The sequence below is a fragment of the Flavobacterium sp. PLA-DH12 genome (assembly GCF_059511845.1).
The window spans coordinates 403,700-461,370 of the sequence record NZ_JCAMPD010000002.1 but is presented as its reverse complement, the minus strand read 5'-3'; the positions used below and the strand labels follow the sequence as shown (position 1 = coordinate 461,370).

Annotated in this window: 56 protein-coding genes (2 of these 56 running past the window's edge); 15 read left to right on the top strand and 41 right to left on the bottom strand. The window is 31.7% G+C overall.

The genetic code is table 11. The features are described from left to right. The 5 genes from AC5ZCW_RS05170 to dusB all read left to right on the top strand — a co-directional run. On the top strand, window positions 1-1,955 hold the 3' portion of the coding sequence (locus AC5ZCW_RS05170; protein ID WP_496118302.1) for a 1-acyl-sn-glycerol-3-phosphate acyltransferase. Its footprint begins 1,723 nt before the window's first position; the window shows 1,955 of its 3,678 coding nt (coding positions 1,724-3,678); its start codon lies beyond the left edge, outside the window; it ends in the stop codon at window positions 1,953-1,955. Further along, window positions 1,952-3,466 (top strand): phytoene desaturase family protein, encoded by a 1,515-nt coding sequence (locus tag AC5ZCW_RS05165; protein ID WP_496118301.1) that lies wholly within the window; start codon window positions 1,952-1,954, stop codon window positions 3,464-3,466. Before AC5ZCW_RS05170 ends, AC5ZCW_RS05165 begins: the two co-directional genes overlap by 4 nt. A gap of 10 nt (window positions 3,467-3,476) precedes the next feature. Beyond that, window positions 3,477-5,141, top strand: a complete 1,665-nt coding sequence (locus AC5ZCW_RS05160; protein ID WP_496118299.1) for a C45 family autoproteolytic acyltransferase/hydrolase — start codon at window positions 3,477-3,479, stop codon at window positions 5,139-5,141. Continuing rightward, window positions 5,138-6,427, top strand: a complete 1,290-nt coding sequence (gene flxY / locus AC5ZCW_RS05155) for a flexirubin biosynthesis putative acyl-CoA ligase FlxY (RefSeq protein ID WP_496118297.1) — start codon at window positions 5,138-5,140, stop codon at window positions 6,425-6,427. Before AC5ZCW_RS05160 ends, flxY begins: the two co-directional genes overlap by 4 nt. A 150-nt stretch (window positions 6,428-6,577) precedes the next feature. Further along, window positions 6,578-7,570, top strand: coding sequence for a tRNA dihydrouridine synthase DusB (gene dusB / locus AC5ZCW_RS05150; protein ID WP_281634404.1), 993 nt, complete (start codon window positions 6,578-6,580; stop codon window positions 7,568-7,570). A 104-nt stretch (window positions 7,571-7,674) separates the two neighbouring features. On the opposite strand, the gene AC5ZCW_RS05145 is transcribed toward dusB, so the two are convergent. The 5 genes from AC5ZCW_RS05145 to rbfA all read right to left on the bottom strand — a co-directional run bounded on the left by AC5ZCW_RS05145 (window position 7,675) and on the right by rbfA (window position 11,728). Beyond that, the gene (locus AC5ZCW_RS05145; RefSeq protein ID WP_496118296.1) at window positions 7,675-7,881 is read right to left on the bottom strand and encodes a hypothetical protein; all 207 of its coding nucleotides are present in this window, start codon (window positions 7,879-7,881) and stop codon (window positions 7,675-7,677) included. A gap of 16 nt (window positions 7,882-7,897) precedes the next feature. Then, complete coding sequence (locus AC5ZCW_RS05140; protein WP_496118294.1) at window positions 7,898-8,440, bottom strand: DUF6934 family protein; 543 nt, start codon at window positions 8,438-8,440, stop codon at window positions 7,898-7,900. 94 nt (window positions 8,441-8,534) lie between these two features. Continuing rightward, window positions 8,535-9,962: an MATE family efflux transporter gene (locus tag AC5ZCW_RS05135; protein ID WP_496118293.1), complete on the bottom strand. Its 1,428-nt coding sequence runs from the start codon at window positions 9,960-9,962 to the stop codon at window positions 8,535-8,537. 172 nt (window positions 9,963-10,134) lie between these two features. Further along, entirely contained in the window at window positions 10,135-11,334 is a 1,200-nt protein-coding gene (locus tag AC5ZCW_RS05130) for an ABC transporter permease (RefSeq protein WP_343540657.1), read from the bottom strand. 1 nt (window position 11,335) lies between these two features. Beyond that, the gene (rbfA, locus tag AC5ZCW_RS05125) at window positions 11,336-11,728 is read right to left on the bottom strand and encodes a 30S ribosome-binding factor RbfA (protein ID WP_144216310.1); all 393 of its coding nucleotides are present in this window, start codon (window positions 11,726-11,728) and stop codon (window positions 11,336-11,338) included. Between the two features lie 227 nt (window positions 11,729-11,955). On the opposite strand from rbfA, the gene AC5ZCW_RS05120 reads away from it, so the two are divergent. Then, window positions 11,956-12,375 carry a CBS domain-containing protein gene (locus tag AC5ZCW_RS05120; protein ID WP_496118292.1) on the top strand — a complete coding sequence of 140 codons (420 nt, stop codon included), beginning with the start codon at window positions 11,956-11,958 and terminating at the stop codon, window positions 12,373-12,375. Between the two features lie 34 nt (window positions 12,376-12,409). Here AC5ZCW_RS05120 and AC5ZCW_RS05115 read toward each other — a convergent pair whose 3' ends face one another. The 19 genes from AC5ZCW_RS05115 to AC5ZCW_RS05025 form a co-directional block, all read right to left on the bottom strand. Beyond that, the gene (locus AC5ZCW_RS05115) at window positions 12,410-13,663 is read right to left on the bottom strand and encodes a murein hydrolase activator EnvC family protein (protein ID WP_343540661.1); all 1,254 of its coding nucleotides are present in this window, start codon (window positions 13,661-13,663) and stop codon (window positions 12,410-12,412) included. 24 nt (window positions 13,664-13,687) lie between these two features. After that, on the bottom strand, window positions 13,688-14,467 hold the full coding sequence (gene lolB1 / locus AC5ZCW_RS05110; RefSeq protein WP_496118291.1) for a lipoprotein insertase outer membrane protein LolB1: 780 nt from the start codon (window positions 14,465-14,467) through the stop codon (window positions 13,688-13,690). Window positions 14,468-14,480: 13 nt separating this feature from the next. Continuing rightward, the gene (locus AC5ZCW_RS05105; protein WP_496118290.1) at window positions 14,481-15,833 is read right to left on the bottom strand and encodes a tetratricopeptide repeat protein; all 1,353 of its coding nucleotides are present in this window, start codon (window positions 15,831-15,833) and stop codon (window positions 14,481-14,483) included. A 48-nt stretch (window positions 15,834-15,881) separates the two neighbouring features. Continuing rightward, window positions 15,882-16,898, bottom strand: coding sequence for a sugar phosphate nucleotidyltransferase (locus AC5ZCW_RS05100; protein WP_343540665.1), 1,017 nt, complete (start codon window positions 16,896-16,898; stop codon window positions 15,882-15,884). Window positions 16,899-16,960: 62 nt separating this feature from the next. Then, complete coding sequence (gene dut, locus AC5ZCW_RS05095) at window positions 16,961-17,395, bottom strand: dUTP diphosphatase (protein WP_274254888.1); 435 nt, start codon at window positions 17,393-17,395, stop codon at window positions 16,961-16,963. A 28-nt stretch (window positions 17,396-17,423) separates the two neighbouring features. Continuing rightward, on the bottom strand, window positions 17,424-18,884 hold the full coding sequence (locus AC5ZCW_RS05090; RefSeq protein WP_343540667.1) for a lipopolysaccharide biosynthesis protein: 1,461 nt from the start codon (window positions 18,882-18,884) through the stop codon (window positions 17,424-17,426). A gap of 95 nt (window positions 18,885-18,979) precedes the next feature. Next, entirely contained in the window at window positions 18,980-19,426 is a 447-nt protein-coding gene (locus AC5ZCW_RS05085; RefSeq protein ID WP_496118289.1) for a GNAT family N-acetyltransferase, read from the bottom strand. 790 nt (window positions 19,427-20,216) lie between these two features. Next, window positions 20,217-21,077 carry an ATP synthase F1 subunit gamma gene (gene atpG, locus AC5ZCW_RS05080; RefSeq protein ID WP_343540670.1) on the bottom strand — a complete coding sequence of 287 codons (861 nt, stop codon included), beginning with the start codon at window positions 21,075-21,077 and terminating at the stop codon, window positions 20,217-20,219. Between the two features lie 90 nt (window positions 21,078-21,167). Continuing rightward, window positions 21,168-22,745, bottom strand: a complete 1,578-nt coding sequence (atpA, locus tag AC5ZCW_RS05075) for a F0F1 ATP synthase subunit alpha (RefSeq protein WP_177211486.1) — start codon at window positions 22,743-22,745, stop codon at window positions 21,168-21,170. A 38-nt stretch (window positions 22,746-22,783) separates the two neighbouring features. Further along, complete coding sequence (gene atpH, locus AC5ZCW_RS05070; RefSeq protein WP_343540671.1) at window positions 22,784-23,317, bottom strand: ATP synthase F1 subunit delta; 534 nt, start codon at window positions 23,315-23,317, stop codon at window positions 22,784-22,786. 4 nt (window positions 23,318-23,321) lie between these two features. Beyond that, the gene (locus AC5ZCW_RS05065; protein WP_095930604.1) at window positions 23,322-23,822 is read right to left on the bottom strand and encodes a F0F1 ATP synthase subunit B; all 501 of its coding nucleotides are present in this window, start codon (window positions 23,820-23,822) and stop codon (window positions 23,322-23,324) included. Window positions 23,823-23,912: 90 nt separating this feature from the next. Beyond that, window positions 23,913-24,110 carry an ATP synthase F0 subunit C gene (gene atpE, locus AC5ZCW_RS05060; RefSeq protein WP_008465835.1) on the bottom strand — a complete coding sequence of 66 codons (198 nt, stop codon included), beginning with the start codon at window positions 24,108-24,110 and terminating at the stop codon, window positions 23,913-23,915. Between the two features lie 34 nt (window positions 24,111-24,144). Then, window positions 24,145-25,320, bottom strand: a complete 1,176-nt coding sequence (atpB, locus tag AC5ZCW_RS05055) for a F0F1 ATP synthase subunit A (RefSeq protein ID WP_177211488.1) — start codon at window positions 25,318-25,320, stop codon at window positions 24,145-24,147. A 118-nt stretch (window positions 25,321-25,438) separates the two neighbouring features. Beyond that, window positions 25,439-25,831 (bottom strand): hypothetical protein, encoded by a 393-nt coding sequence (locus AC5ZCW_RS05050; protein ID WP_343540678.1) that lies wholly within the window; start codon window positions 25,829-25,831, stop codon window positions 25,439-25,441. Window positions 25,832-25,889: 58 nt separating this feature from the next. Then, on the bottom strand, window positions 25,890-26,117 hold the full coding sequence (locus AC5ZCW_RS05045) for an AtpZ/AtpI family protein (protein WP_125718565.1): 228 nt from the start codon (window positions 26,115-26,117) through the stop codon (window positions 25,890-25,892). Then, window positions 26,095-26,496, bottom strand: a complete 402-nt coding sequence (locus tag AC5ZCW_RS05040) for a bactofilin family protein (RefSeq protein ID WP_343540681.1) — start codon at window positions 26,494-26,496, stop codon at window positions 26,095-26,097. The genes AC5ZCW_RS05045 and AC5ZCW_RS05040 overlap by 23 nt, the downstream gene beginning before the upstream one ends. A 14-nt stretch (window positions 26,497-26,510) precedes the next feature. Then, complete coding sequence (gene porW / locus AC5ZCW_RS05035) at window positions 26,511-29,072, bottom strand: type IX secretion system periplasmic lipoprotein PorW/SprE (RefSeq protein WP_496118558.1); 2,562 nt, start codon at window positions 29,070-29,072, stop codon at window positions 26,511-26,513. A 141-nt stretch (window positions 29,073-29,213) separates the two neighbouring features. Further along, complete coding sequence (locus tag AC5ZCW_RS05030; protein ID WP_343540684.1) at window positions 29,214-29,909, bottom strand: ABC transporter ATP-binding protein; 696 nt, start codon at window positions 29,907-29,909, stop codon at window positions 29,214-29,216. 82 nt (window positions 29,910-29,991) lie between these two features. Continuing rightward, window positions 29,992-31,452, bottom strand: coding sequence for a DUF5687 family protein (locus AC5ZCW_RS05025; RefSeq protein WP_343540685.1), 1,461 nt, complete (start codon window positions 31,450-31,452; stop codon window positions 29,992-29,994). 127 nt (window positions 31,453-31,579) lie between these two features. Here AC5ZCW_RS05025 and AC5ZCW_RS05020 point away from each other — a divergent pair, with 127 nt between their 5' ends. The 3 genes from AC5ZCW_RS05020 (at window position 31,580) to AC5ZCW_RS05010 (ending at window position 33,675) form a co-directional block, all read left to right on the top strand. Continuing rightward, on the top strand, window positions 31,580-32,632 hold the full coding sequence (locus tag AC5ZCW_RS05020; RefSeq protein WP_343540686.1) for a 2Fe-2S iron-sulfur cluster-binding protein: 1,053 nt from the start codon (window positions 31,580-31,582) through the stop codon (window positions 32,630-32,632). Window positions 32,633-32,792: 160 nt separating this feature from the next. Then, window positions 32,793-33,101, top strand: a complete 309-nt coding sequence (locus AC5ZCW_RS05015) for a hypothetical protein (protein ID WP_343540687.1) — start codon at window positions 32,793-32,795, stop codon at window positions 33,099-33,101. Window positions 33,102-33,240: 139 nt separating this feature from the next. Beyond that, window positions 33,241-33,675 (top strand): hypothetical protein, encoded by a 435-nt coding sequence (locus AC5ZCW_RS05010; protein ID WP_343540688.1) that lies wholly within the window; start codon window positions 33,241-33,243, stop codon window positions 33,673-33,675. Window positions 33,676-33,870: 195 nt separating this feature from the next. On the opposite strand, the gene AC5ZCW_RS05005 is transcribed toward AC5ZCW_RS05010, so the two are convergent. After that, the gene (locus AC5ZCW_RS05005; RefSeq protein ID WP_496118288.1) at window positions 33,871-34,881 is read right to left on the bottom strand and encodes a glycosyltransferase family 9 protein; all 1,011 of its coding nucleotides are present in this window, start codon (window positions 34,879-34,881) and stop codon (window positions 33,871-33,873) included. Between the two features lie 43 nt (window positions 34,882-34,924). After that, window positions 34,925-35,530 carry a DUF4254 domain-containing protein gene (locus AC5ZCW_RS05000; protein ID WP_177211496.1) on the bottom strand — a complete coding sequence of 202 codons (606 nt, stop codon included), beginning with the start codon at window positions 35,528-35,530 and terminating at the stop codon, window positions 34,925-34,927. 110 nt (window positions 35,531-35,640) lie between these two features. Here AC5ZCW_RS05000 and upp point away from each other — a divergent pair, with 110 nt between their 5' ends. Then, window positions 35,641-36,294: a uracil phosphoribosyltransferase gene (upp, locus tag AC5ZCW_RS04995; RefSeq protein ID WP_281634382.1), complete on the top strand. Its 654-nt coding sequence runs from the start codon at window positions 35,641-35,643 to the stop codon at window positions 36,292-36,294. On the opposite strand, the gene AC5ZCW_RS04990 is transcribed toward upp, so the two are convergent. Continuing rightward, a complete protein-coding gene (locus AC5ZCW_RS04990; protein WP_496118287.1) occupies window positions 36,289-37,218 on the bottom strand; it encodes a DUF6427 family protein in 930 nt (309 codons plus the stop codon). The two genes, upp and AC5ZCW_RS04990, sit on opposite strands and share 6 nt — an antisense overlap. Window positions 37,219-37,359: 141 nt before the next feature. Here AC5ZCW_RS04990 and AC5ZCW_RS04985 point away from each other — a divergent pair, with 141 nt between their 5' ends. Then, window positions 37,360-37,590 (top strand): DUF6341 family protein, encoded by a 231-nt coding sequence (locus AC5ZCW_RS04985; RefSeq protein ID WP_029271378.1) that lies wholly within the window; start codon window positions 37,360-37,362, stop codon window positions 37,588-37,590. A 43-nt stretch (window positions 37,591-37,633) separates the two neighbouring features. On the opposite strand, the gene purD is transcribed toward AC5ZCW_RS04985, so the two are convergent. Further along, the gene (purD, locus tag AC5ZCW_RS04980; protein WP_281634380.1) at window positions 37,634-38,908 is read right to left on the bottom strand and encodes a phosphoribosylamine--glycine ligase; all 1,275 of its coding nucleotides are present in this window, start codon (window positions 38,906-38,908) and stop codon (window positions 37,634-37,636) included. 130 nt (window positions 38,909-39,038) lie between these two features. Here purD and AC5ZCW_RS04975 point away from each other — a divergent pair, with 130 nt between their 5' ends. From AC5ZCW_RS04975 to AC5ZCW_RS04965, 3 genes are read left to right on the top strand one after another with little or no spacing between them, the layout of a single operon-like run. Next, the gene (locus tag AC5ZCW_RS04975; protein ID WP_343540695.1) at window positions 39,039-39,908 is read left to right on the top strand and encodes a hypothetical protein; all 870 of its coding nucleotides are present in this window, start codon (window positions 39,039-39,041) and stop codon (window positions 39,906-39,908) included. After that, window positions 39,905-41,215, top strand: a complete 1,311-nt coding sequence (locus AC5ZCW_RS04970) for a phenylacetate--CoA ligase family protein (RefSeq protein WP_343540697.1) — start codon at window positions 39,905-39,907, stop codon at window positions 41,213-41,215. Before AC5ZCW_RS04975 ends, AC5ZCW_RS04970 begins: the two co-directional genes overlap by 4 nt. A gap of 42 nt (window positions 41,216-41,257) precedes the next feature. Continuing rightward, the gene (locus tag AC5ZCW_RS04965) at window positions 41,258-41,785 is read left to right on the top strand and encodes an ORF6N domain-containing protein (RefSeq protein WP_343540698.1); all 528 of its coding nucleotides are present in this window, start codon (window positions 41,258-41,260) and stop codon (window positions 41,783-41,785) included. Window positions 41,786-41,827: 42 nt separating this feature from the next. On the opposite strand, the gene AC5ZCW_RS04960 is transcribed toward AC5ZCW_RS04965, so the two are convergent. From AC5ZCW_RS04960 to AC5ZCW_RS04935, 6 genes are all read right to left on the bottom strand, one after another. Next, window positions 41,828-42,595, bottom strand: coding sequence for a glycosyltransferase family 2 protein (locus AC5ZCW_RS04960; protein WP_496118286.1), 768 nt, complete (start codon window positions 42,593-42,595; stop codon window positions 41,828-41,830). Between the two features lie 75 nt (window positions 42,596-42,670). After that, a complete protein-coding gene (locus AC5ZCW_RS04955) occupies window positions 42,671-43,654 on the bottom strand; it encodes a UDP-glucuronic acid decarboxylase family protein (protein WP_177211503.1) in 984 nt (327 codons plus the stop codon). Window positions 43,655-43,749: 95 nt separating this feature from the next. Next, on the bottom strand, window positions 43,750-45,603 hold the full coding sequence (locus AC5ZCW_RS04950) for a T9SS type A sorting domain-containing protein (protein WP_496118285.1): 1,854 nt from the start codon (window positions 45,601-45,603) through the stop codon (window positions 43,750-43,752). A 31-nt stretch (window positions 45,604-45,634) separates the two neighbouring features. After that, on the bottom strand, window positions 45,635-46,642 hold the full coding sequence (locus AC5ZCW_RS04945; protein ID WP_496118284.1) for a M43 family zinc metalloprotease: 1,008 nt from the start codon (window positions 46,640-46,642) through the stop codon (window positions 45,635-45,637). Continuing rightward, window positions 46,639-47,007: a hypothetical protein gene (locus AC5ZCW_RS04940; RefSeq protein WP_496118283.1), complete on the bottom strand. Its 369-nt coding sequence runs from the start codon at window positions 47,005-47,007 to the stop codon at window positions 46,639-46,641. Before AC5ZCW_RS04940 ends, AC5ZCW_RS04945 begins: the two co-directional genes overlap by 4 nt. Before the next feature lie 18 nt (window positions 47,008-47,025). Further along, window positions 47,026-47,700 (bottom strand): hypothetical protein, encoded by a 675-nt coding sequence (locus tag AC5ZCW_RS04935; protein WP_496118282.1) that lies wholly within the window; start codon window positions 47,698-47,700, stop codon window positions 47,026-47,028. Between the two features lie 190 nt (window positions 47,701-47,890). On the opposite strand from AC5ZCW_RS04935, the gene AC5ZCW_RS04930 reads away from it, so the two are divergent. Further along, on the top strand, window positions 47,891-48,967 hold the full coding sequence (locus tag AC5ZCW_RS04930) for a glycosyltransferase (RefSeq protein WP_496118281.1): 1,077 nt from the start codon (window positions 47,891-47,893) through the stop codon (window positions 48,965-48,967). Here the strand turns inward: AC5ZCW_RS04930 and AC5ZCW_RS04925 are convergent. The 7 genes from AC5ZCW_RS04925 to AC5ZCW_RS04895 form a co-directional block, all read right to left on the bottom strand. Further along, window positions 48,944-50,068: an O-antigen ligase family protein gene (locus AC5ZCW_RS04925; protein WP_496118280.1), complete on the bottom strand. Its 1,125-nt coding sequence runs from the start codon at window positions 50,066-50,068 to the stop codon at window positions 48,944-48,946. The genes AC5ZCW_RS04930 and AC5ZCW_RS04925 overlap by 24 nt on opposite strands. A 139-nt stretch (window positions 50,069-50,207) precedes the next feature. Continuing rightward, window positions 50,208-51,272 (bottom strand): hypothetical protein, encoded by a 1,065-nt coding sequence (locus AC5ZCW_RS04920; RefSeq protein WP_496118279.1) that lies wholly within the window; start codon window positions 51,270-51,272, stop codon window positions 50,208-50,210. Beyond that, a complete protein-coding gene (locus AC5ZCW_RS04915; RefSeq protein ID WP_343540704.1) occupies window positions 51,260-52,363 on the bottom strand; it encodes a glycosyltransferase in 1,104 nt (367 codons plus the stop codon). Before AC5ZCW_RS04915 ends, AC5ZCW_RS04920 begins: the two co-directional genes overlap by 13 nt. A gap of 9 nt (window positions 52,364-52,372) precedes the next feature. Beyond that, complete coding sequence (locus AC5ZCW_RS04910; protein ID WP_343540706.1) at window positions 52,373-53,674, bottom strand: MATE family efflux transporter; 1,302 nt, start codon at window positions 53,672-53,674, stop codon at window positions 52,373-52,375. An 8-nt stretch (window positions 53,675-53,682) separates the two neighbouring features. Beyond that, complete coding sequence (locus AC5ZCW_RS04905) at window positions 53,683-54,669, bottom strand: hypothetical protein (RefSeq protein ID WP_343540707.1); 987 nt, start codon at window positions 54,667-54,669, stop codon at window positions 53,683-53,685. A gap of 9 nt (window positions 54,670-54,678) precedes the next feature. After that, window positions 54,679-56,358: a DUF6909 family protein gene (locus AC5ZCW_RS04900; RefSeq protein WP_177211508.1), complete on the bottom strand. Its 1,680-nt coding sequence runs from the start codon at window positions 56,356-56,358 to the stop codon at window positions 54,679-54,681. A gap of 140 nt (window positions 56,359-56,498) precedes the next feature. Continuing rightward, window positions 56,499-57,671, bottom strand: partial view of a GH3 auxin-responsive promoter family protein gene (locus AC5ZCW_RS04895; protein WP_343540708.1) — the 3' portion only. Its footprint extends 312 nt past the window's final position; 1,173 of the gene's 1,485 nt are visible here — the last part of the coding sequence; the start codon falls outside the window, past its right edge; its stop codon occupies window positions 56,499-56,501.

The window sequence follows — 57,671 nt, the reverse complement described above, 5'->3', positions numbered from 1 at the left end:
ACAATCTGTTTTTTGATCATTTAGATTTCAATTTCAAACCTGTTTCTGCAGCTGAATTTCTAAAAATTAAAGCACTTCAATTACAAGAATTCATAACTGAAAAAAATGGTTTTTATACGATTTCGACTTTAGTAAAAGTATCGCCAGAACAACGAGATATTTTTGTAAAATCGGCTTCGGCAAAAGAAAATATAATTGCGATTGATCGTCAGCAGATGAACGAAACGTTTTTCAGCACCTTAAAAACCGATTTTAATTCGCTTGTAAATTATTCATTTGTTGCTGTAATTTTAATTCTATTTTTCTTTTTCCGAAGAATCGAATTAGTAATCATAAGCTGTATTCCAATTGCATTAACGGGAATTGTGACTGCAGGAATTATGGGCATTTTTGGCATTCAGATGAACATTTTCAGTATGATTGTATGCACCTTAATTTTTGGTCACGGAGTCGATTTCAGTATTTTCATGACCAGTGCATTACAAAAAGAATATACCAATGGTGTTAACGAAATTGCCATTTGCAGAACCTCAATTATTCTGGCAGTTATCACGACAATCTTAGGAATCGGTGCAATGATTTTTGCCAAACATCCTGCGCTTACTTCCATTTCGCTGGTTTCATTAATTGGGGTTTTTGCAGCGCTGATTATTACTTTTATTTTCTATCCGATTTTATTCAAACTGTTTTTATCCAATCGTCCGAAAAAAGGAAATCCACCTTTTCAATTGCGAACATTTGTTCATGGCGTAATTTCGTTTGCTTATTACGGTTTAGGTGGTATCGTAATGTCGATTTTCAGTTTTACCATTATGCCGATTTTGCCTTTCAGCAAAAAATCAAAAATGAAAGCTTTCCGATATGTGATTTCAAAATTCATGAAATCGGTATTGTATTCAAATCCGTTTATTCGCAAAAAAGTCGTTAACAATTTCAATGAAACATTCGAGAAACCAGCCATAATTATCGCTAATCATTCTTCGTTTTTAGACATTTTAGCAATCGGAATGCTGAGTCCGAAAATCATTTTCTTAGTGAGCGACTGGGTTTACAACTCTCCTATTTTTGGTGGTGTTGTGAGAAAAGCAGGTTTTTACCCAGTTTCTGAAGGTCTTGAAGGTGGTGTTGAACATTTGCGAAAAAAAATAGAACAAGGCTATTCGCTAATGGTTTTCCCAGAAGGAACACGCTCAGAAAGTAATGTTATAAAAAGATTCCATAAAGGTGCTTTTTTCCTTGCCGAAGAATTTAAAATTGACATTATTCCGGTTGTTATTCACGGTGCTTCAGAACTAATTCCAAAAGGTGATTTTGTCATTCACCACGGAAAATTGACGGTTACGATTTTAGAAAGAATTGCTCCAGATGATCTATCGTTCGGAAATAATTATGCCGAAAGAACCAAGCAAATCAGTTCGTTTTTTAAATCAGAATATCGCAAAATTAGACAAGAACTTGAAGGTCCAGATTATTTCAAAACAATGTTAATCAACAGTTATGATTACAAAGAAATTGAAATTGGACAAAGCGTAAAAAAGGATTTGAAACAGAATCTCGAAACATATTACAGCTTAAATAAACACATTCAGACAAAAGCAAAAATACTCCATTTAGGAAGCGATTACGGGCAATTGGATGTTTTATTGGCTTTGCAGGAACCACAGCGAAAAATATTTTCTTTTATAAATGATGAAGAAAAATTATTAGTAGCAAAAACGAATTATATTGTTTCAAAGAGAAAAATAGTTTACCTCGATCAATTAGATTCAGCAACTGAAAATCATTACGATATTCTTTTAGTTTCTGACGAAAGCTATCACGATGAAATCGAAAAATTAATTCAAAACGTTTCTTTTATAATTTTAGTCAATTGTTCTCGTTTAAAAAGTGAGTTTGAGAATTTTGAAATTGTTTCTGAAGAAAATGCTTTACTAGTTTTAAAGAAAAAAGGATGAAAAAACAATACGATGTAGTTATAATTGGCAGCGGTTTAGGCGGATTGGTTTCTGCGGTAATTCTGGCGAAAGAAGGCTACAGCGTTTGTGTACTCGAAAAAAACAATCAATATGGCGGAAATCTTCAGACTTTCGTAAGAGATAAAACCATTTTTGATACAGGAATTCATTATATCGGAGGTTTAGACGAAGGCCAAAATCTTCATCAATATTTCAAATATATTGGAATAATGGATCATTTGAATCTAAAAAAATTAGACGAAAATGGTTTTGATATTATTTCTTTTGATGATGATAAAACCGAATATCCGCATGCGCAAGGTTTCGAAAATTTCATTCAGCAACTGACAAAATACTTTCCTGAAGAAAAAGAAAATCTCGAACAATATTGCCGGAAAATAAAAGCAGTCTGCAAAACATTTCCGCTTTATAATCTAGAATCGGAGGGAAAATATGACGATGAAATTTTAGCGCTTAACGCGAAAGAAACTATTGATTCGTTTATTGAAAATGAAAAACTGAAAGCGGTTTTAGCTGGTTCTAATTTTCTTTATGCCGGGATTCCAGATAAATCGCCTTTTTACGTTCATGCACTTGTCGTCAATTCGTATATCGAAAGTTCTTGGCGTTGTGTAAATGGCGGAAGTCAGATTACCAAACAATTGCTGAAACAGCTTAAAAAATATGGTGGAGAGTTTTTCAAACATAAAGAAGTCATCAAAATCGAAGTCGAAAACCAAAAGGTAAATTCGGTACAAATGAAAGACGGAACCGAAGTTTCTGGAACGTGTTTTATTTCTAATATTGAACCTAAAACGACTTTGAAGATGGCGGGTCAGGAAAATTTCAGAAAACCATTTTTCAATAGAATTCAGAATTTAGAAAACGTACTTTCTGCTTTCAGTCTGTATATCGTTTTTAAACCCAAAACTTTCAAATACATCAACCACAATTATTATCATTTTAAAAGTGCCGATGATGTTTGGACCGCCTATGATTATGACGAAAATTCATGGCCAAAAACTTTTATGGCTTCTATGAATCCTTCAAAAAAAGACGAAGAATGGGCAGACGGAATGACGTTTTTGACTTATATGAAATATGATGATGTTAAAGCTTGGGAAAACACTTTCAATACCACTTTTGAAGAAAATGATCGAGGGGAAAGTTATGAGAATTTCAAAGCCAAAAAAGCAACCCAATTTTTAGAAGAAATAGAGAAAAAGTTTCCTGGCATAAAAGATTGCATCAAATCAGTGCATACTTCTACTCCACTTTCTTATCGCGATTACATTGGCGGAGACGGAGGAAATATGTACGGATATGTTAAAGATTCTAATAATCCGATGAAAACTTTAATTCCGACCAAAACTAAGATAGAAAATCTTTATCTTACAGGCCAAAGTATTAACATGCACGGTGTCTTGGGAGTTACGATTGGAGCAGTCATAACCTGCTCTGAAATTGTAGGAAAAGAATATCTGCTCGAAAAAATTAAAAAAGCATCTTAATAATTGAATCATGAAAAGCCGAATTTTTTATTTCTTACTTATCGGTTTTTTAAGCTTGATGACTTCCTGCGGTACTTCAAAATCAAAACATCATAAACCAGATATTGCTGCTTTTAACGACACAAAACCTGTTGTTGAAAAAATATCAGACAGTATTTTTCTCTCTGGAAAAAATTCACTTTTAAAAAACAAACAAGGTCTTTGGGAATTATATGTAGAAGGCGATCCTCTTGAAATTGGACTTTCGACTGGTGCTTTAACCGATTCTCTTTTGCACAAACAGCAACGCATTTTTTTCTCAAAAATTACCGATTTAATTCCGTCAAAATTCCAGCAGAAAATGCTTCGCCAGTTTTTAAAATGGTATAATCGTAAACTGTATTTAAATGTTCCCGACGAATATCAAACAGAGATTTACGGCGTTTCGCAATATACTTCCAATGACTTTGATAATATCGCGCCACAATATCAGCGTGGTCTATATCTACATGCTGCGCACGATATTGGTCATGCGCTGCAGGATTTAGCATTGGTTGGCTGTTCTTCTTTTGCGGCTTGGAACGAAAAATCGGAAGATGGAAATTTAATTCTGGCTAGAAATTTTGATTTTTATGTGAATGACGCTTTCGCAGAAAATAAAATCGCCGCCTTTATCAAACCAAAAGAAGGATATCCGTTTATGATGGTAACTTGGCCAGGAATGATCGGTGCTGTTTCTGGAATGAATTACGAAGGATTGACCGTAACGATAAATGCATCAAAATCTAAAATTCCGTTGAGTGCCAAAACTCCAATTTCTATCTTAACTCGTGAAATTTTACAGCATGCCAAAAATCTGGAAGAAGCCATTGCTATTGCAAAAAAAAGAAAAGTTTTTGTTTCTGAATCGATTATGGTTGGAAGTGCCAATGATAACAAAGCCATTTTGATTGAAGTTTCTCCAGATAAAATGGACGTTTATGATGTTCCAAACAGCGATCAGCTAATTTGTTCCAATCATTTTCAAGGAGAAGCTTTCAAAGAAGACAAACGAAATCTAGAACAAATTGCCAATAGTCACTCTGAATATCGTTACGAAAGAATGCAGGAATTGCTGTCTGAAAATACCAAAGTAAATCCTAAAATTGCTTCAGAAATTCTTCGAAACAAAGACGGTTTAAAAAATATCTCTTTAGGATATGGAAATGAAAAAGCCTTGAACCAACTGTTGGCACATCACGGAATTATCTTTAAACCAAAAGAAAAATTAGTTTGGGTTTCGGCAAATCCGTTTCAATTGGGCGAATTTGTTTGTTACGATTTAAATTTGATTTTTGGTGAAAACCATAATGCGGCAAAATCTTTTCAGAACGAAAGTTTGAATATTGCCAAAGATCCTTTTCTGAAAACAGCTGCTTTTCAAAACTTTAAAAAATTCAAAATTGAGAATCATAAAATAGATTCTCTTTTGGAAAAAAAGGAAATGATTTCTCCAGAATTTCTTCAAAATTATCAATCGCTAAACCCCGATTATTGGGTTGTATATTATAAGACAGGGTTGTACTTTTACCAAAAAAAGGAATTTCTTCAAGCTAAACTTAATTTCGAAAAAGCTTTAAGCTATGAAATCACTACAGTTCCTGAAAAAGAAAAAATTGAAAAATATTTAAAAAAAGTCAAAAGAAAATTACAATGATTCCAGCAATAGAAAAAGATTCTTTAGAAGAGATTAAAATTTTTCAAGAAAAAAAATTGGCCGAACTTTTAGCTTATATCAGCGAGAATTCTCCCTTTTACAAAAGACTTTTTGCAGGACAGAATATTGATATTTCGAAAGTTAAAACACTTGAAGATTTACAGCATTTACCTGTTACAACCAAAGAAGATTTACAGCAATATAATGATGACTTTTTGTGTGTTCCGCAACACCAAATTATAGATTACGCTTCGACATCTGGCACTTTAGGAGATCCCGTTACTTTTGGTTTAACCGATTCTGACTTAGATCGATTAGCTTATAATGAAGCAATTTCCTTTGCCTGCGCTGGAATTGCAGAAGGAGATGTTGTACAGTTAATGACAACAATTGACAGAAAATTTATGGCTGGTTTAGCTTATTTTTTAGGTCTTAGAAAATTGAAAGTTGGTGTAATCCGTGTTGGTGCAGGAATTCCAGAAATGCAATGGGATTCTATTTTAAAATACAATCCGAGTTATTTGATTACGGTTCCTTCTTTCCTTTTAAAATTAATTGAATATGCCGAAATTCACGGAATCGATTATAATAATTCGAGCATAAAAGGTGCTATTTGTATTGGAGAATCTTTGAGAGAACAGGATTTTTCAATGAATATTCTATCAAAAAAAATTACGGATAAATGGAATATTAAGTTGTTTTCGACTTATGCTTCTACCGAAATGAGCACCGCTTTTACGGAATGTGCACACGGAAAAGGCGGACACCATCATCCAGAATTGATCATTGTAGAAGTTTTAGATGAAAATAATCAGCCAGTAAAAAATGGAGAAACTGGCGAACTTACTTTTACTACTTTAGGAATTGAAGCGATGCCTTTACTGCGTTTTAAAACTGGAGATATGGTTCAGTTTCACGACGAGCCTTGTGCTTGCGGAAGAAACACCTTGCGTGTTGGTCCAGTTGTTGGACGTAAAAAGCAAATGATTAAATACAAAGGTACAACGCTTTATCCGCCAGCGATGAACGATGTTTTGAGCAGTTTTGATAATATCGAAAATCACCTTATCGAAATCTCTACCAACGATTTAGGAACAGACGAAATCTTGATTAAAATTGCGGTAAAAAACCAAACTCCTGAATTTTTACAAGAAATAAAAGATCATTTTAGAGCCAAATTGAGAGTTACGCCAAAAATAGAATTTGCTTCAAAAGAAGTTTTAAATCCGTTGGTTTTTAATCCAATGAGCCGAAAACCAATTCGATTTTTTGATTATAGATCTTAGTATTAGGTACAAATTGGCAAGGGTTCAAAGAGACAAAGGTTTCTATAATTGCCTGATAAAAAGCCTTTGAACCTTTGCTCCTCTGAACCTTTGAACCTCAATTTGGTACAAATTGAACTAAATGTTGTAATTTTGCAAAAAATTACGAAGATGGTCAAGATTGGCAACATAGAATTACCCGAATTTCCTTTATTACTAGCACCGATGGAAGATGTTAGCGATCCGCCGTTTCGCAGATTATGCAAAACGCACGGAGCTGACATGATGTATTCTGAATTTATTTCGTCGGAAGGATTAATTCGTGACGCTATAAAAAGCCGCATGAAGCTGGATATTTTTGATTACGAACGCCCTGTTGGAATTCAGATTTTTGGTGGTGATGAAGAAGCAATGGAAATGTCATCTAAAATCGTTTCAACGGTAAAACCAGATTTAGTGGATATCAATTTTGGATGTCCAGTAAAAAAGGTAGTTTGCCGTGGTGCAGGTGCAGGAGTTCTAAAAGATGTTGATTTGATGGTTCGTTTAACGAAAGCGGTTATCAAAGGAACTGATTTGCCTGTTACGGTAAAAACACGTTTAGGCTGGGATGATAACTCAATTAATATTGATGAAGTTGCAGAAAGACTTCAGGATATTGGTGTTCAAGCTTTAACTATTCACGCGAGAACTCGTGCGCAAATGTACAAAGGTCATTCTGACTGGTCGCATATTGCACGTGTAAAAAACAATCCAAGAATTACGATGCCTATTTTCGGAAACGGAGATATTGACAGCCCAGAAAAAGCATTAAAATATAAAAACGAATACGGAATTGACGGGATCATGATTGGCCGTGCCGCGATTGGTTATCCGTGGATTTTTAATGAAATCAAACACTATTTCAAGACGGGTGAACACTTACCTGCTCCAACGGTTATTGATCGTGTTGAAGCCGCTAGAAATCATTTAATGTGGTCTATGGAATGGAAAGGCGAGCGTTTAGGAATTGTTGAAATGCGACGTCATTATACCAATTATTTTAAAGGAATTCATTCGTTTAAAGAATTCAAACAGAAATTGGTTACCACAGATGCTCCTGAAGATTTATTCGCTATTATGAAAGAAATCGAAGAGGTTTATGCTGGATATGAGTTTGTTTAAAATATAAAAGAATCTTTGTCAAAGTTTTGAACTTTGACAAAGATCTAAAAACTGAAAAGACCTTCAATACTGAAGGTCTTTTTTATATGTTTTTTACCAATAATTTATTCTAAAGCACTTCTTTTAGCAAGATCAATAGCTGACTTTAGTTCAGAAAAAAATAATTCTGCCTCTTTAGCATTTCGAATTGATTTGGTCAAGTTATCACTATTATTTGGTACCGTAGCATCTCTACTATCTGCTATATTATTCTTCGAAGCAGAAGCAATTTCTTGAATTTTATTAATTTTATTTTGAATAGAATCTTTCATAAAACAAATTTAAACATTATTGATTTAAATTAAACATATAGTATCTATAAAGATCATCTGTTTTCCTTTTAAAATCAAAAGGTTCTGGTTTTGGTTTAAAAAAAGCCAATCCATTACTATCTAACTCTATTGTTCCGTTTCGAAGTAATCTCACATACCAATCTACACCAATAATCACTAGAAAATCTTTCAAGTTTTTATAATTATATCTGAACATTGGATGATATAAATTTGCCCGTAATTCATCTGAGCCATCGATACCAATTGAGGCATGAGGATTATTTTTTAAAAAAGTTATTGAAAACAAAATGATTGTCGAAAACACTTTATTACTATCCTTATGTTTAAGATTTATAGAGTCATTTATTCTTCCACTTATATCAAATGGTCCAAAAGCTAAATTATAAACATTTGGCAGTAAAGATTCTGCAATGTTTGTAAACTTAACCTTCAGCTTAATTATTGTATCATCTTTTAAAACAGATTCAAAAATATATTGGTCAAAATTGTGACTTACAGAAGTCGCCTCAAAAGTATTCTCTAAATTAATTTTAATCATAAAAAATATTAAATTCAATCAAAATATAAATTTCAAATTTAATATAATTTTCTTACAAAATAAAAGACCTTCAAATTTGAAGGCCTTTTTTAAACTATACTTGAACTCGTTTCCACTTTCCCCTTTTATAGAAAAATATTCCCGCTAAAGTGATTGCGGTTTCAGCAACAGGAATAGCAATAAAAACTCCTGTTGGTCCCATATTAAAATGCTTGGCTAAAACAAAAGCAAGCGGAATTTGAAATAGCCAAAATCCGAAAAAGTTAATTCCTGTTGGTGTCCAAGTATCTCCTGCTCCATTGAAAGTATTGATTAAAACCATTCCGATTCCGTAGAAAATAAATCCGATGCTCATAATCTGCAATGCTTCAATTGCAATGGTTTTGACTTGTTGATCATTCGTGAAAAACGAAATAATATATTGTCCAAAAACCAAAGTAATAATCATAATCGTAGCCATGAAAATTACATTGTATCGTGCTGTTGTATAAACCGATTTTTCGGCGCGCTCAATTTGTTTGGCTCCTAAGTTTTGTCCGACCAAAGTTGCAGCGGCATTACTTAATCCCCAAGCTGGAAGTATGAAAAACATCATAATTCTTAAAGCGGTTTGATAACCTGCAGAACCGTGATCGCCTCCAGTTGTCGCGACTAATTGTGCTAAGAAAATCCAACTGCAAGATGCTATTACAAATTGCAGAATTCCTGGTGCTGCAATTTTTACTAAAGCTCGTATCTGTTTAAAATCGGGTGCGAAATAAGGTATTTTGATTTTTAAAATTCCATTTCCAAAAAATAAATGATAAACCTGATACAAAACTCCAATACTTCTTCCGATAGTAGTTGCTAAAGCTGCGCCAACTAGTCCGAAAGCAGGAATTGGTCCGAAACCATTAATTAGAACTGGACATAAAATAATATTACAAATATTTGCAATCCAAAGGCTTTTCATTGCAATGGCGGCATTTCCAGCTCCACGGAAAATTCCGTTAATTAGAAATAAAAGCATGATACACAAGCTAGAACCAATCATAATCTGAGTAAAACGGAAACCATGTTCGGCCGATTCTACAGAAGAACCCATTAAAATTAAAATATCTTTTGCGTATATAATTCCTAAAATGCTCATTATACTATTAATTGCAAATGCAATGATAATGGCTTGCATTCCCGCTTTAGCTGCAGCGACAGGATCTTTTTCGCCAATACGTCGTGCGACTACTGCTGTCGCGGCCATACTCATTCCGATGGCAAGCGAATATATTACTGTTAACACAGATTCGGTTAATCCAACGGTCTGTATGGCAAAACTGCTATGTTCTAAATGTCCTACGAAATATAAATCAACTAGAGCAAAAACCGATTCCATCATCATTTCCAAAACCATCGGAATGGCCAATAGAATTACGGCTTTTTTGATACTTCCAGAAGTATAATCAAAAGATTCGTCGCCTTTTAAGGCTTGTTTTAAAGTGGTAAAAATTTTGGAAATAAAACTTTCCTTTATAGATGTTTCTGTCATGATATTTTAGGATAATAAGTGATAAAATGGTTCAGATGTATAAATCTGAACTGAAAAAGTAAAAACGTAAGTATCCTAATTATTCTAAAAAATAAAATAGGATTAGGCAGAAACAATCATATGCTGTAGATTTTCAAGGCAGTAAATATAAGTAATATTTCTAAAGAAGAAATTAATCGAGTAATTTTTTACTTACTCGACTGCTTGCAATTAATGATGCAACAAACCCTAATGAAATTATTGTAGCCATCACGATTAGAACATTTTCTACTGTAAAAACAACTGGATAAGCCAAAGTAGGCGTAATCATAATAAGTTCAAATTTCTGCTGCAAAATAACAAGGATTATCCCTAAAGCAAGTCCAATTAAACCTCCAAAAACACTTAATAAAGTTCCTTGTAATAGAAATATTTTTCGAAGATCACCAATATCTGATCCTAAATTGAAAAGGGTTTTAAGATTTCCTTTCTTTTCCAAAATCATCATAATCAATGCACCAATCAGATTAAAAAGCGCTACAATGATTACTAGGGTAAATATGAGGTAAACAGCAATGTTTTCAGTATTGAGCATTTTATACAAAGACTCATTTAACTGTGCTCTATTTTTTAAAGTGATTTTATTTTTAAAAATAGAATTTAGCTGTGTCTTTATTGCTTCTTCGTCTGCGTTTTCTTTTAATTTAAATTCTAATCCTGAGATTTGATTGTGCTTGTACATTAACAATTCCTGCACTAATCCTAAATCTGCAAATACATATTTTGAATCTAAATCTTCGCTGATAGAGTAAATTCCAACGGGTAGAACATCGGTTTTATTGAAAGCTTCATCTGGATTTTCGATTCCGCCTTTTCCTGGTTTGGGAGCAAAAACCTGTAAGGGATTTTCAAAATCTAAAATCCCCATGGAAAAATTTTGAGCTAAACCATACCCAATTACAACCTGATAACTATCTGGTTTCAGCCATTGGCCGTTAAAAAGTTTTTTCTTGATATCGTTGACAACTGGATATAAACTGTCAACTCCTTTCAAATACGTAACCTGCTGTTTGTCTTTGAATAAAAACAGCACACGCTCTTCTATAATTTTGGTGTACGAAGCAACACCATTGATTTTCTTAATCTGATTTTCTTGATCAGGTGTAAATGAAAAAGACTTTCCATAGGTACCTGTCAATTTTAAATCCGGATCAATTTCGTTTGTAAACGAAAGACTAAAAACCTTTAATCCGCTAAAAACAGATAAAACTACAAACAAAGCCATCGTTCCAACAATGATTCCCATGCTGGCAATACGATTGATAATATTAATAGCATTGTTTTTACTGCTGCTAAAAATATAACGTTTGGCTATGTATAAGGGGAAATTCAAATTATGATTTTCTTCTTTTTTCTAAAAGATCTCTGTTTTCAATTGGGTTTTCTTTTCCTGCAAGTGCATTGTCGATTTTCTCGATATAATCTAATGAGTCGTCTATGAAGAATACTAAATTCGGAACACGGCGCAATTGCAAACGAACACGCTGCGATAAATCATGTTTGATTAATGTAGTATTGGTTTTAATTGCTTCTAATGTTTCTTTGGCTTTTTCTTGGGGAAAAATACTTAGATAAACTGTTGCCACAGACAAATCTGTAGTTACACTTACTTTGGATACAGAAATTACCAAGTTTGTAATTCCATTTTTTCTCACTTCACCTTGCAAAATGTCAACCAGATCTTTCTGAAGAACACCGCCTATTTTTTTCTGTCTATTTGTTTCCATACTGCAAAAATAATACTTTTAAATTCAATGGTAACAATTTCAAAACAACTTCAATCCTAAATTAGTATTTATTACTTGAAATTAAGATCAAAACGAGCGTTTTTCAATCCTCATTTCAAAAAAATGCTATCTAAAATACAACTTCTTTCTATTTTTTCTACTGACAAAAATCATCTTTCTTTTTCTAAATATTGATCAATTTTGATCTAAATCTAACACATCTAATTATGAAAAAGAGAGAACCAATTAGCCACATCATGACCAAAAGTGTAATCACAGTAAGTTACAATGACGATTTAAAAAATGTTGTAGAAAAATTAAAATCCAATTCTATACGACATCTTCCAGTTGTGAATGGAAAAGATGTAGTCGGAATTATCAGCCGTACTGATATTAATCGACTTACGTTTGGTGCATTGTTCGATGGACAAGATGGTGCAGACGAAGCTATTTTGGAAATGCTTACAATTCCGCAAATAATGACTTCAAAGCCTAAAACCGTTTCATCAGATCTTATTATCAGGGATTTGGCAGAAATTTTCGTAAAAGAAGAATTTCATGCAGCACCGGTTGTTGACAAAGGAGAATTAAAAGGTATTGTAACTACAACTGATGTTTTAAAATATTTCTTAGAAGAAAATTATTAATACAAAAAAGGGAGCTAAACGCTCCCTTAAATTTTTATCTGCTTTGCAGCCATCCTTCTGGATTATTGTTTGATGTATTTTGTAGAATCAAGAATTTTATAATTGTTTTTCCTGTATCTCCACTTGTTCTAACTCTTCCGATAGTCTGTTTAGTTGTAACTTTATCTCCCTGACTTACCGAAACCGAACTTAAGTTTTGATATACTGTAAAGTAATCTCCATGCTGAATTACAACTGCTTTATTTACTGGCGATAATACAATAACCTTAGAAACTTCTCCAGCAAATACCGCTCTAGCACTTGCACCATCTTCTGTGGTAATTTCAACTCCAGAATTATGAACTGTAATTGACGGATGCAATGGGTGTGGCTGATCTCCATAACCAAGAGAAATAAATCCTTTTTCTACTGGCCAAGGCAATCTTCCTCTATTTGCTTTAAAGTCAGCAGCTAGAATTTTATCTTCTGGTGTCAAAGCAATTTTAGAAGAAGAAACTGGTGCTTTTGCTTCACTAGAACCTGGATTTGCTTTTGCTCTTTCTGCAGCCGCTTTTCTATTGGCTTCTGCAATAGCTTCACGAATTAAACGGTCAATTTGTTTGTCAATACGTTTAGATTCGTTTTGTTTTGATCGAATATCGGCAGCAATTTTATTTTTATCTTTTTTAAGAGCATTAACCAATTTTTGCTGCTCTTTTTTCTCTGCTTCCAGAGTAACTTTCTCTTTTTGGTTTTCAGCAATTATCTTCTTTTTTACCTGTCTTTGTCCGTCAAGTTTTGCATTAAAATCAACTAATTGTGCTGTTTTTGACTGAATTTCAAGACCTTGATTTTTTCTAAAAGTGGTATATTGCTTTAAATATTGTGCTCTTTTGTAGGCTTGCAAAAAACTTTCAGAAGATAAAATGAACATCGCTCGGCTTTGCTCAGAACGGCTTTTGTACGATTTTAAAATCATTTCAGCATAATCTTCCTTTAGGACTTTTAGTTCTTTCTTAAGTTTATTTACCTGAACTTGATTAATATACATATCATTACTAATCAGTTTTTCCTGTTTTGCTGTAGTATTAATTAATTTCTCTTTTAGCTTAATTTTATTTGCCTGAATTAAATATTCACTCACAGCAGATTTCTCTTTTTTTCGAACAGACTGTAACATCTTTTCGTTATCTCTGATTTCCTGCTGAATTTGAGCTTTACGCTGCTCTAGTTTTTCTTGCTGCGAATCCTGCGCCCATACAAATGTAGTGGCACAAACTAAAACTAGACTTAGAAGAAATTTTGGCATGTTTATGTTTTTATTTTTGCAAATTTACTTAATTGTAACTTTTTTATAACCGCTAGGAACACTATACGGAAAAGAAAGTTCTTCATTAAATGAAATATTGTTGTAATTCAAATTAATACTTGTTTTGCCTTTTGGCTGCACCGCATTGATTTCTATACTTGTCGGTAATATTCCTTGATCAAAATTTTTAGTGTCTGAGTAGGCGATTTGTAATGTTCTATTTTCAGACGGTTGCGAAATCTCTTCCTTCTGAATTAAATATTTCTCTCCATCTAAGAAAAAAGTCTTTTTTAAATTGGCGTCTTTTTCTTCGTCAAGTCTAAATAGATTATCTACAATTGTCTGTGTATATTTTCCTTTTCTTAAATCATCAAAAGCTTCTCCAACCAATAAATTTTGAACTTTAGAATAATCTAAATCTGTTCCAAGCCATTTGCTTAAACTTGTAAAATCTCCTTCGTAATAAGTCCCATTCATTTTTTCATAATAACTTACTGCAGAAGGTGTTATTAAAGCTTTTGCCATTGTAATTCCTAAAAAACGAACACTTATTAAAATCTGTTTGTCTTTTTCGATTCTAATTTCGGCAGTAACATTTTGGCTTTGTTTTTCATCAGCATATCTTGCGCTCGCTTTTATGTACAAAGTCGAAAAATCTAACTTGTTGTCGTAATGTTTTTCGATTACTTTTTTGTCTTCTTTCTCTACAATTGTCTGGCTTGTATTTCCTTGCACTGCTACTACTTTCGATTTACATGAAATTACAGCAATAGACAATACTAGTATTGATATATATTTTTTCATCTGAATTCTCTTTTTATTTTTTCTTTTTTAATACTTCATTTGCCTTCAAAAAGTATTCCTCTTTTTTCTTTGCATCTCCCAATCCATTGTATGCCTCTCCTAATTGAATATTAAAATTTGATTCTAATTTTACGTCATCCACTACATAATCAAGACCCATTTCTAAGACGGTTTTTGCATTTTTAAATTGTTTCTGCTGATTGCTCCCTAAACCAGCATAGTAGTAAAACTGAGCCTGACTCGGATAAACTTCAATCAGCATCATGGCTCTTTTGGTCATTGGCTCGTATTGTTTTGCCTGCACATACGCTTCCAGTAATAACATATTGGTCTCAAGATTGTTATCTGAATTTGCCTTTAAATCTTTTTCATAATATTTAATGGCATTTTCAAATTGTCCTTTACTATGATAGAATTTTCCAATTTCTTTGGCAACGTCAACATCTTTGTCATTATCAAAATAAGAAATGGCTTTTTCTAAATCGGGAGAATACTGAGGATTTTTATTTACATAAATCAAAAATTCATTCAAAGTTCTATGTTTGATTTTTGAATCGATTTTTGAACTCGCTAAAATCACATTCATCGATTTTATAGCTTTATCTGCCTGATTGGCATCCAAGTAAGTTTTAAACAAACTCACCTGCCCCCATTCTGAATTTGGAATTTCTTTAGCCAGCTGTTTTGCTACTTCAAGTGATTTCTCATTTTCATTATTCTTTGAATATAAGAGAATGAGGTTCAAATAATTTGATTCTTCCTTTGGATCTTTTTTGATTTGCTCAATCAAATTATCAATTTCTGCATTCTGATATTTTCCTTGCGATAAAATCTGAGCTTTATAAATTTCGCGATCAGACGATTTTCCGAACTTATCGTTCATTTCATTAATCGCAATTAATGCTTTGTCATACTGATTGGTAATCATGTACAACGAAATCAAATCGTCTTTGTACTCTTCGTCAAAAACAATTATTTTTTGAATAATCTCAATTGCAAGAGGATAATTTTTTGTCTCGTAACTTACATCGTAAATTCCTAGCCAAAACCATTTGTTTTTAGGATCAAGCTGTGTGGCTTTTTCAAAAGCAGTCTGTGCATTTTGATATTCTTTAAGCGCAAAATAGTTTTTTCCTAATTCAAAATAAGCTACTGCATCATTGGGTTTAAGTTTAATACATTTCTCCAATGATACAATCGCTTTATCATAATTTTCAATTCCTTTTTGTTTTAACGATTCATAAAATGAGTCTTGATATTCGTCTGTTGCCATAGCAATATCTTCGGGTTCTGTCTGAGCAAAAACCGAAAATGATGTGCTGAATAAAGCAAAAACCAATATTGTAAAAACTCCTTTTTTAATCATTTCTAAAAATTACATTTTAAACAAAACGAAACTTTGCTAATTTTTATTTTATTCTAAAACAGCGTAATCTCCAATGCTGATACTGGTAAATTTACCGTCGTAACTTACATGGTTTCCGATCATTGCATTATCTAAAGCAGCATTTTTAATTTGAGAATAAGTCTGAATTAAACTATTTTTGATTGTACTATCTGTAACGTGGCAGCCGTTTCCAAGAGAAACGTTTGGTCCGATTGTCGTATTTTTCAAAACCACATTTTGTCCAATATAGCAAGGAGGAATAATAGTTGAATTCTCTAACGTCACACCATAATCTACTAAATGCTCACCATCATTATGAAGAAAACCAAGCATTCTTGTATTGGTTTCAACCGTAACATCTTTGTTACCGCAATCCATCCATTCATCAACACTTCCAGTTTTGAAAACTTTTCCGTTTGCCATCATCGCTTTGATACCATCATTAATCTGGTATTCTCCGCCATTCTGAATATTATTATCTAAAACATTTTGAAGTTCATTTCTTAAAATTCCAACTTCTTTAAAGTAATAAATTCCGATAACAGCTAAGTCACTAACAAACTCTTTAGGTTTCTCAACCAACTCTATAATTTCATTATTCTGGTTCAGTTTTACCACACCAAAAGCTTCTGGCTGCTCTACTTGTTTCACCCAAATTACAGCATCTGCTTCTGGATCTAATTCGAAATCTGCTCTAATTAAAGTATCTGCGTAAGCAATTACAGCAGGTCCAGAAAGAGAATCTTTCGCACACATAATAGCGTGTCCAGTTCCTAAAGGCTGATCTTGACGATAGATTGAAGCTTTAGCTCCTAATCCTTTAGCCAATTCTTCTAAACTTGCTACAACATCATCTCCAAAGAACGCTTCGTCTCCTAAAATAAAGGCAACTTCTTCAATTGGTTCTTTTAATATTTTGGCAATATCTTCAACTAAACGGTGTACAATCGATTTTCCGGCAACTGGAATTAACGGTTTCGGAACAGTTAATGTATGAGGCCTCAATCTTGATCCGCGGCCTGCCATTGGCACAATTATTTTCATTCTTTAATTTGATTTTATGAGAAGATTTAAAATCTTCATAGGGTTTGGTCTTTGTTTTTCTATTATTTTACTCCAGTGCTTCCAAAGCCTCCTTCACCTCTTGATGTTTCAGTAAGTGTTTCAACTTCAATCCATTCAGCTCTTTCGTGTTTTGCAATAATCAGCTGCGCAATTCGTTCTCCATTTTCGATTACAAAATCGTCATTAGATAAATTTACTAAAATTACTCCGATTTCTCCTCTGTAATCTGCATCAACAGTTCCTGGCGAATTCAAAACTGTTACTCCTTTTTTAGCGGCCAGACCACTTCTTGGTCTTACTTGCGCTTCGTAACCAATTGGCAATTCAATAAAAAGTCCTGTTTTTACAATTGTTCTTTCTAAAGGCTTTAACGTAATTGGTTCTATAATATTGGCACGCAAATCCATTCCTGCAGAAGCAATTGTTTCGTAGTTTGGTAAATCGTGCTGTGATTTATTGATAATTTGAATTTTCATTTTTAAATATAAATTTTCTTAAAACGTCTTATTTTCTTCTCATTATTCCTTTTATAGTATCTTTTTCAAAATGGTAAACCATATACATAAAGATTAAAAGAAGCGGAATTCCAACATAATATTTTTCTCTAAATCCGTAAAACGAAATAATTGAAAATACTATGGAAACGCCTAAATAAGCACCAATCTTGTTCATGTCATAAGGAATCGGATAGTACTTATTTCCTAAAACATAAGAAATAAGCATCATGCTACCGTAAGCAGAAATAGTTGCAATTGCAGAACCATAATAGCTGTACTTCGGTATTAAAAGATAATTTAAAATCAAGGTTACAATTGCACCTACAATAGAAATGTAAGCCCCAATTTTTGTTTTGTCAGTAAGTTTATACCAGACTGATAAGTTGTTGTAAATTCCTAAAAAGAAATTTGCCAAAATAATTAATGGCACAACTTTCATAGCTTCCCAATACGATTTGTTGTCTAATAATAGGTATTTTAAAACATCTGCAAAAACAATTACACCTAATAAAATCAACGATCCTAAAATCACGAAATATTTGGTAATAACAGCATAAGTCTGCGGTGCGTTTTCATTTTTTGCATGACTAAAAAAGAATGGCTCAATTCCTAATCTAAAAGCTGTTGCAAAAAGAACCATAAACAATCCTAATTTATAACAAGCAGAATAAGCTCCAACTTCAGATTTTGCTAAATTTTCTGGAAGCAAATATCCTAATAGAATTTTATCAAAATGTTCATTTACGGCAAAAGCCAATCCAGCTACCAAAATAGGAAGTCCGTATTTCATCATTTTCTTCCAAAGTACAGGATCAAATTTTCGTCCAAGCGAAAGGTAGTTTGGAGAAAGTACAATAAAGGTTGCCAAACTTGCCAAAAGGTTTGCGATGAAAATATAAGCAATCTGGAAGTTTTGAACATATAAATTATCCCAAATAGAATTTGGATTTGCTTCTGCCAATTTTGGAAGATACATCAGGAAAAATATATTCAGCAATAAGTTTATCACCACGTTTCCAATCTTAATTGCCGCATAAACCATAGGCCTCTGATTGGCTCTAAGTTTAGAAAATGGTATTAAAACCAGTGCATCTAAAACTAAAATCCATACTGTGTAAGTAATGTATTGAACATCTACTTCTGCTAGATTCGCTAGTGTATTCCTAAAAATTAATCCAGCGAAAAGAAAAAGTATTGAAGTCCAAAATATAGAAATGGTAGAAGTTGCGATTACATTTTTCTTATCCTCTTCGGCACTGTAAAATCTAAAAAAAGCAGTCTCCATTCCGTAAGAAAGAACCACGTTAAAGAAAACCATCCAAGACAATACGATTGAAACTTCACCATACTCAGCTGTAGGCAAAATTCCTGTATATAATCTCACTAATAAAAAACTTAGCATTCTCGGTAAAACTGTTGCCAGTCCGTAAATTGCAGTTTGCTTGAATAGATTTTTATATAATCCCAAAATATAATTCTAATAATGTTTGTAAGACAAAAATAACCATTTCTTTTGTTTAATGGAGATTTTGTTGTTGCAATAAAAAAAACTTCTAATTGTTTTTAAACCGTTAATTTCTTTTCATCTAAAATTTTGACAAAATGAAATCCCTTTGGAGCATAACCTTGATTATAATAAAATCGATGAGCTCCAAAATTTCCCGTAAACGCATCCAAAACAATGCTGCTGCAATTTAGTTGTATTGCCTTTTTCTCTACATAATCGGTAAGCAATTTTCCAATTCCTTTAGATCGATATTCTGGATTAACGACAAAATTGTCAATCTCAAGATATTTACCCGTCCAAAGTTTTGTTGCCGACCAACAGCCAGTCAGACCAAGACAAATCTCATCTTCAAATACCGCAATCTGAATGTAATTATGCGGAAGCATTTCGGAAAGAAATGCTTTATATTTTTCAAGAGATATATTTGGATATAAAAATCGTATCGTATTTATCTGAGCTGCCATTTCTTCAATGGTTGTAAGCTCTTGTATATGTAAAGCCATTGTTTAAAAGTGAAATAGAATTCAAAAATACTCAAAATATAATCATGAAAGAATCTGTATCGATTACATATTCATATCTTCCATATGTATTTAACTAATTTAACGGTCGTTAATTATAACTACGCAAAATAAATTCAGATTTTATACGTTTTAAGTAAAAGCACTTGCTTTAACAACTTCTTGATGGCAGACTAAAACTGAGGAATGTCTGGGCAAAACTAGAGAAACAGCGGGAATGTTTCATTAAATTACTTACCTACAGACAATTATACGATTTTTTAACACAACATGTGAAATATATAAAATACACATGAAAATTATGTAACATTTTTTTAACAGTCTTTTTTTAAATTTGTTTCAAAGGGATTGGGAAAGCTATATACAACCCTTCAAAAAAAGAAAGCACTGGGACTAATAAAGCTTGTTTGTTCCCATAAAAGACAAAGCATAAGGGATTGATTCAGCTGCAGTAACCCTAATAAAAACAGAGCACTGGGACTAATAAAGCTTGTTTGTTCCCATAAAAGACAAAGCACAAGGGATTGATTCTGCTGTATTGTAACCCTTAAAAAAACAGAGCATTGGGATTAATAAAGCTAGTTTGTTCCCATGAAAGACAAAGCACGCAGAGTTATCTGTCTATTTTTATAAAATGGTAGTGATTCTCAATTTAACTGTAATTTGAGAATCACCATTTTATAAAAGTTATTTTTAAAAAAGAATGAAACTTCCAATAAAAAGAAAAGCCAGCTAACGCTGGCTTTTCTTTTATATAGTAATGGAATTACGATTATCCATTTAAAGCTTCTGCTCCACCAACAATTTCCAAGATTTCACTTGTAATCGCAGCCTGACGAGCTTTGTTATAAGTTAACTTCAATTGGTTTCTTAATTCAGTTGCGTTATCTGTTGCTTTGTGCATTGCAGTCATACGTGCTCCATGCTCAGAAGCAAATGAATCACGGATTCCTTTATACAATTGTGTTTTTAAAGACTTAGGTATTAAAGTCAACACAATTTCTTCTTTTCCTGGTTCAAAAATGTAATCTCCAGAAGAAGCTGCTACACCAGTACTAATAGGAGCTAACGGTAAAAACTGTTCTACTTGAACAATTTGAGTTGCAGCATTTTTAAACTGATTGTAAACTAACTCAATTCTATCGTATTCTCCCGTTAAAAACTTTTGCGTCAAATCATCAGCAATTCCAGCAACATTTTCAAAAGTCAAATGATCAAAAATTGCATTATGATGACCGTGAACTTTATGAGTTTTACTTAAAGCGTCGTTTCCTTTTTTACCAATAGCAAAAACATCAACTTGCTTTCCAGCATAAAAATCAGTACGGTTTTTAATCTCTTTAATAATATTTGAATTGAAAGCACCACATAAACCTCTATTTGAAGTTATAGCTACTAACAATACTTTCTTTACTTCACGTTGTGTAGTGTAATCTCCTCCTACTTCACCTTCAAGTGTAGCCGAAAGATCTTGCAATAACTCCGTTAATTTCTCGGCATAAGGACGCATTGCAGTGATTGCATCTTGTGCTTTCTTCAGCTTTGCAGCAGAAACCATTTTCATAGCCGATGTAATCTGCATCGTCGATGAAACGGAAGTAATTCTATTACGGATTTCCTTTAAATTTGCCATCTATTAATTAGAAAATGTGACAATTTTAAAATTAGATAATTAGAATAATGATGAAACATTTTCTAATTATCTAATTTACCAATTATCTAATTAGTTATATTTTGCTGAAATTTCTTTTGCTGCTTTTTCGATAACGTCTGTAATTGCATCATCTAATTTACCAGCTTTCAACGCGTTAAGCGTATCTTTATGTTTACTATTTAAGTAAGCGATAAAATCAGCTTCAAATTCTTTTACTTTATTTACAGGAACGTTTCTTAATAAGTTTTTAGATCCAGCGTAAATAATTGCAACTTGGTTTTCAACAGGATAAGGATCATTTAAACCTTGTTTCAAGATTTCAACGTTTCTTTTTCCTTTTTCAATTACGTTTAAAGTAACAGAATCCAAGTCAGAACCAAATTTAGCGAAAGCTTCTAATTCACGGAATTGAGCTTGGTCTAATTTTAAAGTTCCAGAAACTTTTTTCATTGATTTAATTTGAGCATTACCTCCAACACGAGATACAGAGATACCTACGTTGATAGCAGGACGAACCCCAGAGTTGAACAAATCTCCATCAAGGAAAATCTGACCATCTGTAATAGAGATTACGTTTGTTGGGATATATGCAGAAACGTCACCAGCTTGAGTTTCGATAATTGGTAAAGCAGTTAAAGAACCACCACCTTTTACGATAGATTTGATAGAATCTGGTAAATCGTTCATGTTTTTAGCGATACCATCATCAGCGATTACTTTACAAGCACGCTCTAATAAACGAGAGTGTAAGTAGAAAACGTCTCCAGGGTAAGCCTCACGTCCCGGTGGTCTTCTTAATAAAAGAGAAACCTCACGGTAAGCAACAGCTTGTTTAGACAAGTCATCATAAACGATAAGAGCTGGACGACCTGAATCTCTGAAGTACTCTCCAATTGCCGCACCAGCGAATGGAGCATAAACTTGCATTGGAGCTGGGTCAGAAGCATTAGCAGCAACGATAACTGTATAAGCCATTGCTCCTTTTTCTTCTAACATTTTTGCGATTCCTGCTACAGTTGAAGCTTTTTGTCCAATTGCAACATATATACAGAATACAGGTTTTCCTGCATCGTAAAATTCTTTTTGATTTAAGATTGTATCGATACAAACAGTAGATTTTCCTGTTTGACGGTCACCGATTACAAGCTCACGCTGTCCACGACCAACTGGGATCATAGCATCAACTGCTTTTACTCCTGTTTGTAATGGCTCAGTTACTGGCTGACGGAAGATAACACCAGGTGCTTTTCTTTCCAATGGCATTTCATATAAGTCTCCACCGATTGGTCCTTTTCCATCAATTGGAAAACCAAGAGTGTTAACAACACGTCCTACCATTTGCTCACCTACTTTAAGAGAAGCAATACGTTGAGTTCTTTTTGCAGTAGATCCTTCTTTAAGTCCAGTTGATGGTCCTAACAATACAACCCCAACATTATCCTCTTCAAGATTCAATACGATACCTTCCATACCGTTATCAAATTCCACTAACTCTCCATATTGTACATTAGACAGCCCGTAAACACGAGCAATACCGTCTCCAACTTGAAGTACTGTTCCTACTTCCTCTAGCGTAGCACCAGATTCAAAACCTTCTACTTGCTTTCTTAATATTGCTGAAATTTCAGCAGGTTTGATTTCCGCCATCTTAATTTATAATTTAGACACTTTTTGTGTTATAAAAACTAATTACTTAACTCTCTTTTTAATACTTGTAATCTGTTTGCAACAGAAGCGTTGTATTGATTATCTCCTATTCTCAGAATAAATCCACCAATGATTGAAGGATCTACTATATTTTCAATTGTAATTTTTTTATCTGATAAAGTTGCAACTTTTGCTAAAACTTTAGCTTCTAAAGCCGCATCCATTGGAATTGCTGTTGTAACTTTCGCTACTTCAACACCATTATTTTCATCAAATAACTTATTGTATTCTAATGCAATTGCATCTAGAATTTCGAATCTTTTGTTTTCGAATAATAAACGGAATAATCCTTTTGTTACTCCATTTGCATCTGCAAAAACTTCTAAAAGAGCACCTTCTTTAACTTCAACTTTTGTTGTTGGGTTTTGAATAAATGTACTCAATTCTTCATTAGTCCCAATTGCATGTGCAATTGATTTCATATCGTTATTGACAACTTCGGCAACACCTTTAGAGTTTGCTAAGTCTAGAATTGCTTTTGCATAACGAATTGCTGCTCTTGTACTTGCCATAATCTTAGTTTAACTTTACGTCACCTAACAATTTCTCTACCAATTTAGTTTGAGATTCTTTGTTAGATAATTCTTCTTTCAATAATTTTTCAGCAATACTCAAAGATAGAGTTGAAACTTGAGATTTCAATTCTGCCATTGCAGCATTCTTTTCACTTTCGATAGCAGCTTTTGCTTGATCAATCATTTTTTGACCAGCTTCTTGAGCTTCGTTTTTAGAATCAGCAATCATTTTCTCTTTCATTTCGCGAGCTTCTTTCAACATCGCGTCACGTTCAGCACGAGCTTCATTCAAAATTCTTTGATTGTCAGCTTGTAAGTTTTCCATTTCTCTCTTTGCATTTTCAGCTGAAAGTAATGCATTTTTAATACCTTCTTCTCTTGCAGTAATAGACTCCATAATTGGTTTCCAAGCAAATTTTACCAAAAGTAAAATTAATATTACCAAGATTAAAGCTTGCCAGAAGAATAATCCGAATGAAAAATCGTTAATTAACTTATCCATTTTATATAACTATATTAAATATTTAATTTCTGTTTTTAAAGTAACAACATCTTTAACCAACCGTTAAAGATGCTGTTATTTTTTTCTTTATTATTTTCCTAAGATTAAAGCAGCGAATGCTAAACCTTCTAATAAAGCAGCGATAATGATCATCGCAGTTTGGATTTTACCAGCAGCTTCTGGCTGACGAGCAATAGCGTCCATAGCAGATCCACCGATTTTACCTAAACCTAAACCTGCACCGATTACTACTAAACCAGCACCTACTAAAGTTGGAATTGTTCCCATAAGTATTTATATATATAAAATTAAACTTCTAAAATTAAATAATCGCTGTTTCGTCTTCATGGTGGTGAGCGTGATCATGATCCTGAACAGCCATACCAATAAACAATGATGATAACATTGTGAAGATAAACGCTTGTAAAAATGCAACTAGAATTTCAATAACAGAGATAAACAATGTCAATCCTAATGAGATTGGCAAATCTGCTGCTAAATTCTTTCCAACAAAAATCATTGCAATCAAACTCATAATTACTACGTGACCTGCAGTAATATTTGCGTACAAACGAATTAATAATGCGAATGGTTTTGTTAATGTTCCTAAAATCTCAATTGGAGCTAAGATAATTTTCATTGGAACTGGTACTCCTGGCATCCAGAAGATGTGTCCCCAATAATCTTTGTTTGCACTAAATTGAGTAATGATAAATGTAAAGGCTGCTAAACAAACTGTAATAGCAATGTTTCCTGTTACGTTGATTCCTAGCGGAGTCATTCCTAATAAGTTTAAGATCCAAACAAAGAAAAATACAGTTAATAGGTAACCCATATATTTACGGTATTTTTTCTCTCCAATATTTGGAACAGCAATTTCGTCTCTGATGAAAATTACTAATGGTTCTAAAACTCTACCAAATCCTGTTGGGATTGGTCCTTTTTTATATGATCTTGCTAATCCAGTAAACATTAATAATAATAATACTGATACGAAAAGCATTGAAACAACATTTTTAGTAATTGAAAAATCTAATGGTTTTTCATTTTCTGGATGACCGTGCTCATTAAAAGTAATTGTTCCGGCTGCATCTGTTTTGTAAATTTTACCGTGAACTAATTTGTAGAAGCTTCCGTCAACTTCTGCAACTGTTTCCCCGAAGTGGAATTTTGAAGAAGAGAAAACTTTTAAACCACCATCAATTAAAATAACTGGTAATGGAAAACCGTAGTGTTTGTTTTCTTTCTCATCTTGGAAGAAAACAAAGTCATGAGAATCTTGTAAGTGGTGATCAATAAATGCATCCACTTTTGCCTTTGGATCAAGAGCAACATGCTCTCCCTCTTCGTGAGCATTATGTGAAACTACTTTCTCTTCATGAGCAGTTTCAGTTTGTACATGCGTCGAGTCATTCTCTGGATTTGCAAAACCCATAATCGGTAGAGAAGCTACAAAAGCAGCAAGAATAAAGCTGAGTGGTTTGTTTGAAATCACCATATCTTGGAAAATCTTATTTTTTTACGTTTCTAAAATTTGGTGCAAAGGTACATTTTTTATTAATATTCAAAAGGATATGAAAAATTATTTTTAAACCTTGTTTTAAAGAATTGTTATTTTAAGGCTTTTCATTTAATAATCGGATAGTTAAAAGCGTCTGAAATAACAAAAACAGCACAAATGTTATAAAAAAACTGACTTTTTCAACATTGGTTTCTCCAATTTGATTTTTTAAAATTGGCTGCAAAACTAAATAGGCTAATAACATTTGTGTAAAAGTTCCGAAAAGAAACGTCATTCCGACGATTTCAAAATTTTTCTTTTTTACTATTAACAATATAAAGTATAATAAAGATGAGATCGCAAAGAAAGATAAATACAGCAATTCTAAACTGTAATGAAAATGCTGCGTATTAATTTCACTAAATAAAAAAACAGCTTTATGGATAATATAAGTTCCTAAAGCAAGACATAATAAGTAAAAAAGTGGTTTGTAATTTTTTGAAAGCATTTGAAATAATTTTAGTGCAAAGATGCAATTTTTATCTCAAGCGATTTTTATTTGCAAACTACTTTGTTTTATTGATATCATTTACTTGTCGGATTACATTATACAATGCAACTCCAACACCCACCAGCACAAAAATAGTGTTGTAATAAACTTTTGGACTTGGATGTTTCTCATCGAGCCAAGTTCCGAAATAGGAGAATACAAAAATGATTACTCCCATTTGAAAGGGAATGTTAATAAATGCCAGCCATTTATTTCTCCTATTATTGTTCGGCTCCTTTTCCATCTTCTAGCATGATTACAGGATTTGAATGGGCAAGCATTGTACAGGTTGCTGTGAAGTCAGCTCCTGGTTCTATCGAAAGTTTTCCTACTGCCACTTCTCCGTGTATTTGGGCAGTAGATTTAATATTAAGAGTTTCAAGAACTTTTATTTTACCATGAAATTCTCCTTCTATATCAGCATTGTTACAAATTATTTCTCCTTTAACAGCTCCTTTGGCCCCAATCACGATTTTACCTTGTGAAGTAAAGTTTCCAATCAATTCGCCGTCTAATCTAAAATCGGCTTTCGAGACTATGTCCCCTACTATTGATGTTCCTTCTACAATTCTATTTGTTCTTCCTAATTGTTCAGTTCCATTTTTCTTTACTTTTTCAAACATGGCGGTTAAGATTTTTAAGGGGTTTTCGGGGTCAAATATGCGTCCAAATTCTTTTTGATTTGAACGATTTTGTAATTATCATTTGATATTATTATTGCTTGATCTGGGATTTTATATTTCTTATCATCTCTGAAAACTCCAGCAATATCATTTGCGTAAGCCTCAGATTTTAAACCATGAATAACTACAAAACTTTCTGTTTTATTGTATTTATCCAAAGATGTTGTCAATCTTTCGTAATTTTCAACTAATAAAAATACTCTGATTGCTTCTTCAATTCTTTTAACCGTTTTTGTATCGTTCTTAGAAACACGATATAATATTTTCCAATTTTTAGTATCGGTTGTTGTAAAACTAAGTTTTTCTAGAACTGGCACTTGTTTTTCTAGAATTTCTCTTGCATTTTTACCTTCTTCACTATTAGGGTAATTATCTGCTACGTTTTCAAGTCCTTTCTTATATGCTTCCAATCCATTTACTTTTCCTAAAGTATTGGCTTTTAGCAATTCGTATTTCGATACGATATCATCTCCCGAATATTGGTTAATCAGGTTATCAATATTGGCTAGGACCTCGTCGAATTTTTCTTCTTCAAAAAGTTTATACCATTTCTGATATTCTTTATCGGGACTAGAATTTGGATCGTCTTCTTTATTATTTAAAATATGGGCATATCGCGAATCTGGATATTTCGAAGAAATCTCTGATTTAATAGCTTCTGCTCTTGCTGGATTTGTAATTTGATAAATTTTATACAAATTATACATAGAAGGGAGCACCAGTTTTTCTTCTGGATTATTTTGAAGCAACTGTTCTAGTTTGTCACTAGCCAGATTATATTCTTTAAACTTCTCCTTATATATAAGTCCTAATTGATAGTATGAAAAATTACGTTCTTTACCAATACTATCCATAGCTGCTTGCGAAGTTGGAAGTTGTTCTACATAATAGGCTACAGTATATTTTTCAGGAACAATGGTATCTTTCAGCGCGTTGGCAACTTCTTTCGTATTAATAGTATCATTCAAAGCGGCATCGTTTGCAGATCGAACTCCTGCCAATCTCCAATTTCCGCCCATTGTTCTGCTTCCCCACATTTTTTTAAATTGCAGTTTTCCGTAAGCAACTGTTGTTGGGTTATAAAAGTAAAATGTACTTGCATTATCGTTACTTCCTGGAGGCATGCCATTTCCTTCTGGTTCTACAGGTTTACCCAAAGAATTAGGATTAACGGCTCCGTTTCCTGAAAACTCTGCTTGGGAATTTCGATCAATATTGGCTAATCGCTCTTTTTCTTTTTCTTCTAAAAGACGTTTTGCTTCATCTTTCTTTTTAAGTTCAGCTATATAGTTTTCAAAATAATCTTTCTTTTCGTTCGGCGGTAAGTTGTATACCTTAATAATACTATCATTACGTTTTGCAATCGCTTCGTATTTAATTACATCATCAAGATTTTTTCTGTTTTTTTCTATATAAGCGAATTCCCTGGTTTTTGGATCCAGTTTTACCAAAGTACTGTCATAATACTTGGCCGCCATTGAGTAATCTGTATTTTTAAAATACATATTTCCAATATTTCTATATGCAGAAGCCATTAAATACGGATCTTTTGATTTTCTGCCTAAAGATTTATTGTAAAATAAAAGTGCGTTTTCCTGATCTTTATTTTTATCAAAGAAAACTCCCATTTCATAAAATAAGATATCATAGTAAGGACGGTTCTCACGATTTTCTACCAGCTTATTATAAGCTTCAATAAACAAATCCTGATTACCATTTTCATAATCAAACATCTGTGCTTTTTTCGCGTAAGCATGCATCATATACTTACGATCTGCCTTTCTGTTTAAATCAATAACGGCGTCGTAGAAATAAATCGCGCTGTCACGTTTTCCTTCTGCCTGATACATTTGGCCAAGTATAAAACGATATCTTGCGCGTTCTTCGTTACTTTTTGTAAATTGTTCTGCAACCCTAAGTCTAGATACAGCACTGTCTTTTTGTTCCAGATTTAAAAAAGCTTCCGCCAAAAGAGCATTGGCATCGGCATAAGTCTGTTTGTCTAAATCTGTTTTTTTAAGTAAAATTTTAATATTCTTAAGCGCGATTGCATCGTTACCTAAACGCATATTGGTTTTTTCTCGCCAGATTTTTGCGGTATAAATATTATTGCTTTCTGGATATTTGTATAAAATATAATTGAATGCTTCAATTGCCGGAATAAAACGCTGATCATAATATCTTGCTTTTCCAAGCATAAGATACGCTTCATCCATCTGCCAGTTTCTTTCTCTTCCGCCAATATTCATGGAGTGTTTTTGAATGGCTTTTGTCGCTTTGGTTTCAGCCTTTTCAAAATCAGGATTTTTTGCCTTTTCACCTTCAGAAAAATTTTCATCAAACTGCATTTTTTCTATTGGCAATTGTTTCCAAAAATTATCTTCGTTATTGGCCTGAATAGACTTTAAACCTTTATCAAGGCCAATTCCACCATTATAAAGAATATTATATTTTGTCCCAATCGAGTGAGAACTTCGAGCCAAAAAGGTGTTTTTTTTGGTAGAACAAGCTATCAAAAAAAATAAAAAAACGAGAATAAAACTATATTTGAGAGTATTCTTTTTCAATAGAAAAGAGTTTAAAACACATAACTACTAAAAACCAATTTTAGTATAATCACTTGTAAAAATACGCTTCTTTTTGAAATATAGAAATTCTTACACAGCAAAAAATAATTCTAATTCTTGTAAGGTCTCTTTTGAGGTCTGAATGTCTTTGACTATCTCGCCTTTATTAAGGGCAACAATTCTATCACAAACCTCTACAGTATGCTGTAAATCATGGCTTGAAACCAAAACTGTTACATTCGGATTATCGGCTAATTCTCTAATTATTTTTTTTAATCGGCTAACTGTTGTTGGATCCAAATTTGCAAACGGCTCGTCTAAAATTACAACTTCTGGGTTTCCGATAAGCGTTGCAATGATTCCTACTTTTTTCTGATTTCCTTTAGACAAATCACGAAGATATTTTTTGTTCTTTAAAATTTCACCGTTAAAAAACTCTTCATGTTTCACCAACAATGCATCAATATCTGCTTTGTTCTGATTTCTTAAATCTCCAATAAAATAGAAATATTCTTCTGGCGTTAAATAGCCAATAAGGAAATTTTCATCTAAAAAAGAACCTGTAAACGATTTCCAGTTTTCACTTGTATTCACTTGAATATCATTACTTTTTATATATCCAGTAGAAGGCTGAATAAGATCTAGAAGTAAGCTGAAGAAAGTTGTTTTTCCTGCTCCATTATTTCCTACCAAACCAAAACTTTGTCCTTTAGGAATTTCTAAATTGCTAATGTTTAAAACTGTTGTTCCGTTATATATTTTTGAAAGCTGATTTACTTGTATCATAATAATTTTTAGATTGTTGATTTCAGATTTTAGATTTAAAATAGAGATAATTATCTCATTTTCTAATTGGTAAATTATCTAATTAACCCTTTTGTTTATAAGCACTTATTGTACTGTACTTTTCTATTTTATATCTCTTTTCGATTATTGAAAATACTTTTTCTTTAAGTATAAAACCCAAGATACCAGCTCCTGCAACCAAGCTCAATGCTACAGTCTTATTTCCATAATGTAATCCAAGCCAATATAATAGCAATGGTAAAAAAACTTTAGGAAGCGAAAGGAGCATTGCATTTACGTTAAATGCTTTTTTATCTCCAAAAGCACCGCCAACACTACTTAAATCAATAGGCGTTTTTGTAAATGCACCTCCTAAAAGTACTAAATGTGAGTTTACACCAATATTATAGATTGCTCCAATTATAATAGTTAAGTAAGATTCCCATCCAAAAAGGAGATAAAAAGAAGCCAGTATAGTCGAGATAAAAGTTGCAATAACAATAAGCCACCATTTGGCTGTAATATAACCTCTATACGGAACATTTTGTGTCATCATTAATTGATAATACGAACTATCCCAGCTTGGAACAAATTGCCCAAAAACAAACAGAAATCCTCCTGAAACAAATATTCCTGCAAAGATTTGCATGGCCTGTGGCTGGTGTGTATTTCCAAAAAAAATCAATCCATAGAATAAAAATATCACACTCATTACAATAGTGGTTTTGGATCTTTTATTTCTTTTAATGAGTTTGATATCGTTTTTAAGAAAAGTCCCTAAAGTCCCAAACTGATTTAACCAAGAAAGATTTTCTGTAGAAGCTTCATCTTGTTTTACAGAAAGTCCTGCATCGAGATATAAATTTCTTTCGAAGTATTTAAAAGTAAAAATGTGCAATACAATTAATACTAGGACAGGAATCAAAAATAGGCCGTCTATGTCGTAAAAACTTTGAAAAAATGGAGTCGTAAATAAGGTAATATTAAATAATTGATAATACTGCGCCAATCCTAAAGCCACAATAAGTACCAAAAACAAAGTAAATAGTTTGTCAATATTGCTTAAAATAATATTTAGAAAATTGTTGATGTAGATTATTGACATTACTCCTAAATGCCAAAAAATAATTTGAACAACATCATATCCGTTTAAAATTAAGACAACTGTAAACGGAATAAAAAATAATGCATGAATCCAGTTAAAGAAAGATAAAATCGTTTTGCCTAAAGAAAAATGAACAATCGTTGTTTTTTTTAAAGGAAGAACTAACAATGGCTTAATATTCAGAACAGGAATTGACTGCAATAGCAACCGAATTACTAAATCGGATAAAAAATAGTAAATCAGAAATTTATTTACCGTTACCAATGGTTCCAATTTCATTTCTTTGAGCAAATAAAATGCTCCAACTCCCATACTAATAAAAATTAATGAAAAATAGATCATTAAAAAACCTATTATAATTTTCATTGTCAGATTTTTACCGAAAGATGCCGATCTAATAAAAGCTTTCCATTCGAGATAAATAAACTTCTTAATCATGGTTTATGGTTTAGTATTTTTGTAGTAAGAGACCAAATGTAGGAAAACGTTACAAAAAAAGTTAAAAAAAATAATTTCGTGCTAAAATTTTAATAGTGGTTTGCTACTTTTGCATAAAAATTCTATCATGCCTTCATTCTTAAAACTTATTATTAAAGAGGTTAAAAGAGAAACTGCAGATGCTGTTTCTATTCTTTTTAATGTTCCTGAAGAACTAAAATCTGACTATAAATTTATAGCTGGTCAATATATCAACTTAAAATTAACTCTTGATAACCAAGAAATTAGACGTGCTTATTCTATTTGCTCTGCACCTGATAGCGGCGAATTAAGAATTGCTGTAAAGGCTGTAAAAAATGGTCTTTTTTCTCAGTTTGCTAATACAAAACTGAAAGCAGGAGATGTTCTTGAAGTAGGTCAGCCAGAAGGTAAATTTACTTTTGAACCTGATGCCGAAAGACAAAAAAATTATGTAGCATTTGCTGCAGGAAGCGGAATTACTCCTGTTCTTTCTATCATAAAATCTGTTCTTAAAAATGAACCTAAGAGTTCATTTGTATTGGTTTACGGAAACAAAACTCCTGAAAGTACAATCTTTCATCAAGAACTTCATGATCTGCAATTACAATATGTAGGCAGATTTTTTGTGCATTATGTATACAGCCAAGCAAAAGCTGAAAATGCTTTATTTGGAAGAATTGAAAAATCGGCTGTAAATTATGTTTTAAACAACAAACACAAAGAACTTCAATTTGATAAGTTTTTCCTTTGCGGACCAGAAGAAATGATTAATACTGTTTCTAATGTTTTGAAAGAGAAAAATGTAAAAGAGTCTGCTATCAAATTTGAATTATTTACCTCTTCTTCTGAAGAACATGCAATTCAAGGTTCTCAAGAAGGGCATACAAAAATTACTGTTTTGGTAGACGATGAGGAAACTACTTTCGAAATGTCTAAAAAACAAACTATTCTTGATGCAGCTCTAAAACAAGGTGTTGATGCTCCTTATTCTTGCCAAGGCGGAATTTGCAGCAGCTGTCTAGGGCGTGTTACCGCAGGAAGTGCGGAAATGACGAAAAATTCTATTTTAACAGATAGTGAAATTGCTGAAGGTTTAATTTTAACTTGCCAAGCACACCCAACATCAGAAACTATCTATGTTGATTACGACGACGTCTAGTCTTATCAAACTCCAATATCAAAAATTCCAAATTCCAATCTTTCAATTGGGATTTGGAATTTTTTTGTTTAATTGCGTTTCTACTCTTTGTCAAAGTTTAAAACTTTGACAAAGATGTAACTTGGAATTTGGAATTTAAAAAATTGAAAATTAATTGTTTATGAAATCGGTACGAGAAATTTTTAGAAACAAAGAATATCTTCTAGATGAACCAGAAGTTATTAAGCTAGTTGATTATTGTGAAGAACTTCAGGATGATATTGTTGAACTTAAATTTCAAAAAACCGACAATAAAGAACTTGCTTTACTCGACATGATCAAAGAAGTTATAAAAGGATGTGATGCCATTGAAAGAGAACAAATGGAACATGAACGTTACGGTTATGATGCGCCAAATTACCAAGAAACCATTGCAAATCTAAAAAGTTATATCTACCGTCGCTGTCGCGATGAGAAGATTTGGCTCTAATTGAAATAAAAGCAAAATTTTATCAAAATATTGCCAAATTTTCATTAAATTAGAGGTATAATTATGGCAATCTCAATCTCGTGGTTTGAGTATTTTCAGAGCTAAATCAAATTTGTCAAACATTTAAACATGAAATATCATGACAGCTCACGTACAACACTTTCATCTATATCTATTTATTATGCTGGTTGTAACTGCTTCGCTATGCGTTCTGGCAGTTATTATAAAAATGAAAAACAAAAAAGGTCCAAAGTTGCTTGAAAGAGAAAAATACAATTCAACCTTGACCGAAAAAATGGTAGAAGTTAAAAAGACCGATTCGAATATTTTTAATATCTGGCCTTATGTAAGCAAACTTAAATCGGCTAAAGTCTTATCTAAAAAAATTAAAGATCACGACTTAATTTATAAAATTTATAGAGATCCATCCAATAAATTTGAACATATTCTATTGTCAACCGAAGACAAAAATAATTTTGTCTCCATCATAGTAAACAAAAAAAGAAGAAAAACGATAGGATATTCTTTCCTAGATTCTAATGAAAGATATGATTTAAGCAAAAATATTGCTTAAAATATTGTTCATAACAAATACCGTATCGAGGTAAAACATTTATAGAATCACAATAAAACAAAAGAAAAAAGCTCCAGCGGAGCGACATGTTTTTTTATAATATGTCGCTCCGCTGGAGCTTTTACTTTGTGGATACATTCTTTGCTATAAATATTTTGCTTCTCCGAAGCTACAAAAAAGCTCTTTTTTAGTCTTTTATGAAAGCTGCTCTACAACTTTGTCAACAACCCTTTGCGGTAAAATTGTCCTCATCGCATTTTCATATCCATCAACAACTTTATTGCCATAAACTGACGTTGGTAATTTTGGATATTGATTTCGGTCTGAAGTCAATGCATTTTCTAAACTTTGATTGAATGGCAAAAATCCAGCGTATGGATGCGTCGCACCCCAAAGCGTGATAACTTTTACACCCAACATTGCTGCAATATGTGCGTTTCCAGAATCCATGGAAAGCATTACATCAAGATTGCTTATTAATTGTAACTCTTGCTGAAATTTAATTTTTCCAGCCATATTAATTACATTTTCAAAAGATTCTGAGAGTGAATCTAAAATTTCAATTTCTTTCTTTCCTCCTCCAAAAAGTAAAATTTTGTACGCTGAGTTTTCAGCCAATTTTGCGATTACTTCCTTCATTAAATCTAAAGGATAAACTTTAGAATCGTATTGAGCAAAAGGCGCAATTCCAATAAGTTTTTGATTTTTATTTCCAATAATTTGCAAAATATCAGAACCTAAAACTGCTTTTTCAGGAAATGTTGGTTTCGATAAATCCAAAGGAAAACCTAATTCTTCAAACACTTTTACATGTCTTTCAAACATGGTTGGCAATTGTTTGAAAATTTTGCTTTCTTCTCGCGTCAATTCTTTTTTTCCCTCGCGTCCTTTATCTACAGTTGCTCTTTTTTTTCCGCTTAAAGCGAAAAGCAAACTAACAACCTTAGATCGTAAAACATTATGAAGATCTGCAAAAGCATCAATTTTCAGTTTTTTTACATCTTTATATAAGCGCACAAGGCCTAAAAAACCTTTGTGTCTTTCCTTTTCATCAAAAGCAAAAAATTCAAGATTCGGAATTCCGTCAAAAAACGGTTTGAAAAATGGACGAGAAATAACGGTTAGTTTTACCGTTGGATATTGTTTTACAAAAGCTCGTAAAACAGGAACCGTCATGGCGACATCTCCCATTGCGGATAGTCTCATGACGGCTATATGCTTAATTTTGCTAGACAAGTCTGCCAAATTATTATTTTTTATTTTGATATAAAATAGGGTTCAATTCATCGTCGTTGTACATTTTCATTTGTTTGTACACTTTCATGAATTTGTCTCCATTTTCAATGTCGGTCAATAAATCATCGATTGCAGTTGATAAATCACTTCTTTGTTCTAAAAGTACATTTAACTTTTCTTGACATTTATCTCTGTGTTCTTGAGAAGCTTCTGCACGATTTGCTTCTTCATGCATATGATAAATTTTTAAAGCCAAAATTGACAATCTGTCAAAAGCCCAAGCTGGACTTTCAGAATTAATTTTTGCTCCATCTTTTACTTTTACATCTCTGTATTTTTGCAAAAAATAACTATCTATATATTCCACCATATCAGTACGTTCCTGATTTGATGCATCAATTCTTCTTTTTAAAGTCAATGCTGCAACTGGATCAATTTGTGGGTCACGAATAATATCTTCAAAATGCCATTGAACGGTGTCAATCCAATTTTTTAAATATAACAAATGCTCGAACTTATCTTTTGGATAAGGATTATTGATCGGCTGATCTACATTATCAAATTGGTGATAATCTTTGATGCTTTGCTCGAAAACAGAATATGCTAATTTTGAAAACATGTTTTTATTTTTTTATAAAACAAAGATACTTTTTATACTTTTATACTTTGAAAAAAAACATCAATTTTTCAATTATTCTTAAAAAACAATTGCTCTTCTAAAAAAATAGTATGAAAATCCATTATATCTCTGAGAACAACAGCGTATTAAATCATTTTTTAGGCCAGATCCGAAATGTAAATGTTCAAAATGACAGCATGCGTTTTCGTAGAAATATTGAACGCATTGGAGAAATTATGGCTTATGAACTAAGCAAAATTTTACCTTATAAAAATGTAGATATTCAAACCCCACTTGGAATCAAAAAAACAACCGAAATTGACACTGACTTAGTGCTATGTCCTATTCTACGGGCTGGATTACCATTACACAATGGTTTTTTAAATTATTTTGATCATGCCGAAAACAGTTTTGTTTCTGCCTGCAGATTTCACCCAAACAATGATGATGAATTTGAAATTCGAGTTGAATATCAGGCAATTTCAGACTTAAACAATAAAACTGTCTTGCTTCTCGACCCAATGCTGGCTACAGGGCAATCAATTGTAGCTGTTCATAAAAAACTAATCGAGAATGCTTCTCCAACAGAACTGCACATTATCGTTGTTATCGCTGCTCCAGAAGGAATAGCCTATCTTGAGGAAAATCTTCCTGAAAACTGTCATTTATGGGTAGCTTCTCTAGACGAAAAACTAAATGAGAAAAACTACATTGTTCCTGGCCTTGGCGATGCTGGCGATCTTGCTTACGGAAGTAAATTATAATTGAGAGAAAAACGTAAATAAACTACACACAATCAGCGTGTAATAAACAATTTCGTTATTCAGTTTCTGCTGCATATATTCTATATGACTTGTTGCCATAACGGTTAACGGAGCAATACTGAACAATAATAAATCGTTACTTTTATTTGGTGAAACGATGTAAACAAAAGCCGCTATAAAAAAGCAAGCTACAATTTTCTTATACGAAGAATGTACAATTTGCGGTCTGTTTGACAATGTCATTAACATCGAAGTAACAAAAAACAAAGCTACAGCGGTATATATTGAAAGTGCTGCATTTTCATAATTATTCTTAAAATAATCAATTCTAAAATCGATAACAGCTCTTTCTTGAATGAAGGCTACAGCATCAAAATTGAAAATTAATGATGTCATGTAAAATAAAATCGCAACGGCTAAAAATGCTATAAAAGGAAGAACCCAGTTTCTATAATCTCTTGAAACGTGAAAAATAATGGATATATAAACCAATATTAAGAAGAGAACGCTCCAAAATTGAAATAAAGAAGCTACAAAAATCCAAAATGCAGCATCAAATATTTTTTCTTTTGATGCTTTCAGAGATTGCAGCGAAATCAATCTTCGAAGTGCCAATAAAATAAAAAAATTGGCATAGATAACATTTGAATCATTAAATATTGTTGGAAAAAATAAAATAAACAATAAGTAAAAAAGTATCGCGTAACCATTGTCTTTACTGAGTCCGTTCTTTTTTACAATGAAATTAATCATAAAAAAAGAAGCCAAAATAAAGCATAACAAACTCACTTTTTGAAAAGCCAAAAAATAAGAAGTAACCCAAGAAGGGTCTTTAATTTGGAACATAAAAAAGAAAACCAGTATTAAAATTACAACCAATGAATAATTTAATGGCGTAGATTTTTTAAAAACACTTGTTATCATAAGGATATTTTATACTTTTGTGATTGTAAAGATAATACTTGTTTGAAAGGAAAACAGAACAAGTTGAAAAAAGATTCGTTTAAAAGAATTTTATCTTCAAAGCATTACACAACAATAAATAACATATAATTTTAAAGAATTATGACAGCTTTTTTTGAAGGAATACAATACTTATTCGTTAACATTTTGTTTGCTCCTCTTGACTTTTTACGTCGTTTGGAATTAATTACATGGTTTGGTGCAAACACTATTAACTGGATTTTCATGATCATCTGTGCATGCGCAATCGTTTATTGGATTAAACAATTACGTATTTTTGATGACGCTGGAACAGAAAACCAAGATACAACGGCTCATTCATTTTTAAAATAAAAAATCAAACCCTTTAATTAAAAAGGGCTTGTGAATTTTATTTTTAGATTAAATCAAAACCGATATCTTTTCTAAAATACATCTTATCAAAGCTTAGTTTATCTATGTTTTGATAAGATTTTTTTATGGCCTCTTGGAAATTGTCTCCATAAGATGTTACAGCAATTACACGTCCTCCATTAGTAACGACATTTTCGTTATCCAATTTTGTTCCTGCGTGAAAAACTATCGAATCTGTCACATTTTCTAATCCAGAAATTACTTTTCCTTTTTCAAAATCCTCAGGATATCCACCAGAAACGACCATTACAGTTGTTGCACTTCTTGGATCAACTTCTAAATTAAAGTCTCCTAATTTTTGATCTGCAACAGACAAAAACAATTCAACTAAATCAGATTTTAATCTCGGAACCACAACTTCAGTTTCAGGATCTCCCATTCTCACATTGTATTCAATAACGATTGGCTCACCTTTTACATTGATAAGACCAATGAAAACAAAACCTTTGTATTCGATTCCGTCTTTCTGGAAGCCTTCGATTGTTGGTTTTACGATGCGAGTTTCAATTTTTTCCATTAAAACAGCATCTACGTAAGGAACTGGAGAAACTGCTCCCATTCCACCTGTGTTTAAACCTGTATCGCCTTCACCAATTCGTTTGTAATCTTTTGCAGTTGGAAGAATTTTATAGCTTTTTCCATCAGTTAAAACGAAACAGCTTAATTCGATTCCGTCCAAAAATTCTTCAATAACCACTTTTGCACTGGCTGTTCCAAATTTAGCGTGAACCAGCATATTTCGTAATTCTGTTTTTGCTTCTTCAAGATCTTGAATAATCAAAACACCTTTTCCGGCCGCTAATCCATCTGCTTTTAAAACGAAAGGAGGCTGTAAGGTTTCAAGGAATTTACATCCTTCTTCGACTGTTTCAGCAGTAAAACTGTCATAGGCTGCAGTTGGAATATTATGTTTCATCAAGAATTCTTTTGCAAATTCTTTACTTCCCTCTAATTGTGCACCTAATTTTGATGGTCCAATAACTGGGATATTTTTTAAACTTTCGTCGTTTTTAAAATAATCATAAATACCTTTTACTAACGGATCTTCTGGCCCTACGACTACTAAACTTATATTTTCTTTAAGTACTAATGCTTTTACAGCTTCAAAATCAGTTGCAGATATTGCAACGTTTTCAGCGATTGCAGCAGTTCCTGCATTTCCAGGCACTACAAAAAGTTTTTCGCAAAGCGGACTTTGAGTCATTTTCCATGCAAATGCATGCTCTCTTCCGCCTGATCCCAATAGTAAAATTGTCATGGTGTTGTTATATTTAGTTGTGGTGCAAAAATAATTGCTTTTGAACGTAAAAAATAATTAAATCTCTAAAAAGTTGTTGGTTCTATACTGTTACTAATTCCTAAACATTATTTTTGACAAAAATCTGACGATGAAGCATTACGTAAAAACATATATTTTCAAGGCTCTTAGTACTCTTCCACATTCGCTGGGTTCAAAAATCTATCATCAATTACAAAATGTATCTGAAAATAAAAATATTGAAGGAAAATTAAAAAGTACAGAAAACACGCTAAATTCTTTAGATTCAATTTTTTCAAATTTAAAAATTGATCCGCAAAACAAATCTGCAATTGAAATAGGATCAGGATGGTTACCAATATCACCATATATTCTAATTCACAAGTATAAACTAAAAAACGTCTACACTTTTGATATAAACAAGCATTATCAAACAAAAAATATACTGAGGTTTAATTCTTTATTTTCAAAAATATATAATTGCGATATAACTGTAAGCAATAATCAATATTCGTTACCTGAAAATGTTCATTATTTTCCATTTCAAAATATAATAGATGCCGAAATTCCTAAAGCAGATATTGTTTTTTCAAGATTTGTTCTAGAGCACGTAACTCCTATGGATATAAAAGAAATGCATAAAAAATTTAAGAACTCTTTACCAAAAGGATCTTATATTGTACATTTTATTTCTCCAAGTGATCACAGGGCATATTCTGATAAATCTTTGTCTCTTCAAGAATTTTTGAAATATAGTTCTGAAGAATGGAATAGTATCCAAACAAGATTTGATTATCATAATAGATTAAGGCTTCCTCAATATCTAGATATTTTCAATTCTTTAGATTTAGAAATTGTTTATATTTCTCATGACAATCCAATGCCAAACTCTCCTCAAGAACAAAAATTTAAAAGTTTAAAATTACATGAAGATTTCTTGAAATATTCAGAAAAAGAGTTGACGGCCGGAAGTATAAATATTGTTTTAAAAATATCATGATTCACCTTTTTGATCTTTCACTAAAATTAAATGGTTTTCCTATAAAGAAAGCAAAAAGCGAATTGTGTGAAATTGTTCGTTTTTCTGAAGAAGAATACGTCACATTTCTTGAAAATAAAAAGAAAGAAATTGTTGATTTTCATTTAAATAACAATTCTTTTTATTGCGATTTGGTGGAAAACAAAAAGATTAAAAATTGGAATGATCTTCCTGTCTTAAATAAGCAAAATCTTCAAAAAACACTCGAAGAAAGGCTTTCTAAAGGTTATTCAAAAAAAAACATTTACCTCAACAAAACATCGGGATCAAGCGGAACTCCTTTTGTTTTTGCTAAAGATAAATATTGCCATGCCTTGACTTGGGCTTCGAATATTATGCGCTTTGGTTGGTTCGGAATCGATTTTAATCATTCCTATCAAGCACGTTTTTACGGAATTCCAATGGATCTTATTGGTTATCAAAAAGAGCGTCTCAAAGACTTTTTAACACATCGTTATCGTTTTCCTGTTTTTGATTTGTCTGATGATGTTTTAGAAAAATTTCTACAGAAATTCAGAATTAAAAAATTTGATTATATCAATGGTTACACGAGTTCGATTGTTTTATTTGCTAAATATTTAGCACAGAAAAACATCATTTTAAAAGAAGTCTGTCCAACTTTAAAAGCTTGTTTTGTTACGTCAGAAATGCTTTTTGAAATGGATAAAAAATTACTAGAAAAACAATTCGGAATTCCAATTATTAGTGAATACGGCGCATCTGAATTGGATTTAATTGCTTTTGAAAACCCTCAAGGAGAATGGCAAATAAATTCAGAAACCCTCTTTGTAGAAATTTTAGACGAGAACAACAATCCTCTTCCACATGGAACGGAAGGAAAAATTGTAATTACTTCGCTCTTCAATAAAGCAACCCCTTTTATAAGATATGAAATTGGTGACATTGGAATTCTGGACGAAAAAAGTACTCCTCAAAAACCAATTTTAAAAAAACTAATTGGCCGAACAAATGATCTTGCGATTTTACCAAGCGGAAAAAAATCACCAGGTTTGACATTTTATTATGTAACCAAAAGCATAATTGAAGACGATGGAAACGTAAAAGAATTCATTATCAAACAAACCAAAATTGATACTTTTGAAATTGAATATATTGCTGAAAAAGAATTAGTTTCAGAACAAATTCAAAAAATAAAAGAAGCTATCGATTTGTATTTAGAACCCAATTTAAACTTCACTTTTACTAGAAAAACGGTTTTAGAAAGAACCAACCGCGGGAAACTAAAACAGTTTAAATCGTATTTATAAATATAAATAAAACCTTACATTTGTTTTTCTAATTAAAAACTTATGGAAGAGCAATCTTTACTTTCTGAAGAAACAATTTCAAATAAAATATATTTTATCCGCGGTCAAAAAGTGATGCTTGATCGTGATTTGGCAATTCTGTATGGAATAGAAACTAAAGTTCTTAAACAATCTGTAAAAAGGAATTTGTCTAGATTTCCCGAAGATTTCATGTTTGAACTAGATAAATCAGAATTTGAGAATTGGAGGTCACAATTTGTGACCTCCAATTCTGATAAGATTGGTTTGCGATATGCACCAATGGCTTTTACTGAACATGGCGTTATGATGCTTTCAAGCATTTTAAAAAGCGACAAAGCAATTCAAACCAATATTCAAATTATGAGGATTTTTACGAAAGTGAGACAAATGCTTTTGGATACAACCGAAATTAAAGTTGATATTCTTCAGATTCAGAAGAAGTTAGAAAATCACGATAAAAATATTGAATTGGTCTTTTCTTATTTAGATGAATTGACTGAAAAAAAAGAAAATGAATCTGAAAGAGTAAAGATTGGCTATAAAAAATAATTCTTTAAGGTCACAAATTGTGACCTTGAAAAAAGTTAAATCTTAAGATTTATTAATATACTTTGGTTTGATTATCAACTGAGTAAACAAAAACCTCATCATCAACAAAATAGAAAAAACGAGATTGTATCCGTGAAATTCTCTGTAAACACCAAAATTGTGTTTAATCAATTTAAATTTGGATGAAGAAACAGAATCTTTTCTAATTCTATAAAATGCCAAAGGTTCTGGAACTGGTTTGGCTATTTTAATTTCTTTTAAAATCGTAAGCCATATTCTCCAATCTTGGCGTTTTTGTGAAGTTTCAAGAATAATTTTTCCGAAATAATCGACATCATAAATAGCCGTCAAATTACCTACATAATTACAGAAAAATAATTCTTTATAAGTTAATGGATTTGGAGACTCAACCCTTCTATTCAAATTATTTCCCTCTTCATCGATAGAATCATAATAACTAAAAGTAAAGTGCAAATTATTTGCTTTTAAAAATTGTATTTGCTTTTCTAATTTAGTAGGAAACCATAAATCATCAGCATCTAAATAGGCGATATATTTTCCTGTAGCTTTCTCTAAAGCTGCATTTCTAGCAAAACCATTTCCTCCATTTTCTGATAATTTAAAAAGTTTAACACGGCTGTCTTGCACAGCAAAACCTTCAATTATTAAAGCCGTATTATCTGTTGAAGCATCATCGACCAAAATCATCTCCCAGTTTGCATAAGTTTGATTTTGAACTGACTCAATTGTCGATTTAATGAACTTTTCGGTATTATATGTTGGTACAATAATAGAAACTAATTCGTTCATTGATGCTAATTGTTTTTGGGGAAGTTTATTTAAAAAATAGCCCGAATTTAATTAAAATTCGAGCTATGCTTAGTATTATTTAATATAGCTTGAAAAATCTTTGTGTTCTTCTTTAGCCAATTCTTCAGGAGATAATGATTTGAAATACTCATAAGTTATTTTCATTCCTTCTGCTCTGTTAACTTTTGCTTCCCAGCCTAATAACTCTTTTGCCTTTGTAGTGTCTGGCTGACGCTGTAATGGATCGTTTATCGGCAGTGGATGATACACCACTTTCTGGTTCGTTCCTGTCAGTTTTATAATTTCTTCTGCAAAATCTTTAATAGTGATTTCATCTGGATTTCCAATGTTTACTGGATAAACGTAATCTGAATGCAATAATCTGTAAATACCTTCAACTTGATCATCTACATAACAGAAAGAGCGAGTCTGCATTCCGTCTCCGAAAATCGTTAAATCTTCTCCGCGTAACGCTTGTCCAATAAAAGCTGGAATTACACGTCCGTCGTTCAGTCGCATTCTTGGTCCGTACGTGTTAAAAATACGCACGATTCTGGTCTCTACTCCATGAAACGTATGATATGCCATTGTTATTGATTCCTGAAAACGTTTCGCTTCATCATAAACTCCACGAGGACCAATTGTATTTACATTTCCATAATATTCTTCGGTCTGTGGATGAACTAGAGGGTCTCCGTAAACTTCTGAAGTAGACGCAATCAAAATTCTGGCTTTTTTTACTCTTGCTAAACCTAATAAATTATGTGTCCCTAAAGATCCTACTTTTAAAGTCTGGATCGGGATTTTTAAATAATCAATCGGACTTGCTGGCGAAGCAAAATGCAATATATAATCTAAATCGCCTGGAACATGAACGAACTTAGTAATATCATGATGATAAAACTCAAAGTTTTCTAATTTGAATAAATGTTCAATATTCTTAAGATCGCCCGTAATCAAATTATCCATACCGATTACAAAGTAACCTTCTTTGATAAATCTGTCACATAAGTGTGATCCTAAAAATCCTGCCGCTCCAGTTATAAGTATTCTTTTCATGGTAATTTTTTATTCTTCGCAAATGTAACTTATTTAGAAATTATTGAACCTATTTAAAAAACAAAACTGCCTAAAATTTTAGACAGTTTGCTTATTTATTGTTTTATAAATTTGATCGTTTCGTTGAAACTACTACCCGAAAATTTGATTAAATATATATTTGGAGGTAAATGCGGTAAACTTACATTTAATGTAGGTTTATCAGTACTATTAGAAAACACTACATTACCAGATTGATCATAAATATCATAATTAATTATCGTTCCTTCATCTATTTGGAGATTTATTGTAAAAATACCATTGTTAGGATTTGGCGAAAGAAATACTTTACTTTGAATTTTACTTGTTGTCTCTGCTTCTATCGTATTTAAACTTGAATCTATGAAATCGTATTGTTCACCACTCATTTTAGAAGCAACAATTGAATTACAAAGACCATAAATATCTGTAATTTTTAGTTTAACCTTAGAACCAGAACTTAAAACTGATCCTGGTTTTAAAACAATACTACTATTTGCTATAAATTCTTTTTCTACATAATTAAATTCAATTTTATTTGATTCACCTATTATAATATTTTGAGCAGATGTTGAATAATTAGAAGGCACGATATTTATTTTCTTATTATAAAAATCTGAGTTATCAATTAATGTTTGATTAAAACCTTCCCTAGTCAAAATATCTGAAATATTGTATATGTTGATATTCGATCCACCATAACCATAAAATAATAAATTCCCAAACACCTCAAAATCATCCGGATCTCCAGTAGGATTTGCACACGTAATTTTTTTTAAGTTTTTCCTCTGCCAATTAGGCAAGTTCTCAGAACCAAAATTTGAATTATAAAATAAACTCATTGGCTGATACTTTGTATTGTCAACAAACAAAAATTGATCATTAAATACTTGTAATTTTACATCAGAATTTATTCCATCTGGATAATTAAGCAATTCTTGCTTATTATATTGCCTTTGAAATGGAAACGTATCTCCTTGTCTATCAGTAATTTTATATGTATATAAATACATTAAATCAGGCATAGAACCTTCATGTCCCGTTTGAGCACTTGTTAAAACATATACAAAATCTTTAGAAATCTCTATATCAAGTTTTCTTTCATTTGTTGAAAAACCCATAGGTTGTACTGTATTTACCAAATTCCAAATATTACTACTATTTAATTCTAAAATTGCGAAACTATTCGCGGACGAAGTTACCTGACTAGATACTAATAGTTCAAGAGGATCATATGATCCAGTAAATGTACTTGAATTAAAATTAACAATTGCTTTCTTAAAATTTCGAGCTTCAATATACTTTCCAAAACTTGGTAGATTAAATCCTGATATTTCAATAGTTTGATGAAAAACATATGTTCCCATGTCATTTTTATAGTATACTCTAAATATATTATTTACAGTACTGTTTCTTTCTAAGATAAATAAAAATCTACCGATTGTATACGTACTCGTACCTACTTCACTTGCAGAATCATTTTTAATTTGCTGTACTATACTCCAAGAATTATTAGATTCATTTAAACGAATAATGTGAACGGTATCCTTATTACTTGTACTAACAATTATTTCATTTCCATTTAATAGTAAACCAAAATCTGTTGTACCCATAATATTATACAATGGAAGTTCTATCATTTGATGCAAAGCATATCGACATCCTTCTCTTTTATAAATTAGCACATAATTTAAAACTTCTGGCAGTGGACTACCAGCAGGCACATACGCATTTGTATCATACAATGTAACAAGCCAATTATCATTAACCTCCAAACGTTCCCCATACTTTATAGAAGGACTAATATATTGAGATAAGTCCTGAAATATATTTGGTTGAGAAATTCTCTGTACTGGCAAAGTACTATCTTCACTACAGCCGCCGCCACCGCCGCCGTAGGAAGTTGCCTTACAATTTGTTAAATCAAACAAACTGCCTTGACTATAAATTGAAGATCTATAATTAAGTAAGCATATCTCTCATTCTTTTCTTTTGACCAGCAGTAAATTTTGTTTGGCAATACATTCGCGATGAAATTTGATAATCCATATAATTTTGAACCACACTTGTTGTTTGTCCTTTACAATTATATCCTAAACAATTTCCTCCTATTACAATATTTTTATCCCCCGAGGTAGGTACTGCATCTGTATCACAAATTAAATCTCCTTCCTTTTCACAATCAGTCTCATTACACCCTTTATCTGAAAAAATATGAAATAATCCCAACCAGTGACCTATTTCATGTACTGCTATACATCCATTGGAGTAATTAGGACTATTAGGATTTGAAACATCATTGCTCCCAACTTGAAGATAATCTAAAACAACACCATCCAATGCGGGATTACTTTCAAAAGGGAAAGAAGAAAATCCAGATAAGTCATCTTTTCCACAATATTTCAAATCAGCTGTCCAAATATTTAGAAAAAGGCTATTTGGAAAACCTAAATAAATATTATTTTTTATCTGTCTACTCTTTTCCATACTTAAATCACAAAAGGGATCGAAAGAAATAGGAATACCCACCTCGTATGATGAATTTCCTATAAAACGATTAACACCAGTTGTTACTTGGCCCATAGTATTTTGCTTGGCCAAACAAAATCTGATTTTAGTATCAACACCTCCATATTGTCCACTATATGCCTGATTTAATATATTAATTTGTTCTTCTATCTTACTTAAAGCTATATTTTTTCCAACTCCAACTGCTTCTCCACTATGAATAACATTAAAAACTACAGGGATTACAATTATTTCGTCGCCAATTGCTTCCTGAGTAGAAGCATTTTTATTTGTTTTGTTTGCCTCATTATCCCTAAAACTTGCTATAACTTCTTTAATTTTTGCATCTAATTGAGGGTTATTTTTTTTTTGAATATTTAAGAATTGATCTGATAAACATTTTTGTGAATGACAAAAAAAAGTTATAAACAGAAAAACTATAAGTGTAATTTTTTGTTTCATTTTCCATTTATTTTTTTAAAACGAATAACATAACTTTCGTGAGGTAATACATGTTTAATAATAGTTAATGAATCTTTATTAATTTCAACGAAAAAATCAAAATCTTTATCTATATATAATTTCTTGCAATTATCTTCCATATAAAAATTCCCCGATTTGTTGTCTATAATTAAAATTCCATTTTCTCTGAAAGTCCATATCTCAGATTTATCTTTAGAAATTATTCGAAAAGGAAGTTGTTTGTAATAAGTTTCCCATGTTCCGTAAATTTCTGTACAAATATTTTTTTTTGATGACTGCGCTGATAAACTAATACTAATCGAAAAAACATATATATACCCTACTTTAGTTACAAAATTTCTCATTATCTGAATTTCAAATAATTATTTAGAATTTATCTTTGCTTCAAGTGTTTCAATTCTTTTGTTTTGCTCTATAATATAAAGTGTAAGTTCCTCTATTTTTTGAAGTAAAATATTGTTCATTTCTCCCAATTGTAATCCTTTATCTTTAATTTCTTGGGCAGAAGGTACGTTTGGAAGATGGTTGTTTTCTTTAGTGAATTTCTCAATCTCTGCTAAAGTTGGCATTATATAATCAGATTTTAATTTTGATGATCCTGTATAATATTTTTCAAAAACATAATCAGCTGGAACTTGCAAATCTACTCTTACTTCTTCGGCATGAATTTTTCCTTTTACTGTAAGTTTTTCGTCTGGATTTGTACTCCCTATTCCTATATTTCCATTTTCTTTAATTCTCATTCTTTCATTACCTGTAGTATAAAAATTTAATCCATAGAATCCTGATAATGAAACACCAGGCTCATTAGCAGAATTTCTCCATAATGACATTCCATAATGTGCTAAAGTACCAGTAGCATTATTAAATGTATCGTGAGTATCGAATCCGATTCTTAAATTATTTCCACTACTGGAAATATCTCCAATTACTTGAAGCTTAGAAAGAGGATTATCAATTCCAATACCAACATTGTCATTTGAATTTAAAGAACTATTTACAACTCCCCACTTGCTATAAATTTGACCAAAACACATAGTAGTAGTACTTAATAGTAATAATAAACAGGATAATTTTTTCATAATTTAAAATTTTAAAGTTGATATAAAAATATAAATATTTTCTTTCTTTTTATAGTTAGTTAAATTTTATAGTAATTCTAAATAAAAATAAGTATCTCATTTCAAATCAATATTATTTATTTTTACGATAAAAATTCCTATCCTTTTGAAAGTTGTACATATCATAGAAGCCCTTGGCGGAGGCGTTTATACTTATTTTAATGATTTATCAACTTATTTTGGTGAGGATGAAATAAAAAGTCGCATCGATACTACAATAATTTACAGTGCAAACCGAAAAGAAATAGACAGAGAAAAAATTAAATCTGAACTTTCTAGCAACATTAATTTAGTAGAAATTAATATGCTGCGAAGTTTTTCTCCTCTTCAAGATCTAAAATCTGTAATTCGGTTAACTAAAGAGCTGAAAAAAATAAATCCAGACATTATTCACCTTCATTCATCAAAAGCAGGTGTTTTAGGCAGGATTGCCTATTTCTTTCTATTTAAGAAAAAGAAACTTTATTATTCTCCACACGGTTATTCTTTTCTTAGAACAGATATTTCAAAACCCATTCGAAAAATATATTGGTTTATAGAAAAAAGTATCCAAGCTATATTTGGAGGTATAACTATTGCCTGTGGCGATACTGAGTTTGAAATTGCCAAAAAAATCGGTAAGTCAAAATTGGTTCGCAATGGTGTTGATATTGAGAATATACGTGAAAGTTTTGTTGAAAATAAAAATGATAAGCTTACTGTAGGGATTTTAGGCAGAATAACATATCAAAAAAATCCACCTCTTTTTAATTCGATAGCCCTCAATTTTCCAGATTTTAATTTTGTATGGATTGGAGATGGTGAGTTAAATTCTTTACTTACAGCTTCTAATATAAAAATTACAGGATGGTTTTTTGATCGCGAAAGTATTCTGAAAGAATTAAATAGCATTGATGTTTATTTACAAACTTCATTATGGGAAGGGCTGCCAATTGCCGTTTTAGAAGCAATGGCTTTAGAAAAACCTGTTATTGTCAGTAATGTAATTGGTAATAAAGATATTGTCATCCATAATGAAACTGGATTTCTGTTTGATGAAATCTCAGAATTAAAACCTTATTTTGAAACTCTTAGCTATGCAGAAAATCGAAATCTTTTTGCTAAAAAAGCTTTTGAAAGATGCTCAGAGTTATTCGATAAAAATAAAAACTTTGAAGAACTAGTTGCAATTTACAAGAGCTGATTTTTGCTGCAGCCAATAACTTGAAAAAATGGATAACCAAAACCCGCTGAAAGCAATTCCATCAAAACGAAGTAAAAAATCATCCATTAGATTTGAGGTAAAAAAGATTACGAAAAACGAAATTACAATAGGATTCTTTAAATCAAATCCCAGATATCCAATTATAGAAATATAAAATAATACTACCAAAGGCCCAAGAATTCCAAACTTCAACAAAAAATCAAGAAACTGATTGTGAGTAGGGAATTCATACTTTGCCAAAAACTTCTGATTGGTTGCTGCATAGTATTTGTTTAATTCGTTTTTTCCATCTGAAGCTCCCACACCAAAAGGCAGATTTTTCAATGACAATTCCCAAGCAGATTTCCATATAGATACTCTGGTAACCAAAGAGTTAAAAACCTTAACCTCTGGATGATCAATCTCATCAAGCTTTCCCACTTTGTCCATATAAGCAAAACTAACACTTGAATATTTTTCTTTCATGTATGGGTCTTTTTGAACAAATAAGAATAAAACAGCAATTAGTAAAACTAATAAAGGCAGCCCTCTTAACGCTATTTTTCTAAAATTATCCTGCTTAACGGCATAAAAAAGAACAATTAAAAATCCGATAAAAACATTTACCAAAGCCATTCTCGTATTAACAAACAACACAAAGAAAAAAGAAAGAATAAAGACTATTATTCTCACTACTTTGAGTTTAGATTTTTCATGATCTTTAAAACTCTTAATCACAAAATAAAAAGCAGAAATGGTAACAAAAGCCAAATGCATATTTAATGCTGGAGCATGAATCCCTATACTATTTCCAAATTGATATCCCATTTCCCATAAATGTATGCCGTTTAAGTATTTATGCATCAAATCTGGATACAAAACATTAAATCGAATAAAGAAAAAAAGTAAAATCAAAGTTGTTCCGAAAACATAGGTTTGAACTAATTTCAAAAAATTTATCCTCTGAAAATTTCCAATTATAAATAATGGAAAAATTATTAAAGAAGTACTTTTTTCTATCGCTTTTAATCCTTTTGCTAAAGAATCATTATTCCAGAAAAGCAACAATTCAAGGATTACCGGAGAAGCAATACAAGTCATCAAAATCAGTATGATTTTTGTGTAATGCAATTTCTTGAAAAAAACTAAATTAAATGCAGCAAATACTACAATCAATATTGAGCATGGCTTTCTAAAGATCATCAAAATGGCAATCAAACACAAAAAAACATGGAAGATTTTATTGAAGTTCTTTTCGGAAATGTTCATGATATAATGCAAAATAAATTAACGGAAAAATGCCTATTTTATGTCTCATCGCCGAACCTAAATCGGGCTCGAAAACTCCTTGGGTAATAAAAAACGAAAACAATATAAAAAAAATGAAAAGTTCATATTTATAATATTTTCTGTGTTTTATACATTTAGCAAAGCGAACTATTAAAATGTAAAAAAGCAAAAGCTGCCAAATTACAAATAAAACAATTTGAGGTGATAAAATATGTTTTAAACCATTTAATGGAATATTAACGGTAAAAAATCCGTAAAAAATAGCAACCATTTCTCCATACCAAGTATCTGGTTTTAAAGGCGGAGTAATCATCGAATTTGCATCTGGAGAACCTATACGTTCTTTATTGACCACTTCACGGCTCATTTCAGAAAAGTATTCTCCTTTTAAAATTCCATAACTCAACGATAAAAAAAAGACAATCAATAATCCGTAAAAAATCGTTGATACGGTTTTGTTTTTAAAATTGATAAAACTTATCAAATACATTCCTCCAGCAATTATAGGAATCAGAGCAAAATAAGGCCTATATAAAGCTCCAAAAAGTATAAAAAGAAATACGGATAAAAGAACAGTTTTTTGAAAGGAATAAGGTTTGTTTTTACACAGAAATATAATTGCAGAAATGAATAAAAAAGTAATAAACTCTTTTGAAGGCATTGCAATAAAAATAGCAATCATAAAAAATCCTAAATAAACGATCGCATTTTTTACATTTATTTTTTCAAAAGAATCTGGAATTCCTATTTTATACAGAACATACATCAGAATAGGGAATTGTATAAGTGCAATTACTGGAAATGGAAGATAGCGGAGACCTGTAACTTTATAAAACAAAATAGTCAATGGATAACTACCAAAATAGCCTATTTCATTGTATTTATCATAAACAATTACAGCAGCGTCATAGAAAAACTTTGGAGGTAAAACAAAAAAAGACAGCATTGCAACAAATAAATTTGCTACTACAATCACAAAAAATGCGACTCTACTTTTTTTGACTAAAAATTGCATCCTTCTATAACTGTTTTATATAATTTTATATGTTTCTCTACCATTACTTCGATATCAAATTGTTTCGCTTTTAACTGACAAGCATTAATAACATTTATACGAAAACCATCATCTTCGATCAATTTTTTAATACTATCTGCTAATTCCTGTTCATTCCTTTTTTCAAACAAAATTCCCGATCCTTTTACTAAACTTGATAATCCTATAACATTTGAACCAATAAAAGGTTTCCCTGAAGCCATACTTTCTATTGCCACCAAACCAAAACCTTCTCCATTTGAGCTTAGAATAGAAATGTCTGCCGTTTTTAAAAGACGATCAACATCAATTCTTTCGCCCAAAAATATAACTCTACCCTCTAATCCCAATTTTTGAACTCTTTTTTCGCATTCTTCTTTCAAATTACCATCACCAACAAAAATTAATTTAAAATTATCTGGTAGTAATCTCATTGCTCTAATTACTGTTTCAGGATCTTTATGTTTACTAAATCTTGCTACTTGAATTAATAAAGTGTCTTGTTCATTCAATAACTCTGAAATTTCTTTTTTAAAGTAAGGTTTCGCATTGTAAATTACTTTCAAATTAATTCCGTTCTCAATGACTTTAAATTTGTTCTTAGGCAATTTTGTATGATATTGTATTATTTCGTAAACCTCATCCGTAATACAAATTATTTTATTATAAAATCGATACATGAATCGATCAATTTTACTGAAAAAAAAACTTTTAATACGAGGATTGGAAGAGCTATGTTCTGTTACAATAATTTTTATTTTTGAGAAAGAAATAATTTTTGACAATACAATCCAATATTGAGACGGAAATAAATGGACATGAGCTATGTGGTATTTTTTCAAAAAAGATATCATTCTAAAAATCTGAATTGGATTATATACCGAATATGAGCCTAAAGAATAAATATTACAACAATTTTGAGCTTTTAAAGCTTTTAAAAAAGGTAAATTTTTTCCGTTTAGTAACAAAAGATCAACATGAATTCCCTTGGCATTATAAAGAGGAATGGTTTCCAGTAGCAACTTTTCAGCGCCTCCCGAATCAAACCTGTTTATAATTTGTATTATTTTCATAATTGTACTTTAATGCAAAAAAATTTTTATTTTATCCTTTTTGTAGATAAAAACTGTTGACACAAAATTCCAGAAAAAAGAACTAGAAACAAATGCAATTGCGGCTCCAGTCATTCCATACATCGGAATTAAAAATCGATTTAAAATAAAGTTAATTACAACTGCTATAATTAAAATGATCTGAAATATATGTTGCCTTCCGGTCATATTTAAATAAACCGGAGCAGATCCAAATACAGAACAAATTCCCTGACCTATAATAAGAATTAAAAAAGGCACTTGTGCAGCAATATATTGATGTCCAAAAAAAGACAAAATATATTCTGAAAAAACACACATCAAAAGAATAACCGGAAACGTTATTCCAAAGATTAATCGAACGCTTTTTCTAACTACTTTTTTTAATTCTACTATGTTTTTACTTGCAAAAAACTCTGAAATTTTTGAAGAAACAGTAATGTTAATGGTTACAATTATAACTGAAACAATTGTCATTAGTTTAACCCCAACAGAATAAAAAGCAACTGTTTCATCGTTTTTGTATTTCTTTAAAAACATGATATCAAAACACATCAATAGGAACAATGCCATTCCACTTATTGCTATGGGATATGATTTTGTAAAAATCTCTTTTGAAGTAAAAACCTCTTCTGTTACCTTCTCCGTTTTATTAAAGTAAATGAATATTAAAACAGAGCTTATAATTGCCAAAAAAACAAAACCAATTAAAAAAACATCTACCAAATACGTTTCTAAATGCCAAAAAAACAAAACAACAGAGCCAATTATTAGCGGAATATATTTGATAATATTTCGAAACAATTCAGCAACATACAATTTGTCCATCGCTCTGAAAACTTCAGTATTTAAAAGCGACAATCCATGAAAAAATAATATAACAGAACTTTTTAAAAGAATAGAATAAACCTCATCATCAAGAAAATAAGTATTGATTCTCTTTTTATCGATAAGAAGAAAAACAATTAGAATTAATATTGAAGTTAAAAATAGCATATTCACCATTTTTAAATATACTTTTTTTAATTGTCTAAGCTCATTCTGACTTGCCAGTCTTCCTTTAAAATATAAAATAGACTGATCGAAACCTAATAAACAAATACTTCCAACTGCCAAAAGATAAGAACGCACAAAATCATACTGCCCGACCAATTTTGGACTGTATGATTTTGTTAAAAACACCGTGAAACCAAATAACAAAAGAACTCCGAAAATTCGCAAAGCCAAAGTTCCTAAACTCTGTTTTATGAAGGAGTTTTTTGAAATTCTTTCAAAGATCTTAAGCGTTTTCAATCCTAATATTATTTAACCTGAGCTTTCAAAAGCTGGCTGCGATAAAACTTTAGAAATAAATGAATTAAAACAAAGAGAAAAAGAAAAAATATCGGAAGCATAAGTTTAAAATTCCCGTTCGTAATTTTAGTATTATTGATATTTAAAATCGCATTTATTTCCTTAATCGTTTTATCATAATTCATAAGTTTTAATCTGTTTTTTCCCTGATCAATAATCAAATACTGCTTTGTTTTAATGATGTCATTAAGCTGCGTATTTTCATTATAATACACTAATTTATCGTTTCTTGAACTGTTTTTTACCGTATTCGAAAATCCGTTTAAAACTTGGTCAATTTGAGCAATAATAGTATCGTTTTGAACAATTTGTTGCTGTAAGTTTTTGTATCCAATTTTTTGAAGCTCCTTAAAATATTCAGAACTGTTTAAGTATTTTAACAACGGCTTTACGATATCTTTTTCTTCCGTAATTTTGTTGGTTACAAAAGATATTGAATGAAAAGTGTAGTTTTTACTTGTTACGTTGTCTTCTAGAACTTTTTTGACTTCGCCAACCTCAGCCATTAATTTAATCAGCTCGAAATTCTGCTCTTTGTCTTCAATAAACTTATAAACATCGGCAATAGGCTTAATTTCGATTTTTTTTATTGATTTTGGATTTTGAATTCCAACTACGTTTTTTAAGAAAGCAGTATCTCCTGCAATAATTTTAGATTCGATCAAATCTATTTTAGAATAAAGATAATCTACGCTTCCAAAATTTGGAGTTACAATAACCTGATTTTCAAATGATTTTTTATTTGCATCTAAATACCAGCCAATTCCAAAACCTGCAACAGCCAAAATTAAAACGATAATCCAATTGCGAACAAAGAAATGAATAGATTTAAAAATCATGGCATTAATTCGATCAAAAAAACTGCCAATGCTTTTAGAAAGCTGAAAAATATCAATCTCCTGTTCTGAATTATCCTGCGGTACTTTTGTACTCATTTATGATTTTTATTTGATGTTGAAAATCTGCTCTAGAATCTTAATTGTAATTAAATACGTTGGTTTTACTCCTGTTGTTCCCAATCCGCCTGAGGCCAATGTACTTCCTGTTTCCAGCGGATTATCTGAAGCATAATAAGCATAGCGAACTTTAATATCGTGTGGAACGCTTTTTCTAATTTTAGATGCTGACTGAATGGCTTTTTGATAATAAGATCCTTCCATTTCAAGGCCAATTACGCCCCAAGTCGATTCATGGAAAAACTTTAATAAATCTCTATTTTGTAGTGAAGTTCCAAGAACGGTTACCATTGCTCCTTCATAAATATCTATATCATTTCCTTCAAACATTGCACCTGTCAATTCATTTTCGAAGAAATAATTATCTGCCGTTCCTTCGTTGATATGCGCAGACGGAATCATGATATCTCCTTTTCCGCCTTCTAGAATTCCGGCTTTACCCATAATAGAAACCGATTTTACATTTAGTAAAGTTTCTTTTTTAAATGGTTTCAAAAGCTCGTCAATAGTTTCGTAAGCCTGCTCTCCAAAAGCATAATCCATCACGATAATAACAGGTTTATCTTCGCCTACATTTGCATGCGAAAAAGCTGTTTTTGACCAATCAATTTTAGCTGTGTCAAAAATTTGAACATCGATATTCGTTCCTGAACAATCTGGCAACGAGATCATTCCATTTTTTAAAGCCAATTCTTCTACTTGACCTCTAATTTCTTTTGATCCTGAACTGCTTAATTCTTCATAAATAAAGAAATCTGTTTTTCCTTTATATTTTGTTTTCAGCAAAGGTGTCGCAAAAATCGAATTCATGACACTGTGCATATTGGCACTAATTACGTGAATTGGTCTTTTCAGCAAATCGTTTGCTTTTAAAACTTCTTTAATATTTGTTGCCCAGATTTCTCCATGAATATGGTGTCCTAATCTTTCACGTAAAACTGGACTAAAAGTGATCGTACGTTTGTTGTTTTCAACAATCTCTTCTATCGCTAATTTTCCTAACCAATAAATAACGTGTAGGAAACGATCTGGTGCATTTTCTGAACCAAAAGCATCGTAAATATCTAAAACTTCCTCAAAAGTTCTTGCTAAAATATTGGCAACGTGAGAAATTGCTTTTTCTTTTTCAACTTGAGAAAGCTTTTTAGTCTGCATAACGGCTTGCTCTAATTTCTGCCAATCACGCGAAACTTCTCCTCCATCATCTATTAAAACTCTATTTTTAATTTTATGCGATTCGATAAAAATGAAAGTCAAATGCGTCAAAATATCGTAAATGTCTGAACGTCCACGAGTGATTTCAACATTCATCTGTTCTTCGTCAATTCTGTAGCAGTTTCTTCTTCTTTTTGGAGGAACAATCGGCTGAAAATGCGATTTAGAGTATCCTTCGTCTGAAGTTAAATTGATAAATCGGCATTGTTCAATTCCGATTGGAAGACGTTCAATAACGTACAAAAGCCCGTTTAACTCTACTTTTTCTTCGGCGATATTTCCATAAATTTCTGGACGTAAAGCCAATAATGATTCACGTAAGCTATCGCCAGAAACTCCCATTGGTTTATAAAAACCACGGTTGAATAAATGACGCATTGTAATGTACATTTTTTCTATCGCAGCAGAAGATTCCTGCGCTCTAGATCTTGATATATGTTTAGTTTCTTTCATGTCTTTTTATTTTTAAAAATCATCTTCATTTGTAAAGAAGACGTGAATATTTCAATAAACGAAAGTAGGAATTATATATATAACTTTAATGAATTTCCATTTAACAAATTGTTAGACGGTTATTTTAAAAAAGCTACATCCTACTTCAAATTATCAGCAATATTTCTATCATTCGATAATCTCGGAATTTTATTCTGTCCGCCCAATTTTCCTTGCGATTTCATGTAATCTTGAAATCCGTTTTTAGAAACTTTAGTGATCACTACTTTTCTTAAGACATTTCCGGTAATTAAATCGTCATAATAAATATTCTGCTTACGCATTGAATTGTCAATAGTTTCGGCAAAAACTTCCATGTTTTCGGGTTCTTTCTCAAATTCTATCAACCACTCGTGATACGGAAGTCCGTTTGATGGATTTATCTGAGGCGCCACAGTAAACTCATTGATTACGATATTAGTCGAATTTACGGCTTCTTTCATCGCATTTTCGACTTCATTGGCGATAACGTGTTCTCCAAAAGCCGAAATATAATGTTTAATACGTCCAGAAACTATAACACGATATGGAGCCAAAGAAGTGAATTGAACGGTATCTCCGATATTATAACGCCACAGCCCTGCATTGGTAGAAATTATCAAAACATAGTTCACTCCTACTTCAACCTCTCCAATTGTCAACACTTTTGGATTTTCTTCAAAGAACTCATCCGCTTTTATAAACTCATAGAAAATACCTGAATTCAATAGCAACAGCATCCCTTTTTCTTTTTGTGAATCCTGATAAGCAAAAAATCCTTCAGAGGCAGGAAACAATTCTATACTGTCTACTTTTCTGCCGATCATGTTTTCAAATTTGGCACGATACGGTTCGTAATTAACACCTCCGTAAATAAACAAATTGAAATTTTTGAATATTTCGCCAATCTTTTTTCCGCCGCTTTTATGTTCCAAACGTTCGAAATACATCTGAACCCAAGACGGAATTCCAGAGATAACCGACATATCTTCTTTTATAGTCTCATCGACAATAGCATCTACCTTGGTTTCCCAATCTTCAATGCAATTGGTTTCCCAAGATGGCATTCGGTTTTTCTGCAGATATTTAGGAACAAAATGCGCTACAATTCCAGAAAGTCGTCCAAATTTAATTCCGTACTTCTCTGTCAGAATTGGACTTCCTTGCAAAAAAATCATTTTTCCATCGACAAAATCAGCATTTCCTGTTTCATGAATATAATGCAGAATTGCATTTCGAGCTGCTTCAATATGATAAGGCATCGATTCTTTGGTAAGCGGGATAAATTTTGCGCC

Coding starts and splice junctions, on each gene's coding strand:
- AC5ZCW_RS05165 (WP_496118301.1), top strand. CDS start 1,952: ATGAAAAAACAATACGATGTAGTTATAATTGGCAGCGGTTTAGGCGGA.
- AC5ZCW_RS05160 (WP_496118299.1), top strand. CDS start 3,477: ATGAAAAGCCGAATTTTTTATTTCTTACTTATCGGTTTTTTAAGCTTG.
- flxY (WP_496118297.1), top strand. CDS start 5,138: ATGATTCCAGCAATAGAAAAAGATTCTTTAGAAGAGATTAAAATTTTT.
- dusB (WP_281634404.1), top strand. CDS start 6,578: ATGGTCAAGATTGGCAACATAGAATTACCCGAATTTCCTTTATTACTA.
- AC5ZCW_RS05145 (WP_496118296.1), bottom strand. CDS start 7,881: ATGAAAGATTCTATTCAAAATAAAATTAATAAAATTCAAGAAATTGCT.
- AC5ZCW_RS05140 (WP_496118294.1), bottom strand. CDS start 8,440: ATGATTAAAATTAATTTAGAGAATACTTTTGAGGCGACTTCTGTAAGT.
- AC5ZCW_RS05135 (WP_496118293.1), bottom strand. CDS start 9,962: ATGACAGAAACATCTATAAAGGAAAGTTTTATTTCCAAAATTTTTACC.
- rbfA (WP_144216310.1), bottom strand. CDS start 11,728: ATGGAAACAAATAGACAGAAAAAAATAGGCGGTGTTCTTCAGAAAGAT.
- AC5ZCW_RS05120 (WP_496118292.1), top strand. CDS start 11,956: ATGAAAAAGAGAGAACCAATTAGCCACATCATGACCAAAAGTGTAATC.
- AC5ZCW_RS05115 (WP_343540661.1), bottom strand. CDS start 13,663: ATGCCAAAATTTCTTCTAAGTCTAGTTTTAGTTTGTGCCACTACATTT.
- lolB1 (WP_496118291.1), bottom strand. CDS start 14,467: ATGAAAAAATATATATCAATACTAGTATTGTCTATTGCTGTAATTTCA.
- AC5ZCW_RS05105 (WP_496118290.1), bottom strand. CDS start 15,833: ATGATTAAAAAAGGAGTTTTTACAATATTGGTTTTTGCTTTATTCAGC.
- AC5ZCW_RS05100 (WP_343540665.1), bottom strand. CDS start 16,898: ATGAAAATAATTGTGCCAATGGCAGGCCGCGGATCAAGATTGAGGCCT.
- dut (WP_274254888.1), bottom strand. CDS start 17,395: ATGAAAATTCAAATTATCAATAAATCACAGCACGATTTACCAAACTAC.
- AC5ZCW_RS05085 (WP_496118289.1), bottom strand. CDS start 19,426: ATGGCTTTACATATACAAGAGCTTACAACCATTGAAGAAATGGCAGCT.
- atpG (WP_343540670.1), bottom strand. CDS start 21,077: ATGGCAAATTTAAAGGAAATCCGTAATAGAATTACTTCCGTTTCATCG.
- atpA (WP_177211486.1), bottom strand. CDS start 22,745: ATGGCGGAAATCAAACCTGCTGAAATTTCAGCAATATTAAGAAAGCAA.
- atpH (WP_343540671.1), bottom strand. CDS start 23,317: ATGGCAAGTACAAGAGCAGCAATTCGTTATGCAAAAGCAATTCTAGAC.
- AC5ZCW_RS05065 (WP_095930604.1), bottom strand. CDS start 23,822: ATGGATAAGTTAATTAACGATTTTTCATTCGGATTATTCTTCTGGCAA.
- atpE (WP_008465835.1), bottom strand. CDS start 24,110: ATGGGAACAATTCCAACTTTAGTAGGTGCTGGTTTAGTAGTAATCGGT.
- atpB (WP_177211488.1), bottom strand. CDS start 25,320: ATGGTGATTTCAAACAAACCACTCAGCTTTATTCTTGCTGCTTTTGTA.
- AC5ZCW_RS05050 (WP_343540678.1), bottom strand. CDS start 25,831: ATGCTTTCAAAAAATTACAAACCACTTTTTTACTTATTATGTCTTGCT.
- AC5ZCW_RS05045 (WP_125718565.1), bottom strand. CDS start 26,117: ATGGAAAAGGAGCCGAACAATAATAGGAGAAATAAATGGCTGGCATTT.
- AC5ZCW_RS05040 (WP_343540681.1), bottom strand. CDS start 26,496: ATGTTTGAAAAAGTAAAGAAAAATGGAACTGAACAATTAGGAAGAACA.
- AC5ZCW_RS05030 (WP_343540684.1), bottom strand. CDS start 29,909: ATGATACAAGTAAATCAGCTTTCAAAAATATATAACGGAACAACAGTT.
- AC5ZCW_RS05025 (WP_343540685.1), bottom strand. CDS start 31,452: ATGATTAAGAAGTTTATTTATCTCGAATGGAAAGCTTTTATTAGATCG.
- AC5ZCW_RS05020 (WP_343540686.1), top strand. CDS start 31,580: ATGCCTTCATTCTTAAAACTTATTATTAAAGAGGTTAAAAGAGAAACT.
- AC5ZCW_RS05015 (WP_343540687.1), top strand. CDS start 32,793: ATGAAATCGGTACGAGAAATTTTTAGAAACAAAGAATATCTTCTAGAT.
- AC5ZCW_RS05010 (WP_343540688.1), top strand. CDS start 33,241: ATGACAGCTCACGTACAACACTTTCATCTATATCTATTTATTATGCTG.
- AC5ZCW_RS05005 (WP_496118288.1), bottom strand. CDS start 34,881: ATGAGACTATCCGCAATGGGAGATGTCGCCATGACGGTTCCTGTTTTA.
- AC5ZCW_RS05000 (WP_177211496.1), bottom strand. CDS start 35,530: ATGTTTTCAAAATTAGCATATTCTGTTTTCGAGCAAAGCATCAAAGAT.
- upp (WP_281634382.1), top strand. CDS start 35,641: ATGAAAATCCATTATATCTCTGAGAACAACAGCGTATTAAATCATTTT.
- AC5ZCW_RS04990 (WP_496118287.1), bottom strand. CDS start 37,218: ATGATAACAAGTGTTTTTAAAAAATCTACGCCATTAAATTATTCATTG.
- AC5ZCW_RS04985 (WP_029271378.1), top strand. CDS start 37,360: ATGACAGCTTTTTTTGAAGGAATACAATACTTATTCGTTAACATTTTG.
- purD (WP_281634380.1), bottom strand. CDS start 38,908: ATGACAATTTTACTATTGGGATCAGGCGGAAGAGAGCATGCATTTGCA.
- AC5ZCW_RS04975 (WP_343540695.1), top strand. CDS start 39,039: ATGAAGCATTACGTAAAAACATATATTTTCAAGGCTCTTAGTACTCTT.
- AC5ZCW_RS04970 (WP_343540697.1), top strand. CDS start 39,905: ATGATTCACCTTTTTGATCTTTCACTAAAATTAAATGGTTTTCCTATA.
- AC5ZCW_RS04965 (WP_343540698.1), top strand. CDS start 41,258: ATGGAAGAGCAATCTTTACTTTCTGAAGAAACAATTTCAAATAAAATA.
- AC5ZCW_RS04960 (WP_496118286.1), bottom strand. CDS start 42,595: ATGAACGAATTAGTTTCTATTATTGTACCAACATATAATACCGAAAAG.
- AC5ZCW_RS04955 (WP_177211503.1), bottom strand. CDS start 43,654: ATGAAAAGAATACTTATAACTGGAGCGGCAGGATTTTTAGGATCACAC.
- AC5ZCW_RS04945 (WP_496118284.1), bottom strand. CDS start 46,642: ATGAAACAAAAAATTACACTTATAGTTTTTCTGTTTATAACTTTTTTT.
- AC5ZCW_RS04940 (WP_496118283.1), bottom strand. CDS start 47,007: ATGAGAAATTTTGTAACTAAAGTAGGGTATATATATGTTTTTTCGATT.
- AC5ZCW_RS04935 (WP_496118282.1), bottom strand. CDS start 47,700: ATGTGTTTTGGTCAAATTTATAGCAAGTGGGGAGTTGTAAATAGTTCT.
- AC5ZCW_RS04925 (WP_496118280.1), bottom strand. CDS start 50,068: ATGACTTGTATTGCTTCTCCGGTAATCCTTGAATTGTTGCTTTTCTGG.
- AC5ZCW_RS04920 (WP_496118279.1), bottom strand. CDS start 51,272: ATGCAATTTTTAGTCAAAAAAAGTAGAGTCGCATTTTTTGTGATTGTA.
- AC5ZCW_RS04915 (WP_343540704.1), bottom strand. CDS start 52,363: ATGAAAATAATACAAATTATAAACAGGTTTGATTCGGGAGGCGCTGAA.
- AC5ZCW_RS04905 (WP_343540707.1), bottom strand. CDS start 54,669: ATGAGTACAAAAGTACCGCAGGATAATTCAGAACAGGAGATTGATATT.
- AC5ZCW_RS04900 (WP_177211508.1), bottom strand. CDS start 56,358: ATGAAAGAAACTAAACATATATCAAGATCTAGAGCGCAGGAATCTTCT.